The 56,713-nt window shown below is 65.4% G+C and carries 40 protein-coding genes, 2 tRNA genes and 1 pseudogene (1 of these 43 running past the window's edge); 27 read left to right on the top strand and 16 right to left on the bottom strand.

What is annotated here, in order from left to right:
* The 6 genes in view from BUA54_RS15375 to BUA54_RS15400 are tightly spaced (at most 27 nt apart) and all read left to right on the top strand, a layout consistent with a single transcriptional unit that may run on beyond the window.
* A protein-coding gene (locus BUA54_RS15375; RefSeq protein WP_072858148.1) for a rod shape-determining protein crosses the window boundary here: on the top strand, positions 1 to 726 show its 3' portion. It extends 312 nt beyond the left edge of the window; 726 of the gene's 1,038 nt are visible here — the last part of the coding sequence; its start codon lies beyond the left edge, outside the window; it ends in the stop codon at positions 724 to 726.
* 27 nt (positions 727 to 753) lie between these two features.
* Complete coding sequence (gene mreC, locus BUA54_RS15380; protein ID WP_072858149.1) at positions 754 to 1,668, top strand: rod shape-determining protein MreC; 915 nt, start codon at positions 754 to 756, stop codon at positions 1,666 to 1,668.
* Positions 1,661 to 2,200 carry a rod shape-determining protein MreD gene (locus tag BUA54_RS15385; protein ID WP_072858150.1) on the top strand — a complete coding sequence of 180 codons (540 nt, stop codon included), beginning with the start codon at positions 1,661 to 1,663 and terminating at the stop codon, positions 2,198 to 2,200. Before mreC ends, BUA54_RS15385 begins: the two co-directional genes overlap by 8 nt.
* Positions 2,197 to 4,137, top strand: a complete 1,941-nt coding sequence (mrdA, locus tag BUA54_RS15390) for a penicillin-binding protein 2 (RefSeq protein WP_072858151.1) — start codon at positions 2,197 to 2,199, stop codon at positions 4,135 to 4,137. The genes BUA54_RS15385 and mrdA overlap by 4 nt, the downstream gene beginning before the upstream one ends.
* A 1-nt stretch (position 4,138) precedes the next feature.
* The gene (gene rodA, locus BUA54_RS15395) at positions 4,139 to 5,278 is read left to right on the top strand and encodes a rod shape-determining protein RodA (protein WP_072858152.1); all 1,140 of its coding nucleotides are present in this window, start codon (positions 4,139 to 4,141) and stop codon (positions 5,276 to 5,278) included.
* A complete protein-coding gene (locus BUA54_RS15400) occupies positions 5,275 to 6,204 on the top strand; it encodes a 2-hydroxyacid dehydrogenase (RefSeq protein WP_072858153.1) in 930 nt (309 codons plus the stop codon). Before rodA ends, BUA54_RS15400 begins: the two co-directional genes overlap by 4 nt.
* Here BUA54_RS15400 and BUA54_RS15405 read toward each other — a convergent pair.
* Both BUA54_RS15405 and BUA54_RS15410 read right to left on the bottom strand, forming a co-directional pair.
* Complete coding sequence (locus BUA54_RS15405; RefSeq protein WP_072858154.1) at positions 6,201 to 6,992, bottom strand: SseB family protein; 792 nt, start codon at positions 6,990 to 6,992, stop codon at positions 6,201 to 6,203. The two genes, BUA54_RS15400 and BUA54_RS15405, sit on opposite strands and share 4 nt — an antisense overlap.
* Positions 6,989 to 7,570, bottom strand: coding sequence for a uracil-DNA glycosylase family protein (locus BUA54_RS15410; RefSeq protein WP_072858155.1), 582 nt, complete (start codon positions 7,568 to 7,570; stop codon positions 6,989 to 6,991). Before BUA54_RS15410 ends, BUA54_RS15405 begins: the two co-directional genes overlap by 4 nt.
* Positions 7,571 to 7,775: 205 nt before the next feature.
* Here BUA54_RS15410 and BUA54_RS15415 point away from each other — a divergent pair, with 205 nt between their 5' ends.
* The 4 genes from BUA54_RS15415 to BUA54_RS15430 all read left to right on the top strand — a co-directional run bounded on the left by BUA54_RS15415 (position 7,776) and on the right by BUA54_RS15430 (position 11,581).
* Entirely contained in the window at positions 7,776 to 8,435 is a 660-nt protein-coding gene (locus BUA54_RS15415; protein ID WP_072858156.1) for an ABC transporter ATP-binding protein, read from the top strand.
* The gene (locus tag BUA54_RS15420; protein ID WP_072858157.1) at positions 8,413 to 10,056 is read left to right on the top strand and encodes a KpsE/RkpR family capsule polysaccharide export protein; all 1,644 of its coding nucleotides are present in this window, start codon (positions 8,413 to 8,415) and stop codon (positions 10,054 to 10,056) included. Before BUA54_RS15415 ends, BUA54_RS15420 begins: the two co-directional genes overlap by 23 nt.
* 99 nt (positions 10,057 to 10,155) lie before the next feature.
* On the top strand, positions 10,156 to 11,442 hold the full coding sequence (locus BUA54_RS15425) for a mechanosensitive ion channel domain-containing protein (protein ID WP_072858158.1): 1,287 nt from the start codon (positions 10,156 to 10,158) through the stop codon (positions 11,440 to 11,442).
* A 64-nt stretch (positions 11,443 to 11,506) separates the two neighbouring features.
* Positions 11,507 to 11,581 (top strand) — tRNA-Gln (locus BUA54_RS15430).
* A 332-nt stretch (positions 11,582 to 11,913) separates the two neighbouring features.
* Here the strand turns inward: BUA54_RS15430 and BUA54_RS15435 are convergent.
* Entirely contained in the window at positions 11,914 to 12,327 is a 414-nt protein-coding gene (locus BUA54_RS15435; protein ID WP_084114447.1) for an ArsR/SmtB family transcription factor, read from the bottom strand.
* Between the two features lie 90 nt (positions 12,328 to 12,417).
* Between BUA54_RS15435 and BUA54_RS15440 the strand changes: the two genes are divergently transcribed.
* From BUA54_RS15440 to BUA54_RS15450, 3 genes are read left to right on the top strand one after another with little or no spacing between them, the layout of a single operon-like run.
* Complete coding sequence (locus BUA54_RS15440; protein WP_072858159.1) at positions 12,418 to 12,879, top strand: YeeE/YedE family protein; 462 nt, start codon at positions 12,418 to 12,420, stop codon at positions 12,877 to 12,879.
* A complete protein-coding gene (locus BUA54_RS15445) occupies positions 12,879 to 13,319 on the top strand; it encodes a DUF6691 family protein (protein ID WP_072858160.1) in 441 nt (146 codons plus the stop codon). The genes BUA54_RS15440 and BUA54_RS15445 overlap by 1 nt, the downstream gene beginning before the upstream one ends.
* Positions 13,316 to 14,233, top strand: coding sequence for an MBL fold metallo-hydrolase (locus BUA54_RS15450; protein WP_072858161.1), 918 nt, complete (start codon positions 13,316 to 13,318; stop codon positions 14,231 to 14,233). The genes BUA54_RS15445 and BUA54_RS15450 overlap by 4 nt, the downstream gene beginning before the upstream one ends.
* Positions 14,234 to 14,524: 291 nt before the next feature.
* Here BUA54_RS15450 and BUA54_RS15455 read toward each other — a convergent pair whose 3' ends face one another.
* Together BUA54_RS15455 and BUA54_RS15460 are read right to left on the bottom strand one after the other, a co-directional pair.
* A complete protein-coding gene (locus BUA54_RS15455) occupies positions 14,525 to 15,337 on the bottom strand; it encodes a COG4705 family protein (RefSeq protein WP_084114448.1) in 813 nt (270 codons plus the stop codon).
* A 45-nt stretch (positions 15,338 to 15,382) separates the two neighbouring features.
* A complete protein-coding gene (locus BUA54_RS15460; RefSeq protein ID WP_072858162.1) occupies positions 15,383 to 16,000 on the bottom strand; it encodes a hypothetical protein in 618 nt (205 codons plus the stop codon).
* A 283-nt stretch (positions 16,001 to 16,283) separates the two neighbouring features.
* Here BUA54_RS15460 and BUA54_RS15465 point away from each other — a divergent pair, with 283 nt between their 5' ends.
* From BUA54_RS15465 to BUA54_RS15475, 3 genes are all read left to right on the top strand, one after another.
* Positions 16,284 to 16,667 (top strand): PepSY domain-containing protein, encoded by a 384-nt coding sequence (locus BUA54_RS15465; RefSeq protein ID WP_072858163.1) that lies wholly within the window; start codon positions 16,284 to 16,286, stop codon positions 16,665 to 16,667.
* Between the two features lie 72 nt (positions 16,668 to 16,739).
* Complete coding sequence (locus BUA54_RS15470) at positions 16,740 to 17,414, top strand: winged helix-turn-helix domain-containing protein (protein ID WP_072858164.1); 675 nt, start codon at positions 16,740 to 16,742, stop codon at positions 17,412 to 17,414.
* Positions 17,411 to 18,817: a HAMP domain-containing sensor histidine kinase gene (locus BUA54_RS15475; RefSeq protein ID WP_072858165.1), complete on the top strand. Its 1,407-nt coding sequence runs from the start codon at positions 17,411 to 17,413 to the stop codon at positions 18,815 to 18,817. The genes BUA54_RS15470 and BUA54_RS15475 overlap by 4 nt, the downstream gene beginning before the upstream one ends.
* On the opposite strand, the gene BUA54_RS15480 is transcribed toward BUA54_RS15475, so the two are convergent.
* Positions 18,770 to 19,396: a cytochrome b/b6 domain-containing protein gene (locus BUA54_RS15480; protein WP_072858166.1), complete on the bottom strand. Its 627-nt coding sequence runs from the start codon at positions 19,394 to 19,396 to the stop codon at positions 18,770 to 18,772. The genes BUA54_RS15475 and BUA54_RS15480 overlap by 48 nt on opposite strands.
* Before the next feature lie 412 nt (positions 19,397 to 19,808).
* Here BUA54_RS15480 and BUA54_RS15485 point away from each other — a divergent pair, with 412 nt between their 5' ends.
* Complete coding sequence (locus BUA54_RS15485) at positions 19,809 to 20,486, top strand: response regulator transcription factor (RefSeq protein ID WP_072858167.1); 678 nt, start codon at positions 19,809 to 19,811, stop codon at positions 20,484 to 20,486.
* On the opposite strand, the gene BUA54_RS15490 is transcribed toward BUA54_RS15485, so the two are convergent.
* Positions 20,467 to 21,816 (bottom strand): ATP-binding protein, encoded by a 1,350-nt coding sequence (locus BUA54_RS15490; RefSeq protein ID WP_072858168.1) that lies wholly within the window; start codon positions 21,814 to 21,816, stop codon positions 20,467 to 20,469. The genes BUA54_RS15485 and BUA54_RS15490 overlap by 20 nt on opposite strands.
* Before the next feature lie 355 nt (positions 21,817 to 22,171).
* Between BUA54_RS15490 and BUA54_RS15495 the strand changes: the two genes are divergently transcribed.
* The 4 genes from BUA54_RS15495 (at position 22,172) to BUA54_RS15510 (ending at position 36,435) form a co-directional block, all read left to right on the top strand.
* Positions 22,172 to 30,673, top strand: a complete 8,502-nt coding sequence (locus tag BUA54_RS15495) for a peroxidase family protein (protein ID WP_072858169.1) — start codon at positions 22,172 to 22,174, stop codon at positions 30,671 to 30,673.
* Between the two features lie 73 nt (positions 30,674 to 30,746).
* The gene (locus tag BUA54_RS15500; protein ID WP_072858170.1) at positions 30,747 to 32,522 is read left to right on the top strand and encodes a type I secretion system permease/ATPase; all 1,776 of its coding nucleotides are present in this window, start codon (positions 30,747 to 30,749) and stop codon (positions 32,520 to 32,522) included.
* Complete coding sequence (locus tag BUA54_RS15505) at positions 32,519 to 35,089, top strand: calcium-binding protein (protein ID WP_072858171.1); 2,571 nt, start codon at positions 32,519 to 32,521, stop codon at positions 35,087 to 35,089. The genes BUA54_RS15500 and BUA54_RS15505 overlap by 4 nt, the downstream gene beginning before the upstream one ends.
* A gap of 20 nt (positions 35,090 to 35,109) precedes the next feature.
* Positions 35,110 to 36,435: an HlyD family type I secretion periplasmic adaptor subunit gene (locus BUA54_RS15510; protein WP_218588288.1), complete on the top strand. Its 1,326-nt coding sequence runs from the start codon at positions 35,110 to 35,112 to the stop codon at positions 36,433 to 36,435.
* Positions 36,436 to 36,623: 188 nt separating this feature from the next.
* Here BUA54_RS15510 and BUA54_RS15515 read toward each other — a convergent pair whose 3' ends face one another.
* The 6 genes from BUA54_RS15515 to BUA54_RS15545 form a co-directional block, all read right to left on the bottom strand.
* A complete protein-coding gene (locus tag BUA54_RS15515; protein WP_072858172.1) occupies positions 36,624 to 38,270 on the bottom strand; it encodes a mechanosensitive ion channel family protein in 1,647 nt (548 codons plus the stop codon).
* A 564-nt stretch (positions 38,271 to 38,834) separates the two neighbouring features.
* On the bottom strand, positions 38,835 to 39,407 hold the full coding sequence (locus BUA54_RS15525) for a hypothetical protein (protein WP_072858173.1): 573 nt from the start codon (positions 39,405 to 39,407) through the stop codon (positions 38,835 to 38,837).
* Between the two features lie 12 nt (positions 39,408 to 39,419).
* Positions 39,420 to 40,940, bottom strand: a complete 1,521-nt coding sequence (locus BUA54_RS15530) for a hypothetical protein (protein WP_072858174.1) — start codon at positions 40,938 to 40,940, stop codon at positions 39,420 to 39,422.
* Positions 40,937 to 43,006: a YncE family protein gene (locus tag BUA54_RS15535; RefSeq protein WP_072858175.1), complete on the bottom strand. Its 2,070-nt coding sequence runs from the start codon at positions 43,004 to 43,006 to the stop codon at positions 40,937 to 40,939. The genes BUA54_RS15530 and BUA54_RS15535 overlap by 4 nt, the downstream gene beginning before the upstream one ends.
* 6 nt (positions 43,007 to 43,012) lie before the next feature.
* Complete coding sequence (locus tag BUA54_RS15540; RefSeq protein WP_072858176.1) at positions 43,013 to 48,577, bottom strand: cupredoxin domain-containing protein; 5,565 nt, start codon at positions 48,575 to 48,577, stop codon at positions 43,013 to 43,015.
* Between the two features lie 877 nt (positions 48,578 to 49,454).
* Positions 49,455 to 49,766: an ETC complex I subunit gene (locus tag BUA54_RS15545; protein WP_072858177.1), complete on the bottom strand. Its 312-nt coding sequence runs from the start codon at positions 49,764 to 49,766 to the stop codon at positions 49,455 to 49,457.
* A gap of 113 nt (positions 49,767 to 49,879) precedes the next feature.
* Between BUA54_RS15545 and BUA54_RS15550 the strand changes: the two genes are divergently transcribed.
* Positions 49,880 to 50,386 carry a superoxide dismutase family protein gene (locus BUA54_RS15550; RefSeq protein WP_072858178.1) on the top strand — a complete coding sequence of 169 codons (507 nt, stop codon included), beginning with the start codon at positions 49,880 to 49,882 and terminating at the stop codon, positions 50,384 to 50,386.
* Between the two features lies 1 nt (position 50,387).
* Here BUA54_RS15550 and BUA54_RS15555 read toward each other — a convergent pair whose 3' ends face one another.
* Positions 50,388 to 51,626, bottom strand: coding sequence for an aminopeptidase (locus tag BUA54_RS15555; RefSeq protein WP_072858179.1), 1,239 nt, complete (start codon positions 51,624 to 51,626; stop codon positions 50,388 to 50,390).
* Between the two features lie 62 nt (positions 51,627 to 51,688).
* The gene (locus BUA54_RS15560; RefSeq protein WP_072858180.1) at positions 51,689 to 52,828 is read right to left on the bottom strand and encodes a WD40/YVTN/BNR-like repeat-containing protein; all 1,140 of its coding nucleotides are present in this window, start codon (positions 52,826 to 52,828) and stop codon (positions 51,689 to 51,691) included.
* A gap of 150 nt (positions 52,829 to 52,978) precedes the next feature.
* Here BUA54_RS15560 and uvrB point away from each other — a divergent pair, with 150 nt between their 5' ends.
* Both uvrB and BUA54_RS15570 read left to right on the top strand, forming a co-directional pair.
* Positions 52,979 to 55,189 carry an excinuclease ABC subunit UvrB gene (gene uvrB, locus BUA54_RS15565; protein WP_072858181.1) on the top strand — a complete coding sequence of 737 codons (2,211 nt, stop codon included), beginning with the start codon at positions 52,979 to 52,981 and terminating at the stop codon, positions 55,187 to 55,189.
* Between the two features lie 60 nt (positions 55,190 to 55,249).
* Entirely contained in the window at positions 55,250 to 55,660 is a 411-nt protein-coding gene (locus BUA54_RS15570) for a VOC family protein (protein WP_072858182.1), read from the top strand.
* 8 nt (positions 55,661 to 55,668) lie between these two features.
* Here BUA54_RS15570 and BUA54_RS15575 read toward each other — a convergent pair whose 3' ends face one another.
* Positions 55,669 to 55,959: a hypothetical protein gene (locus BUA54_RS15575; protein ID WP_072858183.1), complete on the bottom strand. Its 291-nt coding sequence runs from the start codon at positions 55,957 to 55,959 to the stop codon at positions 55,669 to 55,671.
* 132 nt (positions 55,960 to 56,091) lie between these two features.
* Here BUA54_RS15575 and BUA54_RS15580 point away from each other — a divergent pair.
* The 3 genes and pseudogenes from BUA54_RS15580 to BUA54_RS21385 form a co-directional block, all read left to right on the top strand.
* A tRNA-Ala gene (locus BUA54_RS15580) sits at positions 56,092 to 56,167 on the top strand.
* Between the two features lie 66 nt (positions 56,168 to 56,233).
* A pseudogene (locus BUA54_RS21885) lies at positions 56,234 to 56,386 on the top strand (DUF6538 domain-containing protein); the annotation flags it as partial.
* Between the two features lie 48 nt (positions 56,387 to 56,434).
* On the top strand, positions 56,435 to 56,713 hold a 279-nt coding region (locus BUA54_RS21385; RefSeq protein WP_218588289.1), incomplete at its 3' end, for a hypothetical protein.

Below are 56,713 nucleotides of genomic sequence, written 5' to 3' on the forward strand. Positions count from 1 at the left end.
AAGATCATCGTCTGCGTGCCGCACGGTGCCACCCCGGTTGAAAAGCGTGCAATCCGTCAGTCGGTCCTGTCCGCCGGCGCCCGTCGCGCGGGCCTGATCGCAGAACCCATCGCGGCGGCCATCGGGGCCGGCATGCCGATCACCGATCCGACTGGCAACATGGTCGTGGACATCGGCGGCGGCACGACTGAGGTCGCGGTGCTGTCCCTTGGCGACATCGTCTATGCCCGGTCCGTCCGGGTGGGCGGCGACCGCATGGACGAGGCGATCATCAACTACCTGCGCCGCCAGCATAACCTGCTGATCGGCGAATCCACCGCCGAGCGCATCAAGACCAGCATCGGCACCGCCCGCATGCCCGACGACGGGCGCGGCGCGTCCATGCACATCCGCGGCCGCGATCTGCTGAACGGCGTCCCGAAGGAAACCGAGATTTCGCAGGCTCAGGTGGCCGAAGCCCTCGCCGAACCGGTCCAGCAGATCTGCGAGGCGGTGATGACCGCGCTGGAGGCGACGCCGCCGGACCTTGCCGCCGATATCGTCGACCGCGGCGTCATGCTGACCGGTGGTGGCGCGCTGCTGGGGCAGCTCGATTTGGCGCTACGCGAACAGACGGGTCTTGCCATCTCCGTCGCGGACGAATCGCTGAACTGCGTGGCGCTTGGCACCGGCAAGGCGCTGGAATACGAAAAGCAGTTGCGGCACGTGATCGACTACGACAGCTGAGCTTTCTTCTGAAGGGGCACACCACCCTTGGCGCGCGACCGGAACACGCACGACGAATACATCGCCCCGATCCGGCGCCTGCTGGTCGGGGTTGCCGTTGTGCTGCTCTTCGGCATCTTCCTTGTCTGGCGCATCGACAGCCCGCGCGTCGAACGCTTTCGCGCCGCCGTGATCGATCGGGTGGTGCCGTCCTTCGACTGGGCGATGGCGCCGGTGACGGGCCTTGTGGAACTGGTCGGGGATTTCCGCAGCTACGCCGCCCTGAACGAACAGAACGGCAACCTGCGCCGCGAGTTGCAGCAGATGAAGGCGTGGAAGGAAGCCGCCCTGCAGCTGGAACAGGAAAACGCGCGCCTGCTGGAACTGAACAACGTCCGCCTCGATCCGCAACTGACCTTCGTCACCGGTGTCGTGATGACGGATTCGGGCTCTCCCTTCCGGCAGTCGGTGCTGCTGAACGTGGGCCGCCGCGACGGCATCGTGGACGGCTGGCCCGCAATGGACGGGCTGGGGCTGGTAGGCCGGATCAGCGGCGTGGGACGCGGCACCGCCCGTGTGATCCTGCTGACCGACACCTCCAGCCGGATCCCGGTAACGATCCAGCCCTCTGGGCAGAAGGCGATCCTTGCAGGCGACAACACCCTGAACCCGCCGATCGAGTTCCTCGAAAACCCCGACACGGTGCGCCCCGGCGACCGCGTCGTGTCCTCCGGCGACGGCGGCGTGTTCCCCGCCGACCTGCTGGTGGGTCAGGTGGCGCTAGGCAGCGACCGGCGACTACGGGTGCGTCTGGCGGCGGATTACGGTCGGCTTGAATTCCTGCGCATCCTGCGCGCGCATCCGCACGAGGACATCACCGACCCCGGCGGGCTGCTGACGCCCGAGGGCGGGCTGATCGGTCCGGTCCTGCCCCGCACCGCCGAGGCGGATCAGGATGGCTGAGAGTCCCGCCGCGACCCTGTGGACCGGGCGGGTGGTCTATCTGGCGCTGGCGACGATCGTGATCTTCATCCAACTGCTGCCGCTGGACACCGCGCCGCCGGGATTTGCCGGGCCGGACATCCTGCTGGCCCTGACCCTCGCCTGGGTCGCGCGACGACCGGCCTACGTCCCCGTCGGCGTGGTGGTCGTGGTCTTTCTGCTGACCGACCTGCTGTTCCAGCGCCCGCCGGGTCTGTGGGCCGCGCTGGTCGTGATGCTGGTCGAGGCGGTGCGATCACGCTCTCGTGGTCTGCGGAACGTGCCTTTGGCACTGGAATGGGGTACGGTCGCCGCGGGCATCGTCGCGATCACGCTGGCCAACCGGTTGATCCTGATCGTGGTGATGACGCCGCAGGCGCCGCTGACGCTGACCCTGATCCAGATGGTGATGACCATCGCGATCTATCCGGTGGTGGTGGGTATGGGGCACTTCTTCTTTGGTCTGACCCGGCCCGCGCCGGGTCAGGTGGACAGTCGGGGACACAGGCTATGAAGCGACCGGTCAGGGATCTGGAACAGTCGTCGCGCCGGATCGGGCGGCGGGCCCTGCTGCTGGGATCGGCGCAGCTGGGCGTCGCGGCGGCGCTGGGGCTGCGGATGCGGTCGATGCAGGTCGAACAGGCCGACCAGTTCCGCCTGCTGGCAGAGGAGAACCGGATCAACATCCGCCTGCTGCCGCCTGCCCGCGGCCTGATCTTCGACCGTAACGGCATCCCGCTGGCCGAGAACGAGCAGAACTACCGCGTCGTCATGGTGCGAGAGGATGCCGGCGACGTGGACGAGGTGCTGGCCCGTCTGCAGGATATCGTCGCGCTCGACCCCGCCAATATCGAACGCGCGCGCGAGGACATGCGCAAGCTGTCGTCCTTCGTTCCCGTCATCATCGCCGACCGCCTGCTGTGGGAGGACGTGGCCAAGATCAACATCAACGCCCCCGCCCTGCCCGGCGTCAGCGCAGAGGTCGGCCTGTCCCGCCGCTATCCCTATGGCGCCGACGTGGGGCACGTCGTGGGCTACGTCGGGCCGGTCAGCGACTACGACCTCAGCCGCATCGACGATCAGGACCCGCTGCTGCAGATCCCGAAATTCCAGATCGGCAAGACCGGGGTCGAGAACAAGCTGGAACACACCCTGCGCGGGTCCGCCGGCACCAAGCGGATCGAGGTCAACGCCCTCGGCCGCGTGATGCGCGAGCTGGACCGGCAGGAAGGCGTCGCCGGCAAGGACATCCAGTTGGGCCTGGACGAGCGGCTGCAATCCTATGCGCAGGCCCGCATGGACGGCGAAAGCAGCGGCGCCGTGGTCATCGACCTGCAGACGGGCGATCTGCGCGCCATCGCGTCCGCACCGTCGTTCGATCCGAATCTCTTCGTGCGCGGGATTTCGGTCAAGGACTGGACCGACCTGAACGAGAACAAGTACCGCCCGCTGGCCGCCAAGGCCGTGCAGGGCGCCTATCCGCCGGGGTCGACCTTCAAGATGGTGACGGGTCTGGCCGCCCTGAACGCGGGCGTCATCAGCCCAGAGGAGACCGTCTATTGCCGCGGCTATACCGTCGTGGCGGGCACCCGGTTCCACTGCTGGAAACGCGCGGGGCACGGCAACGTCAATTTCCACGACAGCCTGAAATATTCCTGCGATTGCTATTACTACGAGGTCGCCCAGCGCATCGGCATCGACAAGATGGCCGAAATGGCACGGACGCTTGGGATCGGGGTAAAGCACGACCTGCCGCTGTCCGCGATCTCGACCGGACTGGCGCCCGACAAGCAGTGGAAGTTAGAGGTGCGCGGCGAGGACTGGCGCATCGGCGACACGGTGAACGCCGCGATCGGACAGGGCTACGTCCTCGCATCGCCGCTGCAACTGGCGATCATGACGGCGCGGATTGCGACCGGCCGGGTGGTGACGCCGCGGCTGGTGAAATCCGTCGACGGCGTCGAGGAGCCCAGCGGCATCGGCGAACCGCTGGACATCAACGAGAATATGCTGCGCCGCTGCCGCGCGTCGATGAACGCTGTCATCAACGAAAAGCGCGGCACCGGCGCGCGGGCCAAGGTCATTACCGCCGGCTACGAGATGGCGGGCAAGACCGGCACCAGTCAGGTCCGCCGTATTACCGCAGAGGAACGCGCCCGCGGCGTCATCAGCAACGATGACCTGCCGTGGGAACGCCGGGACCACGCGCTCTTCGTCTGCTTCGCGCCGGTCGACAATCCGAAGTTCGCCGTGGCGGTCGTGGTGGAACACGGCGGCGGCGGGTCGACCGCCGCCTCGCCCATTGCGCGGGACATCATGCTGCAGGCGCTCTACGACGGCCCGCCGCCGCTGGACGCCTATCCTTCCGCCGACCGCGCGCGGATCGAGGAACAGCAGGCGCGGATCGCGCAGCGCATCACCCAGATCAAGCCCGCGCAGGACCGCGTGTGACATGAGCTATCTGGCGCATAACACCAAGTTCGTCCCCACCGGGTTTCGCAAGGTCCTTTACCTGAACTGGCCCGTCATCATCCTGCTGTCGGCGGTGGCCTGCGCGGGGTTCATCATGCTCTATTCCGTCGCCGGCGGCTCGCCCGACCCGTGGATGGAACCGCAGGTCAAGCGCTTCATCCTCGGGCTGGTCCTGATGATCGGGGTCGGCATGGTGCCGATCTGGTTCTGGCGCAATGTGGCAGGGGTGGCCTTTGGCGTATCGGTCATGCTGCTGGTCGCGGTAGAGCTGTTCGGCGCCATTGGCATGGGGGCGCAACGCTGGATCGACCTTGGCTTCATGCGGCTGCAACCGTCGGAGCTGACGAAGATCACCCTCGTGATGTTCCTCGCCGCCTATTACGACTGGCTGCCCACGAACAAGACATCGCATCCCCTGTGGGTCGCGCTGCCGGTCGTCTTCATCCTCGTGCCGACGGCACTGGTGCTGAAGCAGCCCGACCTTGGCACCGCGCTGCTGTTGCTGATGGGCGGTGGTGCGGTGATGTTCCTGGCAGGCGTCCATTGGGCCTATTTCGCGACGGTGATCGGCGCGGGTGTCGGCACGGTCTATGCGGTCTTCCTCAGCCGCGGCACGCCGTGGCAACTGCTGAAGGACTACCAGTTCCGGCGGATCGACACATTCCTCGATCCGGGCAATGATCCGCTGGGGGCAGGCTATCACATCACGCAGGCCAAGATCGCGCTGGGGTCAGGCGGCTGGACCGGGCGCGGCTTCATGCAGGGCACCCAAAGCCGCCTGAACTTCCTGCCGGAAAAGCACACCGACTTCATCTTCACCACGCTGGCAGAGGAGTTCGGCTTCGTCGGCGCCTTCTCCCTGCTGGTGCTCTACATCCTGATCATCGTGTTCTGCGTCGCCTCTGCGATGAACAACAAGGACCGGTTTTCGTCACTTCTGACCCTTGGAATCGCGATGACATTCTTTCTCTTCTTTTCCGTCAACATGGCGATGGTCATGGGGCTGGCCCCCGTCGTCGGCGTGCCGCTGCCTTTGGTCAGCTACGGCGGGTCCGCGATGCTGGTGCTGCTCGTGGCCTTCGGGCTGGTGCAATCCGCCCATGTGCACAAGCCGCGATGAAGATCCTGTTTTCCGCCAAGCCCGACGTCTGGGACGACTACGAGGCGCCGCTGCGCCGCGCGCTGGATGCCGCGGGGCTGCGTTACGACCTGTCGCGGGATCATGCGCCCGGGGACGTGGACTACATCGTCTTCGCCCCCAACGGTCCGGTGAAGGATTTCACGCCCTACGTGAACACCCGGCTGGTCATGGGCCTGTGGGCCGGGGTCGAGACGGTGGTCGGCAACGAGACCCTGACGCAGCCGCTGGCGCGGATGGTCGACGACGGGCTGACACGCGGGATGGTGGAATGGGTCGTGGGGCATGTGATGCGCCATCATCTGGGGCTCGATGCCCATATCCACGGACAGGACGGTGAGTGGCGCAACGATGTCTACCCCCCCTTGGCGCAGGATCGCCCGGTGACGGTTCTGGGGCTGGGTGAACTCGGGTCGGCCTGCGGTCAGGCGCTGGCGGGGCTGGGCTTTCCGGTGACCGGCTGGTCGCGCAGTCCCAAGCGGATCGACGGACTCACCTGCCTGTCAGGCGCGGACGGCCTGCGCGATGCCCTGACGGATGCGCAGATCGTCGTGCTGCTGCTGCCGCAGACACCGGCGACAGAGGATATCCTGAACGCCGACACGCTGGCGCTGCTGGCCCCGGGCGCGGTCATCGTGAACCCCGGCCGGGGCCCGCTGATCGACGACGACGCATTGCTGGCGGCCCTCGACAGCGGTGCTGTCGGCGCGGCGACGCTTGACGTCTTTCGCACCGAACCGCTGCCGCGGGATCATCCCTACTGGGCGCATCCCCGCGTCACGGTGACGCCGCACATCGCCTCGACCACCCGGCCGGAAACGGCGGCGCAGGTCATCGCCGCGAACATCGCGCGGGGCGAGCGGGGCGAGCCGTTCCTGCACCTCGTGGATCGCACGGCGGGCTACTAGCGCAGCTTCGGCGGGGCGTTGGGGTCCGACCCCGGCGCCATCGGCACGGCAGGCGTGGGCCGCGACAGTTCCGGCAGGTCGAAGCGCAGGCCCACGCGCGCCAGCCGCTGCGCCACGGCGTCGGTGCTGGCCACGAACATCACGTCCATCGTGCCCGCGTCGATGCCCGAAAAGGTCAGCGCCTCGCCCGCCGCATGGGCCAGCGCCGCATGGGCCGTGTCCGGCGCATCGACGAAGGCCAGCACATGGCCGCGGCCACCGTCCTCGTATTCCGCCGCCACCAGCAGCGCGTGATCGGCCAGCCCGGCAGCGCGGGTCAGCTTGCGGTCCAGCGCCTCCAGCACGCTCTCCGGCAGGCCGGTGGGGCGAGAGACGCCGGTCAGACGTGCCTCTGCCTGCTCGGGCGTGTGATCGAGGGTCGTGGCCAGCCAGTCCACGGCGTCCGCCGGGATCAGCATCTCGCTGGGGGCGACCTGCAGGTTCAGGGCAATGCCGATCCCCTGTCCCGCCATCATCTGCGCCAGCGCCCGGCCGGGCAGACCGGCATAGGGGGCGGCGCGTCCGACGAAGGCCGACAGACGTTCCTCTGCATCGAACACCAGCGCGTATTCTCCGCCATCCACCGTGAAGAGCGAGGGGCGCACGCTGTCCCCCTCCGGCTCGACGTCCAGCAGCACGAACAGGTCGCTGTCCGCCAAAGTCTCGTAGAAGCGCAGGCGCAGGTCGTCGGAGGTGTCCATCGCCGCATGGGCGCGGTCCAGATCGGTGGTCATCTCGGGCGTCGTCATGTCAGCACCTCCTGCACGCGGGCCCGCAGGACGGGCAGCACATCGGTTTCGAACCAAGGGTTGCGGTTCAGCCATCCGGTATTGCGCCACGACGGATGAGGCAAGCAGAACACGCGCGGTGCAAGGTCGCGCCAGGCCGCGACCCGTTCGGTCACGCCCATGCGGCCGCCCAGGTGCCACTGCTGCGCGTAGCCGCCGATCAGCAGGGTCAGCGGCACGTCGCCCAGACGGTCCATCACCGGCTGACGCCATGTCGCGGCACAGATGCGCGGCGGCGGCAAGTCGGACCCCGCCGCGTTGTAGCCCGGAAAGCAGAAGGCCATCGGCACGATGGCCACCCGGTCGCGGTCGTAGAACGCGGGTTTGTCGACGCCGAGCCAGTCCCGCAGGCGATCGCCGGACCGGTCCCAGAACGGCGTCTGCGCCGCATGAACCCGCGCGCCCGGCGCCTGGCTGGCGATCAGGATACGCGGCGGTCCGTCGAACCAGACCACCGGGCGCGGCGCGTGCCGCGTCGCGGTCGCCGCAAAGCGGTCCGCACAGATGCGGCAGGCGGCGATATCGTCCCTCAGACCCATGTGGCAGACCTAGTCCGAACGTCGCGCAATCAAGCGCGACGGCACCATCACGGCCCGGTGTAAGCTGCGGTATGACTGCAGTTCCGCCTGTCTTTGAACATAATTCTGCGGCATACCACCCGCGACAAGGGCCAGCGTGACGGGTGGTTTACCCATCATCGTCATCAAGACCCAGGCAAGATGAAGACCGATCGGGCGAACCGCGATGCTTGAATTCAATCAGGTCAGCAAGTCCTTCTGGACGGGCAAGACGCGCAAGGTGATCCTTGACCGCGTGTCCTTCCGCGTCGACCTCGGACGCTCGCTCGGCATCCTCGCCCCCAACGGCACCGGCAAGACGACCTTGATCAACATGATGGCCGGGCTCGAAAAGCCGGACGAGGGCACGATCACCCGCGGCTGCCGCATCTCCTTTCCGCTGGGCTTCATGGGCGGCGTCACCAACCGCCACACGGCGCGGGAAAACGTGCGCTACATCGCGCGGCTCTACAGCCTAGACCCCGACTACATCGAAGCATTCTGCCGCTGGCTTTGCGGCATCAAGGAATACTTCGACATGCCGGTCGGCACCTACAGTTCCGGCATGCGCTCGCGGCTGACCTTCTCGCTGATGCTGGCGCTCGACTTCGACATCTACCTGATCGACGAAGGCATGCCCGCGACGACCGACGCCGAATTCAACCGCAAGGCCGGAGAGATCCTGCGCGAACGGCTGGAAAAGACGACCGTGATCATCGTATCCCATCAAGCCAAGACGCTGGAACGCTTTGCCCGGTCCGCCGCCGTCCTGCGCCACGGCAAGCTACACATGTTCGACACTCTGGAAGAGGCCAAGCAGCTTTATGACTACGAAGCCGACCGCTAAGAAATTCCGCATCCGTCGGCCAGAGCCGCAGCCGGACCCGACCCCGATGGCGGAGGCCGCGCCAGTAGCCGCGCCCGAATCCACGACAGACACTGCCACGCAACTGCCGGCAATGCAGGGGCAGGCGACCGGCGGGACGGACATCGACGCGATCCGGCGCGAGGGGCTGACCGGGCGACAGTTGCGCATGGCCCGCCGCGTGGCGCAGAAGCACGGCATGGCGCCGACCTCCGATTTCGATGCCATCAGGCTCTTGCGCAAGGCGGGCATCGATCCCTTCCAGCGGTCCACCGTGCTGGAACTGGTCACGCCCGATGGCCGGACCGGTGGCGGCACCACCGCGCCGGGCGCGTCGCTGGGGGCGACCCCGGGCATGCCCGGCATGCCCGCCCCCCGCGTGCAGCTGCCGCAGACGGTGGCGGAACCCGGTCAGACCCTCCCCTCTACCGAATTCGCCAGCCCGGCCGACCGGCACCTGTCGGAAATCATGAAGATCCAGCGCGATCTGGGCCGCCGCCGCCGGCGGCGGACCGTGCTGATGATGGCGCGGCTGGCGATCTTCGTCCTGCTTCCGACCATCATGGTCGGTTACTATTTCTACAACGTCGCGACGCCGATGTATGCGACAAGCTCGGAATTCGTGATCCAGAAGGCCGAGGCGACGAGCGTCGCCGGCGGCCTCGGCGGCATGTTCCAGGGCACCTCGATGGCGACCCAGCAGGACAGCATCACGGTGCAGTCCTACCTCGCCTCGCGGGCCGCGATGCTGCGTCTGGATCAGGACCACGGTTTCAAGTCGGTGTTCAGCGACCCGACGATCGACCCGATCCAGCGCCTGCCCGAAGAGGCCAGCAACGAGGCCGCCTTCGCCGTCTATCAGGACCGGGTCAAGATCAGCTACGACCCGACCGAGGGCATCCTGAAGATGGATGTCATCGCCCCGACCCCCGCCGCCAGCCAGCAATTCTCCGAGGCGCTAATCGGCTACGCCGAAGAGCAGGTCGACCAGCTGACCCAGCGCCTGCGCGAAGACCAGATGTCGGGTGCCCGCGACAGCTACGAAGCCGCCGAGGCGAGCCGGGGCGAGGCCCTCGCCAGCTGGCTGCAGCTGCAGGAGGACGTGCAGCAGATCGATCCGGTGGGCGAAACCGCGGCCAAGACGCAGCAGATCTCCGCGCTCGAGACCGAACGCCAGCGCCTGACCCTGTCGCTGCAGGACCGGCTGAACGTGCGCCGCCCGAACGAGGCGCAGGTCAATGCCCTGCAGGCCCAGATCGACAACATCGAGAACCTGATCGCCGATCTGCGCGACAAGATGACGATCTCGACCGACACCGGCACGTCCCAGGCCGCGCGGAACACCGAACTGCGGCTGGCCGAGGAGAACTATACCTTCAAGACGATGCTGGCGCAGCAGGCCCTGACCCAGATGGAAACCGCCCGGATCGAGGCGAACCGTCAGGTCCGCTACCTGTCCATGGGCGTCGAGCCGGTCGCCCCGGACGAGGCGACCTACCCCAAGGCGTTCCAGAACACGCTCCTTGCGTTCCTGATCTTCGCGGGCATCTACCTGATGATCTCGATCACCGCCTCCGTGCTTCGGGAACAGGTCACCAACTGAAGGATCGCCACACCGGCCGGCGCCGCATGTCCCTGCAGCGCTGGCAGGCGGGCGTCCGCGCCCTACCTTTCGGCCCAATGCCCTGCCGATAGGTCTGCCATGCGCGTCATGTCCCTGATTGCCCTTCTCCTCTGTCTGGCGCAGGGCGCACGGGCGCAGGATCCCACCACCGCCATCGACACGACGGCCACCACGGCGCAGGACAGCGCGATCGCGGCGCGCCTGCGCGACATCCTTGGGGTGCTGGGCGGCTATGATGCCGTGACGGTCAAGGTGAACGAAGGTGTCGTGACCTTCGACGGCACCGTCACCGACCCCGCGGATGCCACGCGCCTCGACGACCTCGCGAACCGCGTGACCGGTGTCGTCGCCACGCGCAACAGCGTCGTGGAAACCGCGGATGTCGGCGCCCGACTCAACCCCGCCGTCGCCCGCTTTCAGGCCCGCGGCGCACAGATCCTCGCCTATCTGCCGCTTCTGGCCGTGGCGGCCGCGCTCTTTGCGCTCATCGTCTGGGTCGGCCTCTGGGTTGCGCGCCGGCCGCAGCCGTGGAACCGTCTGGCACCCAACCCCTTCATCGCGGAAATCTACCGGCAGATCCTGCGTCTGGCCTTCGTCGTGCTGGGTCTGGTGGTAGCGCTCGACATCCTGAACGCCACTGCCCTGCTCGGCACGATCCTCGGCGCCGCCGGTATCGTCGGGCTTGCCCTCGGTTTCGCCGTCAAGGACACGGTCGAGAACTTCATCGCCTCGATCATGCTGTCGATCCGGCAGCCCTTCCAGCCCAACGACATGGTCGAAATCAACGGCGATCAGGGCAAGGTCATCCGCCTGACCAGCCGGGCCACGATCCTTCTGTCCAACGACGGCAACCACATCCACATTCCCAACGCGACGGTCTTTTCCAACCGGCTGATCAACTACACCCGCAACGCGGAACGGCGCTTCATCTTTCCGATCGGCGTCACCCGCGACGCCGACCTCGACGCCGCGCGCCGTCTGGTCGAGACCACGGTCCAGTCCCTGCCCTTCGTGCTGGCGACCCCCGCCGCGCAGGCCTGGATCGACCGCCTCGACCCGGGTGGTGTCGTCATGCAGGCCACCGGCTGGATCGACCAGCGCACGACCTCTCCGGCCCTTGCGCAAAGCGAGGCGATCCGCCTTGTGAAGCGCGCGCTCGAGGGCGGTGGATTCGAGATTCCCGACAATATCCAGGGGGTCCGGATGGTCACCACCGCGTCTGACCCCGCCCCCTCCGCCCCCGAAAACGAACACCCCACGCCAGTCTCTGCAAGCCACGAGGAGGCGCTCGAATCGATGATCGAAAGCGAGCGCCGCAAGGACGGCATGGCCGATCTCCTGTCCGGCGGCGGTCTGTCGGAATAGCCGAAAAAAGCATCGCGGGGGGCTTGAAGGCCCCGATCCTTTGTCGTATCCACCGCCTCGCTGATGGGGTGTAGCCAAGCGGTAAGGCATCGGTTTTTGGTACCGTGTACCGTAGGTTCGAATCCTACCACCCCAGCCAGCGATCTCAGACACTTAGTCGATTGGGCCTCAGAAAATCCCTATAGCCCGAAATGCCCCAGTGGATTTTGGTCTGTAGGGCTGCAGCAACGACGCTCAGGCACCCCGGAACCACCCGTAGAAGCGCTCCTCCCACCGTAGCGGGAGGAAAGGGTGCCATTCTACTGAGCCGGATAGGCCCATGGCCACAGTCTAGAGCAATGTGAAGTCGATCCCGTTCGCTCTGAAATCCCGATTGTCGAGGATGAGCAAACTTCTCGCAACCAGCTATGTCCGTCGTGTTAACCGCTTTTATCATGTCAATATACCCGTCATGGACAAGCTGAAGAGCAGTCATTTCCTGCAGCACATGACCGGTGACATCTCCCTCTCGCAGTTCGAAGGCGTGACGACATTGACACGCCCAGCGCAAGGCGCCGCCTGACCCTGTCCGACATCTTTGCAGAACGCCTCGTAGAGTGCGGCCATCAGGATCTTCAGATCCGGATCGCCGATCCGGTAGTGGATCGTCTGGCTCTCCCTGCGGGTCTCGACCATGCCGGCGTCGCGCAGCTTGGCAAGATGTTGGCTCAAGGCGGATTGGCTCAGATCGACGGCCACCTGAAGCGCGCCGACCGACCTCTCGCCCTTTGCGAGTTCGCACAGGATCAGAAGCCGCTTTGCATTTGCAACCAGCGCCAGCCGGTCAGCCACGTAATCGGCCCGCTTTCGAAGGGCCGCAACGGAGACGTCGTCATCCAGCGTCATTATATTAGCCTTGACTGAATTAGCTACACATAATACATGAGCTATAAGCCTGCATGAATCAACCTCTCATCAGCCTATCGGAGAATCGTGATGGAAATGGAGCTGCGGACGGCTTTCACGCCATGGGCCTCGCTCTTCGGTGGCAGTCTGATCGGCTTGAGCGCCGTGATGGTCATGGGCCTGTTCGGACGGATAGCCGGGATTTCAGGCATCACGCAGGGGTTCCTCGGCACTGTCCTGCCGACTCCCGGTGCCCCGCGTGACAGGGATTGGCGTCTGGCCTTCCTGCTCGGGCTGCTGGCCGCACCCCTCGCGATCATGCTGGGCGGCGGAACGATCAGCCAGAGCGTGCCCGCGAACCTTCCCGGCATGGTGATCGCGGGCCTGCTCGTGGGCCTCGGCACGTCACTCGGGTCGGGCTGCACCTCCGGTCATGGCGTCTGTGGCCTCGCACGGCTGTCCCGCCGGTCCTTCGCCGCGGTCCTGACCTTCATGTCCGCCGGCTTCGTCACGGTCTTCGTCCTGCGTCACGTTCTGAGGGGTGCATGGTAATGCGCATCGCATTCGGTTTTCTCAGCGGCCTGGTCTTCGGCCTGGGTCTGGTCCTCTCCGGCATGTCCGACCCCGCGAAGGTCCTGAACTTCCTCGACCTCGCGGGCACATGGGACCCCAGCCTCGCCTTCGTCATGGGTGGCGCGACCCTGACCGCCTTCATCGGTTTCCGGCTCGTCTGGCGGCGGACGACACCGGCGTTCGACTGCACCTTCGACGTTCCTACGAATACCCGGATCGACCGGCCGCTGATCCTCGGCGCAGTGCTCTTCGGCACCGGCTGGGGGATCGGCGGCTTCTGCCCGGGGCCGGCGTGGACCGCCCTCCCTCTCCTCGCGCCCGGCACTCTGGCCTTCCTACCCGCGATGCTGATCGGCCTGTGGATCGGCAACCATGGCAAGCACCTCCAGATCTTCGCACCCAAGGGAGCAACGCAATGAGCACCTCCAAGCTGAAACAACGGGTCGTGCGCCATTCGCCCTCTCGTGGTGCGGGAAGCCCCGACGTCTGGGGCATCTACGAACCCGATACCGGTTCGATCCAGTATATCTGCGCCGATCCGTCCACGAAGAAGGCCGCATTGATCGACGTCGTGTGGAACTTCGAACCTAAGAACTACCGGTTCACGACCGAAAGCATGGATCAGGTGCTCGATATCGTGCGTGACAACGGACTGACCGTGGCATGGGTGCTCGACACCCACCCCCATGCGGACCACGTCATGGCCTCCGCCCATCTGAAGGACCGCACCGGGGCCCCCACGGCCATCGGTGACAGGATCCATGACATCGCCGCCATATGGGCAAACATCTACAATTTGCCCGACGCCTTCCACCCCGATCGCCACTTCGATCGCCTTCTGGCGGAAGGCGAGACATTCCGCATCGGGAACCTCGATGTCCGGGTGATGCTGTCGCCGGGTCACACGCTGGGGTCGATCACCTATGTTTGCGGCGATGCGGCCTTCACCCACGACACGCTGATGCAGCCCGACGTCGGCACGTCGCGCGCCGATTTTCCCGGCGGGGAATCCGCACAGCTTTGGGACTCGATCCAGGACATCCTCGCGCTGCCCGCCGACACCCGGCTTTTCGTGGGCCACGACTATGGGGCCGAGGGACGTGACGAACCGATGTGGGAGGCGACCGTGGCCGAGCACAAGGCCCGAAACCAGCATGTGAAGGATGGCACCGCCCGGGAAGACTGGATCAAGCGCCGCGACGCGCGGGACGCGACCTTGCCGCTGCCGGACCGCATCCTGGCCGCGCTTCAGATCAATCTGCGCGGAGGACGCCTGCCGCAGGTCGAAGACGATGGCCACGCCTACCTGAAACTTCCCGTCAACCGCTTCTGAAGACAAGACGCCGCGCCCCGCAACAGTTGCTGGCGGTCGCACCGTCACCGACCCGGCGCCTCAGTCGTATTATAAGGTTTGCCAGACCTTTCATTTCGAATGCGAAAATGTGGACTGAGCTTCCTCTGAAGATATCATTGGGACTGGATTGGAGTCTTCCTTGCCATCTGAAACGACCTCCGATGCGAGGACGCGGGTGACCTGCTATTATGCCTCTGACTCATTTCAGTGCCGGCAGGCACAGATGCATCGGTCGTCTGCCGGCGCGCGTGCCAATCCGTCGTCGGGCCATCACCCGATGTTCGTTTGCGCAATCGTGCGTCGCATCGCCGACATGTAGATCACAATCCCGATGATCGCCGCGAGGAAGATCGCGCTGGTCAAGATCGTACCGAGACCGAGGCCGCCGTAGTCCGCGGGTTGCGACAGCAGGTCTCCAAAGGATGCACCAAGGGGCCGGGTGAAGATGTAGGAGATCCAGAAGGCCCAGATGCCGTCGAGCCCCAGCGCGAAATAGCCCAGTGTGATCGAGGCGATGATCAGGCCGAAGAGGATGCCCGTGGCGAGGTAACCCAGACCGAAATGCTCGGCCACCAGATCGCCTGCCGCCGTGCCGAGAGCAAAGGTGAACAGGATCGCGAGCCAGTAGAACGCCTCGCGACGGGTCGTTTTGACCTCATGGATCGAGAGCGTCCTCTCCGAGGCATACCAGGCGACGAAGGTCAGACCCAGCAGGATCGTACAGAGCACAGTCGTCGTCACAAGTGAAACGCCTAAATTGTCCACCAGGTTGTCCGTCACCAGCGTGCCGACGATCGAAATCAGCACGACCGCCAGCCAGTAGGACCATGGCACGTAGCGCTTTTGCTGGAATTGCAGGACCAGGGCCACGACCAGCACCGCGGCCATCAGCAGCGACATCGCCGTAAGGCCGAGGCCGAGGTTCACGGCAAGGAAATCGGCGGCGGTCTCGCCCATGATCACTGCCATGAGCTTGATCAGCCAGAAGCTGATCGTCACCTCGGGGACGCGGTTCGGGGTGTCGTGGATCGGGACGTTGCCGAAGGTCGGGGACTGCGCAGGGTCGAGGGAAAGCGTTGTCATCGTCATCTCCTGTCGGTGAAATCAATGGGGCATCAGGGCGATGCCCTACGCGAAGAAGTCGTCGGCACGGGCATCGTCGTCGGCGTTGCACCGCTCGGTCCCCTTGGCCTGCAACGTGTCGATGGTTGCGCGGTCCGCGTCTGCGAGGGTGGCACCGGCCAAGGTCGTCCTGAACTGGTCCAGCATCACCTCGCACGGCAGGGGGCGGCCGTTCGCGTCGGTCGTGGCAATTCTAGATACGGATTGCACGACACCCCCGGCAGCGCCGGTGCCGGGGGGATCTGCGAGCGTGGTCGGAAGGCTGGCCAGAGTCGCATCGACCTGGGCCGGGTCCGGTGCCTTGGCCCGCAAGGCTGTCAACGCGTCGTCGATGGCACCGTCGACGTTGCCCCAGGCCGTCGGGTCATGGGGCCACAGGGTCGACTGCGCGTCGTTCCAGGCGGTTTCCAGATCGGTGCTGCGGGTCTGCGCTGCGTTCAGGTCGCCGGTCGCGGCGATGGTCTGGACGTCCGTCGTGATGGTCCGGAACGGGGTCATGTCGCCCAAAGTGGGGGCCGCAACGGTGGCGGTCGGGGCCGATGCGGGGTCCAGCGTCGCGTAGCCGACGGCGACGACGCCGACTGGGACGACGATCAGCACCGGTCCGAGCAGGAGGTTTTTCATCGTGATTGTCCTTGGTGCAGCGGCGGGGCCGCCGACAGGTGGTGAGAAAGAGTCTGCACGCGCAGCGGCGACGCTTTATCCACACCTCTGAACCCGGACCGCGTCGCCGCCGTGTCTGGATCAACGCAAATCCGCAATGATCTGCCGCGCGGCGGCGACGGCACCCGGGGCCGCAACCTTTCGGATTTGTAATCTGCCGGACAGGCCGCGTGCCGCTCGCCCGCCTTAGCTGCCTTGGACCGGTGCCCAAGGTGGTTGCCGGGTCTCAATGGATGGAAATGACATGACCTTGAAAGCACTTACCGCACTGGCCGCCGCAACACTCATCGTGGCGGGGGCCGGATCGGCCATTGCGGAACAGCACGCGACGGCGTCCGACGCGGCCGAGGCGCAGACTTTTCTGGCAGCCCCCGGCACCATCGCCGATGCCGTCGCCACCGCCGAGAAGGAAACCGGCGGCAAGACGATGAGCGCCGCCTTCGAGCCGGACGACACTACGCAGGCCGCCGCGTGGGAGGTCGAACTCGCGCTGCCGGACAACACCATCGAGACCGTCATGGTCGATCCCGCGACCGGCGCGGTCACCGCTAAGGCCGCCGAGGCCGAGGATCAGGACGGCCTGGCCGGCGACGATGGCGAGGAAGATGGTGAAGACGAAGGTAACTGACGCCTTCGCATCGTGATAGACACGACCGGCGGGGCCTTTCGGCCTGCCGGTCGCTTGCCTGTGAGGAGGCCCATGAAGATACTCGTGATCGAGGACGATACTGCCACCGGGGCCTATATCGCTGAAGGCCTGCGCGAGGAGGGGCACAGCGTCGACCTGATCGCCTCCGGCGCCGATGGCCTCGTGCAGGGGACGATCGGCACCTATGACGTCATGGTCGTGGACCGCATGCTGCCGGGCCTCGACGGCATGGCGGTGGTCAAGACCCTGCGCGCGACCGGCAATGCCACGCCGGTCCTGTTCCTGACCGCGATGGGCGGCGTCGACGACCGGATCGAGGGGCTGCACGCGGGGGCCGACGATTACCTCGTCAAGCCCTTCGTCTTCGGCGAGCTGTCGGCGCGCCTCGCGGCCATCGGGCGGCGGCCAAAGATCCAGGACGCACCCGTGACGCTAAGCGTTGCGGATCTGGAGATGAACCTGCTGACCCGCAAGGTCACGCGGGCCGGCCAGCCCATCGATCTGTTGCCGCGCGAGTTCGCGCTGCTGGAATGCCTGATGCGCCGCAAGGGCCGCGTGCAGACCCGCACCATGCTGATGGAGACGGTCTGGGATATTCACTACGATCCGCTGACCAATGTCGTCGACACCCACATCAGCCGCCTCCGGGCGAAGATCGACAAGCCCTTCGCGACCGAACTGATCGAGACCGTCCGCGGTGCCGGCTACCGGATCGCTGCGCCGTGACGCTGCCGGACCGGTTCGACAGGATCAGGTCGACGCCGCTGCGCCTGACCATAATCCTGACGCTGATCTTCGCGGTCGCAGCTTTGGGATGCTTCACGACGGCCTACGGCGTCGTGCGGGCGAACCTGAACGCCGCGATCCTGTCGGATCTGCGGCAGACCGTGGCGACCTTTCGGCAGGAAGGCGAGCCCGACGAGCTTCTCGAACGTCTCACCGAAGCCGTGCGCGTCACCGACCCCTCCTATCGCATACTTCATTACCTCCCCGACAGCGGGCCTGTGATCTCGAACGCTGGTGACATCGCGCCGATCAGCGGGACGGTGACGCTGGCGGGTGACAGCCTTGGACCGACGGATGGCGCGCTGGCCGAAAGCTACCTTGCACTCAGCGCCCGTGTCGGCGCGGGTCAGCTGATCGTCGGCCAGTCACGGCGTGCGATCATCGAGATGAGCGAGATCTTTGCCGCAGTCGTCCTGATGGGACTCTTGCCCGCGATGCTGATCGCAGGTCTGGCCGGGCTCTGGATCGCGCGGCGGGCACAGGATCGCATCGGAGCAATTCAGGACGCACTGGGTGCCATGACCGGCGGGGATTCCACGGCACGGGTGAGGGGTATCGCGGCGGGCAACGACGACCTGTCGGGGATCGGGCAGGCCGTCAACGCCATGGCCACGGCGCAGGAAGCGCTGATCGTGACCTTGCGGCAGGTCTCCACCGACATCGCGCACGATCTGAGAACGCCGATCCAGCGCGTCTCGGTCCTGCTGGACCGGATGGCGCGCGGCGCCGATCTGCCGCCGGCCCAAAAGACCCTTTTGCTGCAGGCGCAGGACGAGACCACCCGTATCGGGCGCACCTTTCAGGCGCTCCTGCAACTGGCGCAGGTCGAAGGCGGCGCCGCGCGCGACAGGCTGGTGCCTGTCGATCTGGTCGGCGTCGCCCGTGACGTGGTGGAGTTTCTGGACGTCGACGCCGAAACTCAGGGTCTCTCGCTGACTGCTGCCCTGCCTGCTTCGGCCACCGTAACCGGGGACCGGCAACTGTTGTCGCAGGTCATGGTCAACCTGATCCAGAACGCCATGCTGCACGGGGCGGAAGGTCAGACTGTTCATCTGGCAATTGCCACGTGCGGCCCGGTCGTCACCCTGACCGTGTCGGACCACGGCCCCGGCATCCCCGCAGACGAACGTGCCAAGGTGCTACGGCGCCTTTACCGGCTGGACCGCAGCCGGACGACGCCCGGCAACGGGCTTGGCCTCGCGATGGTCAAGGCGGTCTGCGACCTGCACCGCGCGCGGCTGACGCTGGAGGACAATGCGCCCGGCCTGAGCGTGCGCATCGCCTTTCCACCGGTGTCAGCGGACGTCGGGACGACGGCGCAGCGACCACATCTGGCGCAGTGACAGCGCGCCGCCGTAATGCGCGATCAGGGCCATCAGCGCGTGGCCGATCAGATAGGCCCAGACCAGGTTGGCCAGCGTCGTGTGAACGGTCATCGCCACCTTGACCAGACCGCCCGCATCGGGGTCGCCGGTATTGACGAGGAAATACAACGTCCCCGACGCCGCCATCGCCGTCACCAGCAGCAGGCCCAGCCCGTGGATCGCCGAGGCGAAGGGCGAGTGCGTGTCGTGCGCCGGCAGTCGCAGATGCGTTAGTTCCGACAGATGCGCCTTGAAATCCGCCCAGACCGCCGCAAGGCGCGCGCCGCTGAACCACGGGATCAACATGCCCGGCGGCGTGCCGCGTTGCCGGATCAAGCTCTGCACCCAGAACCCCAGAACCAGTGCGAAGGCCGCGAGTCCGACATAGGCATGCACGCCGAAGATGTTGTCGCCGCCGTCATCGGGATTCATGAACTGGCTGCTGGCCAGCTGCACGACGATGGCGGTGGCGAGGCCTGCGTGCAGCAGACGGGTCGCGAAGGCGTGGCGCGGCCCAACCGCCCCGGCGTGCCGCGAATGAAGAGCTGAGTCTGACATAATGAAACCTTGAGCAGCATGGATCCGACACCCTGCCCGATCCGATACCGTCCTTGAACAGGGTTACCGATGCCGAAATCTTTCGGGACGGTGTCAAAGCTGTAATGTCTTTATTGCCAGCAAAGCGGCTGCAGAAAACTGCGAAAGGTGCTCTTGCACGCCGCGCTGACAAAATGGACATGCAACGATGGCGGGTAACGCGCAGCATTCGGGGACATGCGCAGTGTCAGGGCTGCGCCGTGGACCCCACCTTATTCTAAAAGACAAGACGCCATGTGCTGTGGCCCCTCCTATAAGTTAAAATTGCGTTGACAAATTTTCGGGGAGTCGGCATAAAACCGCCTATTAAAGTAAAAATCAACCATTTTACCGCCAAGTTTTGAAACCTCCGATTATTGGAGCATTGCCACTCATGGCCGCGATAGGACACCGAACTACCGTCGGCATCGTCGATGACCATGCCCTGTTTCGCGAAGGTCTCGCGGCCGTGTTGGAACGGTCCATGCAGCATACCGTCGTATTCGAGGGCGAGACCGCCGACGATGCCGTCAATAACGTGATGACGCATTTGCCGGACCTGGTCCTTCTGGATCTTGGACTGCCGGGCAATACGATCGACGCGCTGCGCAAGATCAAGGAACGCGCGCCGGGGACATTCTGCGTCATCCTGACATCCTGCGACGATCCGCTGAAGGCGATGGCCGCTCTTTCGCTTGGGGCGGAAGGTTATATCCTGAAAGGGATAAAGGGTGCCGACCTCCTGCAAGCGCTGGACGGCATCCTGCAGCGCCGCACCTATGTCTCGCCGGAATTCGCGATGCGTCTTGTGACGGCCGCGAACGCCCAGTCGCGCAAGGCGAGCCAGACCAGCGACCTGTCCTATCGCGAGGAACAGGTGATCCGCGAGGTTCAGAATGGCCTGACCAACCGCGAAGTTGCGGCGCAGCTGAAATTGAGCGAACAGACCGTGAAGTTCTACATGTCGAGCGCAATGCAGAAGCTTGGCGTGAAGAACCGCGTCGGTGCCGTGCGGGAATACCAGCGGCGCATGTCACCGGGCGGCGACATGCCTACAGGACTGGCACACTGATCCGCACGCGGCAGCCGCCCTCGGGTGGGCTGTCGAAGTCGAGCCTGGCTCCGATCCGTCGTGCCTGATCCCGCATCCCGCTGATGCCGTGATGGTTGGCCTCTGCCATGGCGGCAAGCGTTTCGTCGGGCGGCAGGCCCGGTCCCCTGTCCACGATGTCGATCACCAGCCGGCCGTCTGACAGACCCGCAGTCACCGCCTGACCGTGACCACCGGCGTGGCGAAAACCGTTGTTCAACGCCTCTTCGACGATGCGCGCCACACCGCGCTGCGCCGGCAGGCGCAGCAGGTCGGTCAATTGCAGCCCTTCCGTCGCGACAACGGCACCGCTGCGCTGGGCGTAGGCCGTCACGACGTCGGACAGGGCGGCGGGTTGGCCGCGGCCAGAGGCCAGCAGGCGGTTGGAGATCTCGCGCAGCTCGATCTGGATGCGGTCTGTCGCCGCCTGCATCTCCTCAACGTCATCCGATCTGGCGCTACCGCGGCTGCCGACCCCGGCCAGATTGTCGAGCGCAAGGCTGAGGTATCCCAACATCTGTACCGGGCCGTCGTGCAGTTCCTGTCCGATGCGCCGGCTCACCTCCTTGTCCATCTCTTCCAGCTGGCCGCGCGCCGTGTCCAGCCCGGCCCGCAGGCGGGTGGTATCGGCCTGCAGGGCCTCGCGCTCTTGCTGAATTTGGGCAATCGCGGCCTTCTGGGTGTCGATGGTGCGGCTGCCCTGACGAAAGACCGAGAACAGACCCGCAAAGATCGCCAGACCGCACAAGGTCAGGACGAACCAGTCCACACGCAGCAGCCTGTAAAGTTCGCTGCGCATCCGGGTCGCGTCCTCGTAGAACTCGCCGACCGCAATGATGGACCCGTCGGCACGGCTGCGCAGCGGCACGTAGATCTCGAAGATCGGCCGCTCGAGTTCCCGCTCGAAGACGTTTTCCTCGTCCGAGAGGTTATCGAAATAGGCAGCCGTCTGACCCGCAAGGGCGAGGGTCAGGTCGTCGGTGCCGAAGTTCTGGCCCACCAGTTCTCCGTTCGTGGCGTGCACGATGGTGCCGGTCGTGTCCCAGATCTTGATCGACAGGACATGTCGCCGCAGCGTCGGGTTCGTCATGACCGTGTCGAGCGCCGCGCGGTCCGCCAACGACAGCGCACCCCCACCGGCCATGCTTTGCACGTTGGGTTCAAGGAAGGTGGTCATGTAAAAGGCGGTAGAGGCCTTGCTGTGATCGAGGAGGTAGGCGGAGACGCTCGTCGACACGAGTGATCCAAGGCCGATGATGATGATCGCGATCGAAAGAAGTGACGTCAAAAGAAACTTGAGTTTCAGCGACATACCGCACCTACACACCGGGTGCATCGACCTTAGAAGCATCGGCGATCAAGTCCATCACGATTGAATTAAAGGTTAAGACTTTTTTAAACTTTGGTTTCGCCTGCCGGGCCTACGAAAGACCGGTCGCGTCCTGTCGGACGGTTGAAATTTCACTGAACCAATTCGTCTGTTTTGAACCGACCGGTTCCGCAACTCTGGAGGCGCGGTTTTGTTCACGTCGAACTTGCGTCGCAGAAGTTAAGGACACCTTAACGCCTGCAGACACTGTGCCGATCGGGCAATCGCAGAGATTCATCCCGGCCTGCCGATCCCGGCAGCGACCGTTCACACACTGCTTTGCCTGGGGAGGCTTGCCATGACCGTCGAACTGAAACCCTTCGTGCTGAACATCGGGGACATCACGTTCCTGCTGGACCAGGTGAACCTGACCCCGTTGTTCGATTCGGACGGCAACCTGATCATGAACTGGGGTGGCGACACCGCGATCTACAGCACCTCGGCAGGGGCCGCTGGCGCGCCCGAAACGCTGCTGTTCGATCCGGCGGCCACACCGCTTGACCCCGCCGCGGCGATCGCGAAATTCGGCCACTCCTACTATTCCGTCGCCGATGCGGCTGGCGTGCGGGACGTGGCGGGCGTGGCCAACAACCTGCACGCCGGCAACGAATACTGGGGTGCGACGGACGTCCCGTTCCTGAACGTCGGCGCGGCGAGCGATCTGGGCTACGGCCACTACACCACCGGGCATTATCCCACCGCCCCCGACTACACGATCACCGGCAACGGCACCGCCGTCGTGATGGCGAACGTGACCGACTACACGCCGCGGATGATCACGCAGACGGTCATGACCGGCGGCGTCCGCCTGCTGCTGGACGCGCAGAACCACATCGTCCACTGGGACCCCACGGCCTATGCCACCGATGCGACCTATCGCGCGCTGCTGGACGACAACAGCATCGACGTGACCCGGCTGGTCGAGGGCACGGCCATCGTCAACACCCGCCCCGACGTGATCGGCACCTACGACGCGGGGCTTTACGCCTACGGCCTGCTGATGCGGGCGGCCGGCGTCACCATGGCGGGCGACGTGGGCCACCTCGACCCTGCCGGGCTGAACATCGCCCTGCCCTACCTGCAGGAGGCCGTCGATCAGTTGGCGCTGATCGAGGGGCACGGCATCGACGTCACGGGCCTGAACAACGGCGACACGCTGATCGACCTGAGCATGAACCCCTACGGCATCCTGGCCGAGATCGGCGTGCCGGACCGCCAGAACGCCTCGAACGGCGAATATTTCGCCGAAAGCCAGAACCCCGGCGTGGCGCCGACCAACGGGTTCTTCGCCGTCTTTGGCCAGTTCTTCGACCACGGCCTCGACTTCATCGGCAAGGGCAGCTCTGGCACCAAGATTACCATTCCGCTCGACCCCAGCGACCCACTCTACGGCGTCATCGGCCAGGACGGGCGGCCCACCACGTCGATCACCATCTCGCGCGCGAACGTCGACCACGTCGACGAGAACGGCGTGCCCCTCTACCAGAACCACACCTCGCCCTACATCGACCAAAGCCAGACCTACGGCAGCGTCGCGCAGATCACGCAGATCCTGCGCGAATGGGTCGAGAACCCGAACAACCCCGGCCACTACATCCCCGGCGCGCGGCTGCTGGACGGCGACAAGACGGTCGCCTGGGTCGACGGCTTCGGCAACGCGACGACATCGACCCTGCCGACCTTGACCGAACTGCGTGCGCATATCCTTGAAACCGGACGCGCCGACCTGACCTGGGCCGACGTGCTGGACCTGCGCCAGCGCGATGCGGACGGCCAGCTGGCCGACACGGATGCCGCGACGGCGGGCGTGCAGCCCGGCGGCAGTGGCCACGCCCTGCTGCTGGACATGAACCCGCGCGTCGACGGTGCGCACCTGATTGCAGCGCTGGGAGAGGTGCGCGCGGCGGAGGTCATCAATACACTGACCCAAGAGGCCGCGAGCCTCGGCATGTCCTTCGGCATGGATGCGGCCGGCATCATCTCGCTGACCGTACCCGCCGGCATGATGGGCTCGAACCCGGTGACATTGACCGGCCTTGCCGCCCTGGCGAACTGGATCAACTTCGCCTCTTTCGAGATCGGCGGTCAGCACGGGATGCCATTGTCCGCGGCAGGTGCGGCGGCGGTCGGCGAGGTCATGATGGCAGCCGTCGGCGACCACTACGTCGCCGGCGATGGCCGCGTGAACGAGAACGTGGCGCTGACCTCGATCCACCACATCTTCCACATGGAACACGACTACCAGACCCAGAACCTGGAGATCGCGCTGTTCCAGCAGGATGCGCTGAACGGGACGGCGGACGACCATTCGATCCTGAACGACTGGCAGGTCGGCGTGCAGACGACCGAGGCCGCGGGGACCGTATCCGCCGCCAGTGCCCTGATCGCGGCCGCCGACGATGGCGACGCCGCGACGCCCAACATCTGGGTCGCCACCGGCGGCATCCTCGCGCGGGATGCGGACAACAAATATTACGTCGTGGCAGATGGCACCACCACCGCCGACCTGCCCGCCGGCCACAGCATCGTGCTGGGCCGCGACAAGGCGGTGATCGACGCCACCGGCAGCTACACCGACGCCGCGGGGCATGTGTCCTGGGATCAGGAACGCCTGTTCCAGGGGGTCAAGCTGGTGGTCGAGATGGAGTACCAGCACACCGCCGTCGACCAGTATGCCCGTGCGGTGTCGCCCGACATCCCCGAATTCTCGGCCTATTCGACGGACATCGACGCGACGATCAACATGGCCTATTCGCAGGGCGCCTTCCGCTTCGGCCACTCGACCCTGCGCGAGACGATCGACACGCTGGACCCCAGCGGCGACATGACCGGTCGGATCATGAGCTATGCGCTGGAGAAGGCCTTCCTGAACCCCGCGCTCTACGAGCAGGTCGGCGCGGCGTCGCTGGTCATGGGCATGACGCGGCAGGTGATGAACGACATCGACGAATTCGTCACCCCCGCCCTGCAGCAGGGCCTGCTGGGCCTGCCGATGGACCTGGCCGCGATCAACATCGCCCGTGGCCGCGATGTCGGCCTGCCGACCTTGAACCAGACCCGCGAGCTGCTGAACCTGACGGTCTACACCAGCTGGAACGACTTCGGGCAGAACCTCTACCACGCGTCGTCTCTCGTGAACTTCATCGCGGCCTACAGCTTCGACGGCAATGTCGCGGCGGCGCAGGACGTGCTGGACCGGGCCGACGCCGGTGACGTGGCCGCGCTGAACTTCCTGAACGGCGGCGATCAGAGTTTTCAGGCGGTCGACATGTGGATCGGCGGTCTGGCCGAAGCGCATATCTCCGGCGGTCTGCTGGGCGAGACCTTCAACGTGGTCTTCGTCGACCAGATCCAGCGCCTGATGGACGGCGACCGGTTCTACTACCTCTATCGCCTCGCGGGTACGCAGTTCGGCGACGAGATCATCAACGAACAGTTCAAGGACATGGTGGAGCGCAACACCGGCACCACCCACCTGAACGGCAACATCTTCGGCTATTCCGACAGCTACTATGAACTGGGCGGCGACCAGATCGCGACCGAGCGGCTGTACGATGCCGACGGCGCGGGCGCCGTGGCCGATCCGCTTGTCTGGATGGCGGGCGGCGACCGCACGGTCGCGGTGAGCCTTGTAAACGCATCCTTCGAGGCGGACGTGCAGGCGCCTGGCGGCTACACCACCGAAAACGCGGCTCATCCGATCGCAGGCTGGACCCTGACCGGGGGCGGCGGCGTCTACTATCCCGGCGCCAACAATGATGCGGCGGGTCATGACGGCAACAACGTCGCCTACCTGCAGAACGGCGGGTCGGTGGCGCAGGATACCGGCGTCGTGGTGGCGGCCGGCACCAGCTACACGCTGAGTGTGAACGTCGGCGATCGCACCGACACCACCTTCGGCGGCGGCATCATGCGGCTGATCGCCACCAACGGCACCGACACCGTCGAACTGGCCAGCGTGGTCCTGACAGAGCCGGTGGACGGCGGCTGGGCGGTCACGTCGCTGTCGACCGGGCCGGTCGACGCGGCCTATGCCGGCTATACCCTGCGGATCGAGATCACCAACACCAGCCCCGGTGTCGGCTACAACCAGGTGCTGCTGGATCAGGTCAGCCTGACGGCGGATGTACCCGGCGGCGTCTTCGATCCGGCGGCGACCTATTACGACGCGCAGGGCGTGGCCTATACCGCGACCCGGCCGATCCCGGTGGATGCTAACGGTCTGGCGACCGTCAACCTGTATGGACCGAATGGCGACCATGCGAACACGCCGCTGGTAGCCGTCGGCGGACATTTCGATCCTGCCGTCACCTACTATGACGTGGCCGGCAACCCCCCCGACCAGCACAAGTACGGCGACATCATCGCCGCTTACAACGCCGCCCACCCCGGCGAATACATCGGCATCTATACCAATGGCGGCACCTCGATGGCCGGCAGCGGGGCCGTGGTCGTGATCAACGGCGTGTCCTACATCCTCGACCAGCGGCCGGACCTCGCGCCCGATGCGCTGAACACCGACGGCACGCCGACCTCGGGCGTCAACTCGAACGAGGTGCTGGCAGGCACCGACAGCGACGACCTGATCTACCTCGGCTACGGCGACGACACCGGCTATGCGGACGGCGGCGACGACATCGTCTATGGCGGTGGCGGCGGCGACCGCATCTACGGGGGCGAGGGTAACGATGTCCTCTACGGCGACGATGCGCCCGACGTTGTCGACGGCGGCGACGGCGACGACATCATCTACGGCGGCGACTCTGGTTCCTCGGTCGGCGGCTTCGACCAGCTGATCGGCGGTGCGGGCGACGACAAGATCTACGGCGGCGTCGGCATCGACAAGATCTACGGCAACGGCGGCGACGACGCGATCTATGGCGGCGCGGATACCGATCCCTTCATCTTCGGCGGCGACGGGTCCGACATCGTGGACGGCGGCGACGAGCAGGACAACATCTACGGCAACGCCGGCGACGACCTGCTGATCGGCGGCAACGACAAGGACATTCTGTTCGGCCAAGAAGGCGACGACATCCTGCGCCCCGGCATTCCGGCGGGGTCCGCCAACGCGGGCGGCGGCAACACCGGCAACGCGGTCTTCGGCCCGGACGAGGTGGTGGGCGGCTTTGCCAACACCAACGCGCCCGACCAGGGCTTCGACCTCATCGACCTGTCCGACAACGCCACCGCCTTCCAGCTGGAGGTGAACCTGAACGCCCAGAACAACCCCCTGATCCTGATCGACCAGAACCAGGTGCTGCCGACCATGATCGAGATGGACGGCGTCATCGGCACCCAGGCCGGCGACACCATCATGGGCGACGCCACGGACAACTGGCTGATCGGCGCCGGCGGCGGCGACGCCTTCGAGGCCGACATCGCCCCCCGCCTGAACGGGGCCCAAGACGCGGTCCTGGCCGACCGCGGCGGCAACGACGTCATCGTCGGTGGCGCGATCCGGCTGGATGCGCTGATCGGGAAATACGGGACGCTCGACGGCCTGGGCAACTTCGTCGCCGACGCCTACGAGACCGCCTATGGCCTCATCGGCGCCAACCACCGGGTCAGCGAAAGTGCCAGCCTGATCGGCGGCCTGCTGAACGGCACGGCGACGGCGGGCCTCTACGCCCTGCACTTCACCGAGATGCTGCGGTCGTTCCAGTTCAAGGACCTTGTCCTCGGCTCCGCCGAGAACGAGATCGGCGACATCGGCGACACCACGATGCTGGACACCTCTGACGACACGGTGCGGTTCACCGGCAACTTCGCGGACTACAGCGTGGTGGCCGTGGACATCGACGGCAACGCGGTCACGGATCTGGCGAACCACTACGACGCCGTGGTGGGCGTGCGGATCACCGACAACGGCACGCCCAATGCCGACCCGCTGCTGGCGCGGGCCGCGACCGACGGGACCGACCTCGTGGTCGGGGTCGAGACCTTCGTCTTCGCCGACGGCAGTCATACGCTGCGGGAGGTGATCGGCTCTCCGCCCGTGATCGAGGCGTTGAACTATGCCGGGGGGCCGTCCAGTCTGGCCGACAACTTCGACATCGCGAACAATGCCAACCTCACCGCCCGCAGCACGAACAGCACGGGCACCGATCCCTGGACCTCGGCCTGGACGGAAAGCGCCGATGGCACGAACAGCACCAATGACGGTCAGATCCGCATCGCCAACACGGCGAACAACGGTCCGACTGCCGGCGCACCGGCCAACAGTCTTGTCGTTGGCTACGGCGACGGTGCCACGATCAGCCGGACCGTCGATCTGTCGGGCATCGCGCCGGGCAGCACCGCCACGGTCAGCTTCGACTGGCAGGAGTATGGTCTGGCGACCAACGAAAACGTCGTCGTCCGCTTCACGGCGACCGGGCTGCCGGGCGATTTCGTGACGCTCGAGACGATCACCGGCGACGGCGGCGGGACAGGATTGTTCGGTGCGGATACCAACACCCGCAGCGGCAGCGCGACCTTCGCGCTGACGGGCGACTTCTCCTCCGGCACCAGCGTGATCCAGATCGATGCGTCCAATATCGCGAACACGCCTGACGCATTCGGCGGCTTCATCCGCAGGCCCGACTACGTCAGCATCGACAACCTGACGTTCGATTTCGTGAAGCCGATCACGGCGAAGGAACCCAGCCTGTCGCTGGCCTTCACGGAAGGCGACGGCGACCTGACGGTCGTACCCCATGCCCTGATCACGGACGCGGACGGCAGCACGCTCGTCTCGGCGAAGGTTGTGCTGACGAACGCGAAGGCCGGCGACGATCTGGTCGTGACGAACGGCACCAGCGGCAACGGCTTCTCGGTCGCCAAGACCGTGGGCACCGACGGGTCGATCACCGTCACGCTGACCAGCGCCACGCCGCAGTCCTTCGATGCCTTCGCGGCCCGTCTGGACAACATCCGGTTCCACAACGCATCCGATAACCCTGATGCCGCGCCGCGGATCATCCAGACGACAGTGAACGACGGCCGCTTCGACAGCGCCCCGGCGACCACGACCATCAGCGTGACGCCGGTGAACGACGCGCCCAACGCGGCGGCCGAGAACGTGGTGACGAACGTGGCATCGGGGACGCCCTACCTCGTCCCCGGCTGGGCGCTTGTGGCGAACGACGTCGATCCTGACGGTCCGAACCCGCTGACGGTCACGGGTGTCACAGAAAACCAGACGTCCTTCTCTGCCGCGCTGTCTGGCGGTGATGTGCAGGTCACCCAAAGCACGAACAATACGCGCACCTTCACCTACACCGTATCCGACGGCCTCCTGACGGACACGCAGGCGGTCAACGTCAACACGGTGACCAATACGACCATCCTCGGCGCCAATTCCAACACCCGCGACATCCTGATCGCCAATGACCTGGGCGCGACCCTCGACGGAGGCACCGGCAACGACATCATCCTGGGCGGTGCCGGCAACGACTCTGTCCTTTGGTATGCCAACCCGAACGGAGCAACCGACGGACAGGACTTCGTCGACGGCGGCGCGGGGACGGACACCTTCACGATCAACGGCAATGCCAGCGGCGAGCGGTTCCAGATCCTGACGACCGCGGCGGCCATCGGACTGGGCTACATGCCAACCCACGCCAGTACCGAGATCATGGTCATCCGCAACGAAACGGTGATTGCAGAGCTCGACAACATCGAGGAACTGGTCGTCAACACGGTGAACAATCCGGGGAACACGCCGCTGCCCGGCGGCACGACGACCTTTCCCGGCACCAATGGCGACACCATCACCGTGGCGGGCGATTTCGCGGCGGGCACCAGTCTCGCCTACAACACGATCCACATCAACGGGTCGGACGCCCATGACACCGTGGACATCAGCGGGCTGACATCGGCCCACCGGATCGTCTTCGACACGCAGGGCGGTGACGATACGGTGATGGGAGACGTGCGCCCGCAGGACCAGGTGATCCGGCCGCAGGATGCGACGCCGCCGGGGACGGAGCCGGGCGGGCCGCAGGACAACGGCCCTGCTCATGACAACGCCGCGCCGCAGGACATGGTGCTGACCGGCACCGACGGCGCAGAGACCTTGCAGACCGGCGGCGGCCGCGATGTCGTCTTCGGCGGTGATGGGGCCGACAACATCCTGACCGGCGCCGGGGCCGACATGATCTTCGGCGACGCTGGCAGCGACCGCATCTTCGGCGGTGACGGCGCGGATCATATCACCGGCAACACCGGCAACGATCTCGTCTTTGCCGGAGACGGAGACGATACGATCGTTGCCACGAAGGGCGACGGCGGCGACATCTATCATGGCGACGGCGGCAGCGACACGCTCGACATGGCTGCGATCGGTGTCGCGGTGACGGTGGATCTTGGAACCGACGGCAACGTCCGTGGCAGCGTCACAAGCGCATGGACCGGAAACGATCTGATCTACCACATCGAGAATGTCGTGACCGGGTCCGGCGACGACGTCATCACCGCAAGCTACGCGGTCAACGTGATCGACGGCGGCGCGGGGATGGACATCTTCCGCTTCACCAGTGCCGCCGCCGCCGACGGGGACACGCTGTCCAGCTTCCAGCCCGGCGACACCATCGATCTGTCGCATATCGACGCCATGGCGGGGACTGCCGGCGATCAGGACTTCACCATCACCAGCGGCGCGCTGACCGGTGCGGGGCAGCTTCTGATCACCGAAGAGGTGCGTGACGGCCAGACCTTCACACTCGTGCAGGGCAGCACCGACGATGATGCAGAGGCGGATTTCACCATTGCGATCCGCGGATCGCATCACCTGACCGCTGGCGACTTTAGCCTCTGATCCCGCAGACACCGGGCGGCCCCGCGTCGCCCGGTATTCCAAACGTCAGTCACATCACCCGGGGGACAACGTCATGCGCACAGGCGACACGAAAGACCACATCAAGATGAAACAGGTGCGGAAGATCACCGCCGGACTGAGGTCGGTGCTAATTTACATCTTCTGCCTGTCGGGACTCATCAATATCCTGGCCCTGACCGGGTCGATCTACATGCTGCAGATCTACGACCGGGCGCTCGGCAGCGGCAGCATCCCGACGCTGCTGACGCTGTCGGCGCTGGCCATCGGGCTCTACCTGTTCCAGGGTCTCTTCGACATCCTGCGCTCGCAACTTCTTGTGCGGATCGGGGCGCGGCTCGACCGGCAGATCGCCCCCCTCGCCCACCGCGTCGTCGTCGACATGCCACGCTTCGGCTACAGCACCGCAGAGGCGCTGGAGCGGGGCCGCGACGTGGACACGGTGCGCGCCTTTCTCGGCAGTCAGGGGCCGGTCGCGATCTTCGACATTCCGTGGATGCCGGTGTTTCTGGTCTTCGTCTACATGCTGCACCCGCTGCTGGGCGCGCTGACGCTGGGCGGCATGGTGGTGCTGACCCTGCTGACGGTGGCGGCAGAGCTGATGACACGCCGCCTGACCGGGGCCACGCAGGCTGCGGTGATCCAGCGGAACGCCATCGCGGATTCCAACGCCCGCAATGCCGACGTCATCAAGGCGATGGGCTTTGCCGGCCGCGCGGTCGAACGCTTCACCCTTGCCAACCGGGATCACCTCGACCTGCATACGCGGGCCAACGACATCTCCGGCACCTTCGGCGCCCTCTCGCGGGTGCTGCGGATGATCCTGCAATCGGCGCTGTTGGGCCTCGGGGCCTATCTGACGATCACCGGCGATCTGTCGGCGGGCGCGATCATCGCCTCCTCCGTCGCCTCGTCCCGCGCACTCGCACCCATCGACATGGCGATCGGCAACTGGAAACAGGTCGTCGGCGCCCGCGCCGCCTTTGCCCGGCTGAAGGAAACCGCAGTCGCGCTCGCCACGGCAACAGAGCCGCTGTCCCTGCCGGCACCCAAGGCGTCGCTGCGGCTGGACGGCGTCACGGTTGCGGCTCCGGGGTCGGGCCGCGTGCTGCTGGCAGACGTGACGATGGAGCTGGCGGCCGGTCAGGCGCTGGGGATCATCGGGCCGTCTGGCAGTGGCAAGACCACGCTGGTCAAGGCGATGACCGGAATCACGCCGGTCCTGCGCGGCGGGGTCCGTCTGGACGGCGCAGACCTGCCGCAATGGCCCGAGGCCGAACTGGGCCGCTACATCGGTTATCTGCCGCAGGACGTCAGCCTGATGGATGCCACCATCGCCGAGAACATCTCTCGGTTTGCCGCGCAGACGGACATGACGGCGATCGTCGCTGCCGCGCTGGCAGCGGGGGTGCACGAGATGATCGTGAAGATGCCCGACGGCTACCAGACGCGGCTCGGTGCCGGTGGTATCCTGCCGTCGGGTGGCCAGCGGCAGCGGATCGCCCTGGCGCGCGCGCTCTATGGCGACCCGTTCCTGGTCGTGCTGGACGAGCCGAATTCGAATCTCGACAACGAGGGCGAGGCCGCATTGAGCGAAGCGGTCGCGGGTGTGCGGGCACGGGGCGGCATCGCCGTCGTCATCGCGCACCGCCCCACGGCGCTGTCGGCGGTCAACATGATCGCCGTCGTGCAGGGCGGGCGCCTGACCGCCTTCGGCCCGAAAGAGGACATCATCGGACCCAAGCCCGTCCCGCAGCCCGCAGCGGACCGGCCAGCGGCCGACATGCCGAAGCCGATGGTTCTGCAGCCAGCTCAGCGGGTGCCGGCATGATCAAGGTCAAGAAAACACGCGCCGACGCTGGGCAGGATGACCCGACCCGGCCCTACCGGTTCGACGATGGCGCGCCGAAGGGCGGACTGCCACAGGCAATCGCCATGGCCATCCTCTCGGTCGCTTTCTACCTTCGCTCGATGGTCGCCGGACCGGCGGAGCCGGCCGGTCTTCATAGCGGTGCGACCCCGATCGAGCCGACCTCGGACGCGCCGCACGATCCGCAGGTCGGTGCCGGACCGGCAGCGGCAGCGCCCGATGCAACGCCTCCGCAGGCACCCTTTGCCGACCCGGACGCATCCGCCTTCGTCGCCGGACTGTCGATCAGCACCGGCCGCAATGTCGTATCGCTCTTATCCGGGTCGGGCGCTGGCGCGGGGCATGCACAGGACAAGCCCGCGCATCACCGGCTCTTCGTTCCGCAGGGGGGGTCGGAATTGCCGTCGTGGACCCTGCCCTTCGGACATGCCGCTCACGGGTCACATGGTCACGGCGGAGGTCCGGCGGGCGGGGCCGGTCATACGGGCCACGCCGCGCCGGCCGGTGGCTTCCCGTGGCTAAACGAGGCGGACGGTCCGGATGCGCCTGTCCCCGATACGTCAACGGGCACGACGGCCCCGGTGCAAGAGCAGCCTGCCCTGCCGGACACGCCGGCCGCAGCGCCCGGGCAGCCGGGCGTCCCACACGGACCGTCCGCACGCCCGAACCGCGCACCCGTCCGCCTGCGGTCGGTCACGCTCGACGATATTCTTGGCACCGGTGCGATCCTGATCGGCACGGCAAGCCTGGTGGAGCATGTCACCGATCCGGACGGCGATGCGCTGCGGGTCACGGATATCACCGTGTCCGCCGGCAACCTGACGCCGGTCGCGGGTGGCATCCTCTATACGCCCGATCCACATTACGCCGGTGTCGTGCAGTTTTCCTATCAGGTCACCGACGGCACCGCCGCGGTGGCGCAGATGGCGCACCTGATCGTTCATCCCGCAACGCAGGCGGGCACAAAGACCGCCGATCATCTGATCGGAACGGACGGGATCGATGTCATCTCCGGCGGCGATGGCGACGACGATATCGCGGCGCAGGACGGCGACGATGTCGTCCTTGGCGGTGCCGGCGAAGACATCATCCACGCCGGTGCGGGCGATGACCTGATCTACGGCGGCGCAGGCGACGACCTGCTGTTTGGCGAGGCCGGTCGTGACCGCATCGACGGCGGCGACGGTGACGACATGATCTATGGTGGGACCGGAGCTGACGTGTTGACCGGCGGCACCGGCGATGATGCCCTGTTCGGTGGCGACGGTGACGACGTCATGGACGGCGGCGCAGGCGACGATGTCCTGTCCGATGGGGTGGGCGCGGACATCGTCATCGGCGGTGCCGGTGACGATACCGTCCATGCCACGGCGGATGCTGCCGACGATATCTACATGGGCGACGCCCTTAATGCGGCACCCGAGGTTGGCGCGATGGATACGCTGGATTACGGCACAGTCACCGCCAGCCTGCACATCGATATGACCCTGGGGACCGCCGACAGCAGCGCGACAGGCCACGACAGCTTTACCGGATTCGAGATCCTGATCAGCGGCGCCGGTGACGACGTGATCATCGGCAGCGCCGCGGCCGATGTCCTGTTCGGCGGCGCCGGCCGTGACGACATCCATGGCGGTGCAGGCGACGATATCATGACAGACGGCGGCGGCGCGGACAGGGTCACCGGCGGGACCGGGTCGGACACCATCCGGGCCAGCGCCGACCGCGCCGACGATACATTCCAGGGCGACGCCCAAATGTCCGGCGCAGTTCCTGACGCCGGGGCGGTGGATACACTCGACTACAGCGCGATCAGCGTCGATCTGCATATCGACATCGCCGCAGGCCGCGCCGAAAGCGCCGAGAGCGGGTGCGACACCTTCGACGGCATCGAGGTCGTGATCTCCGGCGCTGGCGATGACGTCGTGATCGACGGGGCGGGCGGCGACACCGTGATCCTCGGCGATGGCGATGACACGATGATCGTCACCCAGGACATGTCCGCCGATACCTTCAAAGGCGGCGCGGGCAGCGACACGCTGGACCTTTCGCGGTCCGAAAGCGGTCTTCGCATCGACCTCGGCGATGGCCGCATCGACGGCGAGGGAGGCCCAACCGACCATTTCGTGGAGTTCGAGATCGTCATCGGAACCGCGAGCGACGACACCTTCGTCATCGGCAATGACACGGTGACCCTGACCGGTGGCGCCGGGGCTGACCGGTTTCGGTTCGGAAGCGTCGAGGACAGCGTGACATCTGCCGCGAAAATCACCGATTTCAGCGTCGGCGACACGATCGAGACCCGTCTCTACCACCTGTTCGAGGATGACGGAGGCTCCTCCGACAGCGGCCTTCGGCTCGACGGAGGTGATCTGCCGGACGCGCTCAAGCCCTTCAACGTCACGTTCAGCTACGAGACGGGCGTCGACGGCGACACCACCCACATCGACATCCACGAGGACGACATGTTCGACGCCTTCATCACGCTGTCGGGCCACCACGTCCTGATCCTGCACGACGCCCATTGACCCCATCGACGGAGATGAAAATGACCATGACCTATGCCGGTGCCGCCCCGATGACACGAGAGATCGACCCCCTCCGCCTCTGGCCGCGCATGCTGATCGGCGTGGTTCTGGCGACGGCGTTGATCGGCGGCCTCGGCGGCTGGATCGCGACGGCAAAGCTGGGCGGTGCCGTCATTTCTCAAGGTGTCGTGGTGGTAGAGGCGAACGTCCAGTCGATCCAGCACCGCGACGGGGGCATCGTTTCCGACATCGCGGTGCGCGAGGGCGACGTCGTGAACAAGGGGCAACTGCTGATCCGCCTCGACGATGCGCAGACGACCTCCGAACTGGCCATCGTCCAGGGCCAGGCAACAGAACTGGAGGTGCGTGCGGCGCGGCTGACGGCAGAGCGCGACGGGCTCGACCATCTGACGCTCGCCTCCGACTGGCTGGCGGCGCACCCCGAGGCTGCAGCCACGATCGCAGGCGAGACGAAGCTGTTCGACGGTCAACGCCAAACCCGAGAGAGCCAGCGCCGACAGCTGGAACTGGGCATTTCGCAGATCGCAGAGGAGATCGCAGGGATGCAGGGCCAGCGGGCTGCGAAGGCGGCGGATTCCGATCTGGTCGAGGCGGAATACCAGCGCACCCGCGACATGACGGAACGCAAGCTGATCGAGGTCTCGCGCCTTTACGGGGTGCAGCGCGAGAGGGTGCGTCTGGCCGGCGAGATGGGCGAGATCGACGCCTCCATCGCCCGCGCCGAGGCCCGCACCAGCGAGATCAATCTGCAGATCCTCGCCATCGACGAGACCGCCCGCACCGAGGCGCAGCGCGAACTGAGCACCGTCATGACCCGGCTGGCGGAACTGAAAGAGCGCGAATTCGCGATCCGGGACCGCTTGGCACGGACGGACATCCGCGCCCCGATCGACGGGGTGGTGAACGAGTTGAACATCCACACCCTCGGCGGCGTCGTCACCCCGGCCGAGGTGCTGGTGACGCTGGTGCCGCAGGACAGCCCGCTGCGGGTCGACATCAAGCTGCCCCCGACGTCGATCGAGCAGGTAAGCCTCGATCAGGTCGCACGCCTGCGCTTTCCCGCCTTCAACCAGCGCGTCACGCCGGAACTGCGGGGCCATATCATCCATATCTCGCCCGCAACGACGACGGATCGGGCGACGGGCCAGTCGTATTATCAGGCCACCGTCGACATCGCGCCCGCAGAGCTTGCGAAACTTCATGACAGCCACCTGATCCCCGGCATGCCGGTGGAGGTCTTCATCGCCACCGAAGACCGGACCGTCGCCTCCTACCTGATCAAGCCCATCATGGACCGCTTCGCCCACGCCTTCCGCGAACGGTAAAGGTTGGGGGGGGCGCCAGACCACCGAGACCGCTGAAGCCATGATCCGTCCTGACTGGTCCATGAACCTCGGTCGCGTCATTGTCCGTGCTCCGGTTGGGCCGGACTCTAATCGACGGTGGAGGAAAAATCCCGTGGCAGGTCACTACTGCAAACGGTATCCCGCGAGCTTTCAGCGTCAGGGTCATCTCACGCGGCTTCCGCCGGTTCAGCCTTGGGGAACACGTCGACACCCGTTCTTTCAAGCTCTTGCATGCGACGGATCAATCTTTCGCGGACATCGCAGGATACGACGAACGAGGTGTTGGGATCTGCACATGACAGGGCAAAGGTGACCTCTTGGCCGAAGACGTCATGGTCCGTCACCATGATCAAATGCTCATCATTATCACCGAGTTCGTCGGCATCCACGGACTCGATCACGTCAAAGAAGATCTGGCGGAGTTTTGCGACGTCGGCGTTATGCGCAACCTTCACTGCGATGAGGCGCTTCATGTTCGTCTCTTGAAGCGTCCAGTTCTCGAAGGTCTCGGCAACAAATTCGGTGACGGGAACCACAAGCCGAACGCCGGTCCAGACACGCAACTGGACGAAGGTGAAATTGATCCGTTCGACGTGACAGACATGGTCCTTGAAAAGCACCTTGTCGCCGATGCGCGCCGACTGGTTGAGGGCGATCTGCATCGAAGACATGATGTTCGAGAGAACCTCTCGCGCCGCGAAACCGAGGATCAGCGTCAGAGCGCCGGCCGAGGCCAGAAGGGAAAATCCGAAGGTCCGGAAGAGGTTGGCTTCCGTCATGACGATGCCGGCGCCGATGACGAAAATGACGACGATCAGGATACGCCGGGCCAGCGATATCTTGGTTGCCATGGAACGTCGACCATCCTGCTGGGCGCTTTTAAGGGACACGTCATCGAAATCGACCAGCCGGTCGATGATCCTGTCGATCACGTTGATGACCAGTATCAGGATGGACAGGACATACCCCAGCGCCAGAAACGGCGAGATGAACGTCGAGACCCCTCCAGAGAACACGAACATCGCGCTGATCGCCGCAATAATCGTCGTCGTGACAAAAATCATTGCAGGCATCCTGGTCGACTGAACGATTTCCGTCCTGAAATCATGACGTGCGTTGTCAGCCACGCGGGACAGCGCTTTGTAAGTCAATATGCCCGACAATGCTGCCAGCACGAGCATGAGAGGTATGCCGAGCACCTCCCACCACATGAGGCGCCAGAATGCGTTTTCACGTGCCCATCCCGGCAGCGCCTCCTCCAGCTTGGACGGACGGAACTCCGCGTGCAGCTTCTCGATATTGGCAACCGATCTTTCTGAGAAGACCCAGACAGGTTGGGTGTCACCGACCTGGATCCGGTCCAGACGGATGGGATATGGCCGGTCGTCGATGATCAGGACCCACAGGAGAATTGACCGTCTGGCCTGGCCGGCAACCGCGCCATCACTGGTGGCATTGGCATCCATACCGTCGGGGCGATCGATCAGATCGGGCCAGTCGATCACGACCTTTCTGGCGATGACTTCGTAAAGTTTCCGGGCAAGCTCCGGACCCTTCTCGGCTTGTTCGGGGGCCGGAACAGGGGCGAGGTTCAGGAGGTGGGCCGCGGTGCTGAAATCCTGCATGTCGGCAAGATCCAACAGCGCTTCCATCGTCGACTGCGGAGAACTGCGGTCCAGTGTGTCGGGCGCCGGGCCCAGCCCGGCATTCATCACGTCACTCTCGAACACGGCGTCCTGGGCGGCAGCAGTGCTGAAGAGCCCGGTCGATATCCAGAGACACGTGATGAGGATGTGTCGAGCGATGCGCCGCATTCAGCCTCCTGACGACCTGGTGGGTGACCTCATCCGTTAAGGTGTATGCGATCGAACGATCACGGAGTTGTTAGGTTCCCGGCAGTCAGGCAGCAGCGATCGCGCGGCTCTGCGTCGTCAGGTCCGCATGGGTCGGTGTGACTGCCCGAACGACCATCCGCCAGTAGAGAGGCGCGACAAGCAGATCGAGCGCGAGACATCAATATCGCAACAATAAGCACCGACATAGTGCCATAAGCTCAAGGCAAAGAGATGATCGGCTTTGTTGACGGCATGGATCCCGTTGCGAGAGGCATCCACGCCGTCAACGGAAATGCGCGCGTCAAATACCTGTCTTTCGCAACGAGCGGGACAACATTTGCCTTGCTGCCTATGAGTAGTCCTAAGACGACCCAATCTTTCAGTGGCATCCTTACTTATCTCAACAATCGTCATTCGGCGGTGTGGCAGCATCCCTAGTTATCATCCTGAAAGAAACTGAGGTGCTGCGACTTGTAAGACAAAGAACCGAAAGCCTTTGAAATAAACTACATCCGAGATGTCTCTGTCGGCGCGATGGAGATATCAGACGATATTGCCGATCGGAGTTAGCAGCTCCATTCGATTGACTGCGAACTCCACGGGACTTTCCTGCCCACCGGCGTCCATCAGTGATACCCGAACGACCATCCGGTCGATGCGGTCGGTATCGCAAGTGGCGCCTATAAAAACGCACCCGCCGATGTTACCCACCTTTTCCACGACCTCGGAGTCCATAGTCGTGGTGTCGGTAACCTCTAGCCTGACCTTGAAGGCTTGTCCGGGCACGACCGCTGCGGGGGCTGGTTCTACGTCAAGTCCGACACCACGCACCGGGTGGTCGAAGGTCAGCCCGAAGGCTTGGCTTGGGATCTGGTTGGTCGTGATCACGACCTCACCGGGCGTCGGGAAATGCCCGTTGAAGCTCAGGCCCTGCGTCAGCCGGCGCATCTGCCGGGCGTCGTCGATTGCGCACCATGAACGTCGCTGTGCCGATCGCATGCGCGTGAAGCGCAGCGTGTTTCCGTCGGAGGCAATGCCGGTCCAGGGCTGGAAATCCGCTTCTGCATCCGCAGAGAACGTAGCCCGGCCGGGGACGGCGATGATGTTCAATGCCATGTCCTTGTTCCTTCACAACAGCGGCTTGGGTCGCGGTCCGCAATTGACGACGGCGGGCAACGGCACGGTGTCAGGCCATGGATCAAGTGGCCCTACGACAGGTCCGGCGGGACCCGTCGTCGTCAACGGCCCCGAGCCTTTCAGCAGGAACGGCAGGCAGTCGAAATTATCGGGCAGGATCGGATCGCCGAAGACCTTGTTCTCGGCGAAGATGAATTCCCCGAATGGCGCCACATATTTGCCCGCCACAAGGCCATGGGCGGCGAGCGGAAGATCCGGCACTGGCTGGCCATCGAGGGCCGCACCACTTGCCACCCGCGCCATCAGTTCACGCGGCGCGCCGACAAGAGTGCCGCCGGCATCAAAGAGCGCGTTGGCGCGCGCCCCGAGGATCAGGCGATAGCGCCCCAGCGGCGCGGGCTGGACCGGAACCGTGTTGAACAGCCGCAGGGTCGTGTCGCCGGTCGTCGCGTCCACGTCGATCGCGTAAAGCTCGATCGCCCGGCTGGGGTCGGTCGTGACCCCCTCGATCTTCAGCCGGTCCTGGGTTTCCTGCGGCAGGGTGTTGCCGGGCACCGCCGGATCGCGCGGGATCAGCGGACCCTGCGTGCCGATCAGCGACCCTTCGATCAGCACATAGGCCGGATCGACGCCCGGTGCCGTGTAGATGCCGACATTGGCCTCGACCGTATGGGCAGAGACGTAGATCTCTGCCCCGTCCCGCGCCAGCGTGCCGGCATAGATGATGTAGTCGCCCGGCATCAGAGGTGCCTGACGCGTCTGGTCGCAGCCCGGGCAAGGCGGGATCGGCAATGCGCCGGCTGGCGATCCGGGCAGGCCCGCGGTGCCCATCACGAAGGTGCCAAGCGGCGCGCCGTCGGGACCCAAGGGGCGATTGGCGGCGGGGCATTCGCCCGGCGCGCCGGCGTGGGCGATGCACATCGGATAGCCGGTGCCGGCATGGATCGTCGGATTTGCCTCGTCGACCATGAAGCGCGCGTCGGCCAGCGGATCGGGGGGCGCAAAGACGCCGTTCGGATCGTTGATGCGGATCCGGGTGACCGGCTGCGCCGGGGCGGCCGGATCGGGGTCGGCAACCAGATGGATCTCTCCGTCAGGGCCGATGTCCTTGATGTAGCCCGCACCTTCGGCCAGCGAATGCTGCGAGATCCAGACCAGTCCGGCGATATAGCGCGCGCCGACGATGTTGCCTACCACCGTCGCCTCGAAACTGGCCAGCGGCGGCGGTGTGTCGGCGAGGGCGAGACCCGAGTTCACGCCGGGCGCCGCAGGGTTCAGATCGACGATATCCGTCGCCGTCAGATACCGCGCCGGCATCTGGATGATCAGGTTCTTCGGCAGCGTCACCTCGATCCCGTGCACCTTGATGACGGCGCCCGACAGGGGATCGGTCTGGTCATCGACGGTCAGGCTCTCAATCTGGCCGACCAGCAGGAACTGGTGCGCCATGTCCTGCGCCACGACCGCGCCCGGTAGAAAGAGTGCCAGAGCGGCGATGATGAACCGTATCATGGGGTGATCTCCTTCTGGCTGACTGCATCGACCGGTGCCGCGCCGACCCTGAGGTAGAGGGGCTCTCGATCCGCAAAACCCATACCCACCGACGCCACCTGAAGGCTGAGGCCGTAGCGGCCGGGTTTCGGGAATGTCCACGCCCCCGCATAGCGACCGTCGCCAAGATCCTTCGCCCATGCGCGCGCCTGCCATGTGCCGCCGGTCGAGAAGGCCAGAAGCCTCACGTCCTTCAGCCCGTCGCTCGGCGCGCCTGTGGTCTCGTCGACCAGCCGGATGACGACACGGCCGGCGTGGCGGGCGATGAGATCAGCGTCCTCGACAGGTTCAACGCGCAGCGCCACGCGATCGGCCTCTGCTTGGGTCGGGGCCGCCGCCCCGGCCGTGGCGCTGAAGCACGAGACATGGTCGTCGGCATCAACGGCGATCGGGATGTCGTAGGTTCCACCAAAGGGCAATCGCGCCGTGGTTTCGTAGAGGCCGGGAAGGATTTCGCGAAAGCCCCGGTCGACGGTCATCAGCCCCTGCACGGTCTTGCCGTAGGTCTTGACCGTCCCCATCGGGCTGTTCATGCCTTCCATGTAGTAATAGGCCACCGCTTCATCGGCGTTCCCGACAAGGGCGCCATGACCGTAAGGCGCCACCATCGTCGCCCGCGACAGCGCCTCGTGCGGGCGGACGGGGCCCGCGGCGGACTGGATGTCGACGGGCGCAATCCGGCCCTGAGATAGTTCCGCAAGGTCGACGACAGTGAAATGATCGCTCGCCAGACCACGGACATAGGCGTAATCGTGCGAGAATGTCACCTCGACCGGTTGCGCTGCCACGCGGCCCTGCGCCACCGCCGTCCCCGACCGGGTGTCGATCAACGTCATCATGTCCTCGTCACGGTTGAGCGCGATCAGATGCTGCTGCGCAGGTTCAAGGGCCAGGGCGAAGACTCCCGGCGCCGTCGCGATCTGCCCGCGCAGGCTCAGCTTTGCGGGCTCCAGCGCCGCGATATGGGTCGCGCCCCGGATCGCTGCGTAGAGCGTACGGTTGAGCGGCGACCAGGCAAGGGACGGCTCTCCCGCATCGATCGTGCCTTTGGCGATCCGCCTGCCGGTCGTGGTGTCGATGCGGACGATCTGCCCCTCCGACGATGCCACATAAAGACCGCCGATGCCGTCGCGGACCATCGCCACCGGGCCGGCGCCGACCGCGACGGGCGTGGTCTGGCCGGTGCCGTCCGGGCGGGCGATGGTGACGGTGCCGGGGGCCGAGAGGTAGACCGCGAGTTCCCCCCGCGGCAGGGGCAGAAGGCGCGTCGGCATGCTCCCTTTGGGTAGCTCGATCAGGCCGGTGATCTGGAACGCCCGCGCATCGATGACCGCCACCGCGCCGAAGACGGGAAGCGAGACGTAGACGGTCTGTCCGTCGTCCGACTTTGCCCAGTCGGCCGGCACGCCAGGCAGGGGGATCACGCCTTCCATCTGCGTAATGGTGAAATCGACCTGCGGATTGACGATCGCGATGGACCCGTCGCGGTTCAGCACCAGCATCCGCGAGGTATTCAGATCCACGTCGGGCCGCGCCGTCACACGCCCTTGGGTGAAGAGTTTCGCCTTGGCGCTGCAGGGCAGCTCTGCCGAGACCTGCGCGTTGCGCTGCAACATCATCCAGCCCGCGACGCTGCGCCCCGACACGGGCAGGCCGCTGGCGCTGTCGGTAATCTTCACCGTCGCGCGCACCTCCTCGCCCGCCACGATCCTGTCCCCCGTGACGGGGCTGAGCGTAAAGCTGACCTTTGCCGTGTCGGGATCGTAGGTCGTGGTCAAGGGGATCTGCCAGGCGGTGCCGAAGGACTGCGCCCCGCCGTGGTCATGATCGCCTTCGCCAAGGATCGCAGAACCGACAGCAGCACCTCCGACCGCGGGAAAACGATTGTCGTCGGCGCCGCAAAGTTCGCCGGTCAGGCTAATCGGACCGTTCGCAGCCGTCTCGCGATGCAACAGTTTGGGACCGAGCAGCACACCGGCACCTATCGCTGCGGCGAGGATCATGGCGGGGACATAGGGGATGGCCATCTTCGGTCACTCGCAGACTTGGGTCAGGCCGGTCCGGTCGTCGCGGATCACGCCGCCAGCGCAGGTGTCCGGATCGAAGACCCGCATGATGCCCCATTGCCCCCCGCCGAAGGCGAACCCCAGCGGCGTCCGGTAGAGGTAATCGCCCGCGATGCCCTCGACCCCGCCCGCACGCTCCAGAAGGACGTTCTCGTGCCGACCGGGCCCGATGGCGTTGACCACGCCGACGCGGTTCTGCGGCCCCGGATCGGCGACCTGCACCGTTGACGCCTCCGCCCACGGATAGTTGACCCAGTCATGACCCGACAGGGTGAAGGCCCCGTTGCGCGGATGGCCCGCAGGCTCGACGATTCGGAACCGCACCGGGGTGCCCGCGGCGACGGTGAACAGCGGCGTGGCGGGATCACCGAAACCGTCCTCCGGCTTCGACGACAGAAGGTTGCCGTAGTCGTAGTCCATCATGGTCTCGGGATCCGCTGCCGGGTTGGCGTCGAGCCGGGTCCAGAACGGCTCGAACCGGTAGTTGAACGCCTTCTGACCCGAGTCTTCCGCATCGTCGCCGTTGCGCAGGTTCGCAAGCGCTTCGCCGCGATAGCGCAGGCTCGCGTCGTTCTGGTAGATTACGACGAATTCGCGGAACGGCGCCTGTCCCGGCACCGTCACGGTGGCCGCCGCATTCAGGCACTGGCGCCGGTTTTCAGGGGTGACCCCATCCCGGCCCTGCAACACGTCGCAATCGGTCCGCCAGGTCGCATCAACCGGCTCGACCACCAGCGCGCCGATCAGGCCGTGCGATCCGCCCTTGATGACATCGGCGAAATTCTGCAGCCCCGCGGCGCCGAATTCGACCGGGGTGAAGGTCGGTTCTGCGTCCGCTGCCCCCTTCGTCCAATCGCCCGCATACCACCGATAGGTCGCACGGTTGTCCCAAAGGTATGTGTCATCCGGCAGACTGTCGGCGCTGCCGCAGAATTCCTGCGTGGCCCCGGCATCGCAGGGATAGGCAAGCGTCGTACTGTTCAGGCCGACAGCGGATCCGTCGTTCAGCACGGCGTTCCCCGCGACAAGCTGGGCATGCAGGCCCACCGCATCCGACATCCGCACCTGGTTAAAGTTCAGACCGTCCGCGATGGGCGGCATCATGTTCCAGGACCAGTTTGCCGGATCAGTGACATCTTCGGGCTGCAGGCCCAGCATGTTGGTCAGCTCGACCTCGATGCATTCCCCGGCCCGCGCCCGCAGGATCAGAGGTTCGGGGGCTTTGGCGCCGGACCGGATCTGCGAAAGGTCAGAGGCGTCGCGCGCAATCTCGGTCACCAGCGCGGGCGGGGTGCCGCCCTCGGGCGTCGGGCCCTGCGTCTCGACCCCCGCAAGGACGAAGATCCGCGCGTTACGGTCTGTAATGTCGCGGGCGCGGTGATAGGACAGCCCTGCACCTGCCAGTTCGTTCATGCGCCACGCCTCGACGTGGAAAATCCGGCGCGGCAGGTTCGGGGCGCAGTTGTCCTGGAACGCATTGATCAGCTGATCCGTGCCGTCGTTGGTCGGCAGCTTTGCCAGCGGGGCCGTCCCGCCGCCCGGGCGCGACAGCAACTGGTCCTGCGCCACGACGCGCATCAGGCCCCACTGCCCGTCCCAGAAGTTGTCGGTCGCCGTCGTGCCGTAAAGGTGGTCCTTGGTCAGATGCGGCGACGGGTCCTGGATGTTAATGTTGAACTCGAAATGTTCAGAAATGCCGATGTGCTGCGCGGCGCGGTAGCCGCTGTTCGCTGATCCGGGGACGGCCAGCCACTTCGCGCCGTTCATGAAGAAGATGTGGTTCTCCTCCTGCGCGCCCTGCACCAGCCGGATGTCAACGTCGTCGCCCTCGCGCGCCGCAAGGATCGGCGTGCCGGGATCGCCGTCACGGCGCAGCCCCGCCGGTTCGCTGCACAGGTGGTCATCGGTATCGACGCAGTCCCGCGTGAGGTAATTCTCCATGAAAATGCGGCGGGTGTCGTAGATCAGACCATCGGCGGCGATGGCATCGCGGATCTGCTGATCCTGGCCCGCGTGGGCCGGGCTGGAAAAGACGTTCGCAAGGTCGCTTTGATCGCAGAGCGCCGCGACCACGCGCGCCTCACAGGCGTCGGCCTCGGCCGGTCCCCAGGGGCCGTCCCGGCAATCGCTGATGCGCACGTCCGGCAGCGTGGTTCCGCCAACCTGGCGCGCGGTTTCCAGCGCCGCCTTGCAGGCGGAGACCTGCGTCGGATCGAAGGTCTTCAGCGACCACTTCCTATGCTCGTTCGCGTCGCCCACGCGCCCCGGCACCGGTTCGTTGCGATAGTTGATCACCTGTCCACCCGGGTCGCTGACCGAAATGCCTTCGGGTCGCGGCAGAGTGGAATCAAAGACCATCTCCGGCAGGTCATGGTCCAGCTGACCCGGCGGGCTGATCGGCTTGTTTTCCGGCGGCGCCGTGTAAAGCAGCGCGAAATCCGCGATCGCCATGTTGTATTCGCGGGTGCTGCTTGCCGGCTTGCCGTCATTTTCCGGCACGACGATGTTCGCGGCAAAAGACGTCGGGCCACCGTCGTCGCGCTTCACGACCTGCGCACCAGCCTCCTCGCCGCCAAAGGTCTTGCCGGCCAGTGATTGCCAGCTCGATCCATCCGGTTCGATGACCAGCGCGGCATAGAACCCGTGCTGCTGCGCCGAGCTCGGGCCGAAATGGTCGTGGGTGAACACCGTGCGGACCGAGCGGTCGACACCGTTCTGGTTCAGCAGCGGATCGGCCCACCAGCGCTGGATCGTGGATTGCGCCCCGCACCAAGGGTGCGCCGCAAGTGCCAGTTCGGCCGCATGCGGGTCGGCCGGCAAGCTCGCCGGACACTGGCCGCGCGGATCGCCCGCAAGTGGACCGCCCGGCTGGAACAGGCGGTGCGTCAGGGGCCGCAACTCTGCCGCCCCGCGGAATGCATTGCTGGCGATGATCCGCTCGCGGATCTCGTCGGGCGAGAACGTGCCGTCCTCGTAGTTCCAGCCGTTGCCCGACCCGTCAGACGCGGTCACGTCGAACTTCACCAAGTGAATGTGCTGTCCCACCGTGTCGGTCGGCGTGAACACTTGGAAATCGTCGAGGTTCAGGTTCGACGGCATCAGGTTCGTCGCCTCGAAGACCACGCATTCGCCGGAATTCGCGCGAAAGAAGAACGGCTCCGGCGCGCGGCTGTGATCGAGGATCGCCCCGGCATCCTCCTCCAGCGCGATGATGCGGGCCTGCGGATCGTGCCAGCCGTGCTTGTTTACCGGCATGTCGAACTGCAGGTAGGCGGCGCGGTACCTGCGTTCGGCCGCCAGCTCTCGCCACAGGGCGGGGTCATCCGGATCGTCCCCCGCCTTGCCCAGATAGAAGCGTTTCGCGCAGGGGTCAGCGAAGGGCGCGCCGGGCTTGGGCGCAGAACCGTTGACGCGGAACAGCACGCTGGCCTCTGCCGAATTGCAGGTGCCATCCGACAGGCAGGTCGGATAGGCCCGTTCCGGCACACCGTACTTGGATCGTTCCACGGTCACGGAGTCCGGGCCAAGGCCCGCGTGAAACTCCATCGCGGTCTGCTCCTCTGGCGTCCCGTCCAGCGGCAGTTTGCGGATCCAGGCCTTGGTCAGCTTCGCGGCCAAACCGAAAAGCGCGGGGTTGGCGTTCTGGTCGCGGACACGGGCGGCGATGCGGTTCGCCTGACCCATCGGGTCGTCCTCTGGAATCGTCGTGTCGAAATACTTCGCCTCCAGGTCCGTCGGATTGCCGCTGGTGTCGGTGCCGAAAGGTGCGGTCCCGGTCTCGCGCTCGCCCGCGAGGACGACGTGGCGCATCAGCGTGTCCGCACTGTCTTCCGCATAGGCATCGGGGTCGATGTCGAGCGGCGCCTGCGGCGGACGGTGGCCGGGGATGCCGGCGACATAGAAGGGATAGCCGCGAAAGCCGGCGCTCGGCATCGGAGGCAGCGGCGTCTCGGGCATCGGAACGACGGCGGGGTTGGGCGTGCCGCCCGCGATCTCTCCGTCCGGCAACATCCGGTCGGCAGTGCCTGCCTCGAACACGTCGTGGGTGCGCCACAGCTCCCACATGCCCTGCGCGAAATGAGGGTAAAGGTGGCAGTGGAAGATCGAATCGCCCGGCGTCAGGTTGCGATTGCCCGAGCCACCATAATGAACCTCGTAGGTGAACGACGCACCGGGAGAGATCGTCTGGCTGTCGAGGTAGACCGAATCCGGATCATGCCAGTCCTGGGTCCACTGGTGTGCGTGCAGATGAAAGACATGGGTTTCCTTCGGCCCGGCATGCAGGTTGCGGAACCGCACCGGATCGCCGAGATAGGAGTGGTGCACGTTCGACGGATCGTCGGGATAGAGCGCGCGCAGCGCCGTGCCGTCTTCGTCGCGGTCGATGACCAGCGCAGGATCGCCCATCGCCCAGGACGTCAGGAAGAACTCCTCGAGCTTGCACTCCACGCAATCCTTCGCCGGCCCGATACCGGCGCGGTTGGCCAGCACCATCGCGCCCAGTCCGGCGGCGCCGTAGTTGATGCCCATCCCGTCGCGCAGCGCATGGATCGGGTTTTCCTCGTCCTCAAGCTCGCGGAACGCCTGAACGGCGGTAATCTCGTCATGGAAGATCACGGTGAATTCGCGAAAGGGTTCGCCACAGGCATTGCCGGGCCCGAGGATCAGGTCGCAATGCTCTCCGTTCGCTCGCACGTCGATGATCGCGTTGATGTCGCTATGGACCAGCTCGCGCGCCGCATGATGGTCCCCGGCAAGCGGCATGGTCATGGCGAGGATCGGAACGCCGTCCTCATCCGCGACGTCGTAATTGCCTATGACCGGCGTGCCGAGTTCGGAGGTTCCGGTCGTGGCGGCATTCAACTGCGGCCCGGTCACCTGTGATCGATACCAGTGCGATCCGGCCGGTTCGACATTAACCGACCCGAAGAGCCCCAGCCCGAGTTGCCCGCCGTCGCCTTCGCCTCCCGCGGCGGCGGCCATCGAATAAAGAAGGTAGCCGCCCTCCTTCCTGGCAATCCATGTATAAGTCTTCGTCTCGCCGGGTGCTGCCAGCGCAGAGGGGTTGAACCCCACGTTCGTCCCGTCGGACGCGATCGATCCCGACAGTTCGAGCCCGTTGACGTGGATCGACGCCGACCGTGTCGCTGGCTCGTCTGAATCGATGGAGATGTCTTCGAAAGTCTGCGGATCGACCACATGCTCCTCGCCGTCGCGGTCGGGCGACAGCAGGTTGGTGAACTCCACGCGCAGGCAGTCGCCCTCGTTCACCCTCAGAACGATGGGGCGGGGGCGCTTGTCTTCGCGCAGGCGCACGTTGCCTGCGAGGTCAACGTCGGTGGCGGCATCGGGTAGCATGGGGATTGCAGCGCCGTCGATAAGACCGTTCTCGGCTGCACCCTCACCATCGCTGACCACCACGTCGCGGCGCAGCGCATAAAGCATTCCGCCAGGGTTGAACGCGCCGAACCGATTGTAGACATACATCTGCTCAAGCGCGACGACGCGGGCGAGCACGGTATTTTGCGCCATGCAGACGGAGGATTCCGCCGCTGGGGATATGGAAGACTCCGGTTGTTCATCGGAACCATCTATGGCTGCCTCCGCGTGCTGCGCCGGCACCCCTGTCATTGTCAATGTGAGCAAAAATGCAAAAACAAACCGGAACGCTACAGCATCGGACATGGAAGAACTCCACCAGCTGGCATAAATTTTCAGGTCTGGAAGTGGCCCCGGCAAATTCTGGGCGTAAAAACGGAAACGTCTAAACTCTAATTGAGTCGTTTCAGAAGTTTACCTAGAGTAAGCTTTAGAAAATTTCCCGTCAAGGTAGCACGGTGTCTATCAGAACAACGAAGGCTTGGATCCGATCGGTGTCGTCGACCCTGTTTGAATTATTTCAACATCAGTAAAGCCATACGAAGTCATGCCTCGGCGCCGGCGACAATGAACGGCCCGCAGCAGGCCATTCAATTTTCACGGCGGAAGTCCGGTTCAAGCCAACCTCCATAAAAGTCGCGACGCATTCGCAAGACAGCAAGGCCGCGAAAAACAATAGATAATTCCATTAACTTGTCTACTACCCGGTTAATATCGGGCGAAGCGATTTAATTTCCGTCAGGATCAAATCGAAGAACGCCGCGACACCTGCCGCATTGCGGTTGTCGGGATGCGCGAGGATGCGCTAGGCGCGGGTCAGCTTGGGCACCGGTCCAAGCACCGAGATCAGGTCCGCCTTGGCATCCCCCAGTGCCATCGGCAGAGGTGCCACGCCAACGGCATCTGGAAAACTCCCATAAGCGACATGTAGATAATTCGCTCGCAGGCTGCCCTACATGTCGTTTCGCGTTTTACTTCGCGGAAGCTCTGTCCCGATTCCGAGACAACTTTGCCCCCGATTGACCGGGCGTCAGTGCGTCCAGACACCACGCCGGTTCGTGGCGAAGTTCTCGCCATAGCCGCCGGGACGCACGTTGGCGCGGCGGGTCTGGGGCTCTGTCACGATGGCGTCGATGCCGTGGTCCTTGGCATAGTCCAGCGCCTCCTCCTTCGTCGCGAAGGTCAGGCGCACCTGGCTTTGCGTGTCGTTGGAACTGGTCCAGCCCATCAGCGGATCGATCTCGCGGGCGCTCTCGTTCTCGAAATCCAGAATCCAGACCTGGGTCTTGGCCGTGCCCGACGACATGGCGGTCTTGGCGGGGCGATAGATGCGGGCCTGCATGGGACGACTCCTGTTGAACCGCGCACGTTATCGGCAAATCGCCGCAAAAGGGCAAGAGGAACCCTGCCCGAACGCCCAGCGTTGAAACCCTGAACCCAACGACAGGACCGATAATGAAGATGTTTCCCCTGATGGCCGCCCTGGCCGTGACGCCCGTCGCAGCATTTGCCGCGGCACATGCCGAGATGACGCCGATGACCGCCACCCTGAACGGCACCGACGGATCCGGCAGGGGCACCGTGACCGTGACCCCGACGGAATCGGGCGAGATGCTGGTGCAGATCGACCTGTCCGGCCTGCCCGCCGGCGACCATGCGATTCACGTCCACGAAACCGGCGACTGCGCCGCCGCCGACTTCAAGAGCGCCGGCGGTCATCTGGCCGAAGGGCACGACCACGGCGTGATGGCGGCGAACGGCCCGCATCCGGGCGATATCCCGAACATCACCGTGGCCGAGGATGGCACCGCGAAGATGGAATTCTTCAATGCCATGCTTACGCCCCAGATGATGGGCGACGATGACGGCTCTGCCTTCATCGTCCACGCCGGCACCGACGACTACGCCAGCCAGCCGGCCGGCGACGCGGGTGACCGCATCGCCTGTGGCGTCTTCGAATAGATCAGAACGCCCACTCGCCCTTGCGCATCACCGGGACCGTTTCACCGGTCCGGGTGATGCCATCGATATCGACGGCATCCGAACCCATCATCCAGTCGACGTGGATCAGGGACTGATTGCCGCCCTTCTGCTTCAGTTCGTCCTCTGCCAACTCCGACCCGCCCTGGATCGTGTCGGCGTAGCATTGGCCCAGCGCGATGTGGCAGGACGCGTTTTCGTCGAACAGCGTGTTGTAGAACAACGTGCCTGACTGCGAGATCGGCGAGGAGTGGGGCACCAGCGCCACCTCTCCGATCCGGCTCGACCCGTCGTCGACGGCCAGCAGGTCGCGGAACACGGCCTCACCGGTCGAGGCCGTCGCCTCCACGATCTTGCCCGCCTCGAAGCGGACCGCGATGTCGCGGATGACGGTGCCTTGGTAAGCGAGGGGTTTTGTCGCCGCGACCGTGCCGTCCACCTTGTAGGCGTGCGGGCAGGTAAAGACCTCCTCCGTCGGGATGTTGGGCTGGCAGGTCACACCGTTCAGTGCGGGCGAGGCGCCGCCCTTCCAGATGTGCCCCTCTGCCAGCCCCAGCCGCAGGTCGGTGCCGGGCCCGGTATACTGCAGCGCCTCGAAGTTCTGGTCGTTCAGCCATTTGACACGCGTCTTCAGCTCTGCCGTGTGGTCGGCCCAGTTCTGCACCGGGTCGTCGCCGCCCAGTCGCGAGGCGTCGTAGATCGCGTCCAGCAACCGCGACTGCGCCTGCTCCACCGGCAGGTCGGGAAAGACGCGCGCGGCCCAGGCGGCGCCCGGAAAGGCGACGATGTTCCAGTTCACCTCGAACCCCACGATCGGATTCATCGCGGGCTTGGCCGCGATGGACACGGCCTTGGACGCGCGGGCGACGCGCGCCGGGTCCTGTTCGGCCAGCAGCATCGGATCGTCGCCGGTGATCGCCATGCGCGCGGCCCCGCCCTTGTAGGCGCGGCCCAGCCCTTCGTAGAACCAGTCCGGGGCGCGGTCGAAACTGTGATCGCCGGCGTTTTCATACCGCGCCAGCGTGATCGCATCGTCGGTAAAGAACGGCAGCACCAGCCCCGCACCCGCCCTGTAGGCATGGACCGCGATGCGCTGCACCAGCGGCAGGGCGGACAGGTTCGCCATGATGATCAGGTCCTGCCCCTGCTGCAGGTTCACGCCAGTGCGCACGGCGACCTCGGCCAGACGGTCGAGTTTGTCGATATCCAGATGATTGGACATGGAAGAAGCTCCTTGGAATTTGCCGCGACCCTACGCCTCTGCCCTCCGGCGTCAACCGCGCCTCAGGGCCGGTCCAGCACCTCCACCGACAGGATCGTGGGCAGGTGGCGCGTCACTTCAGTCCACGTGTCGCCTTCGTCCCGGCTGGCAAAGACGGAACCGGAGTTCGTGCCGAAGTAGACCCCCGCCGGATCGCGGGCGTCGCCCGCCATGGCCTGCCGCAGCACGGTGAAGTAGCAGCCCTCCTGCGGCAGCCCGCTCCGCAGCCCTTCCCACGAGGCACCGCCGTCGCGTGACCGCCAGACGGCGCAGGCGGCATCGGGTGGAAAGCGGCCCGCCATGTCGCCGTTCAGCGGAAGCGTCCAGATCGTGTCGGGGTCGCGCGGATGCACCCGGATCGGAAAGCCGAAGGTCGACGGCAGCCCGGCCGTCACGTCGTCCCATGACCGCCCGCCGTCGCCTGACCGCCAGACCCCGTGGTGGTTCTGCTGATACAGCACGTCGCCGTCCCCCGGCGCGCGCATCATGTTGTGGACGCAATGACCGACCTCTCCACCCTCCGGCCCCGCCGGGTGGTGGTGGTCGGCACAGGCGCCGACGTTCGACAGCCGGTTGCGCCGGTCCCATGTCGCGCCGCCGTCCTCGGTGGCAAAGACGCCTTCGGCGCTGATCCCGACCCACATCCGGTCCCGGTCCACGGGATGACTGACGAGGCTGTGCAGCGTCAGGCCTGCACCGCCCGCCTGCCAGTCCTCGACCCCCTGATCGTCGGTCAGCCCGCCGACCTTTTCCCACGTCTCGCCCATGTCACGACTTCGCAGCAACCGCGCGGGCTTGGTCCCGGCGTAAAGGATGCCGTGAGCGAAATGCAGCGACCAGACCTGCGCGAATTCCTTCCCGAAAGGCGCGGGCTCGTCGGTCCAGCCGATCATCGCCGCGAACCCCGGGTCGTTGGCCGCCCAGTCATCCATCTGGCCCGTCGTCAGCTTGGCCAGCGTCCACGTCGCGCCGCCGTCGCGCGACCGCCAGATCCCGGCACCATTCCAGTCCCCGCCGCCGCCGGCCCAAAGCATCCCGCTTTCCGGATCGCCGATCAAGTGGTTGATCGGCCAGCCATCGCAGAAGGGGCCGACAGCGACCGTGGCCCCCTCCTCCACCAGAAACGCACCCTTCGACGTGCCAAGCAGGATCGACAGACCCATTGCATCCTCCCCACAGCCTCCGCGCCGCGAATTTACCACATCGCCAAAGCCGCGTCGCTAGAATCGTGATGCTGACGGCAACTGTCAGCAGCCCCCCTTGAACCGCCCCGCTTCGGGATCAAATATGTCACGACCCCCAAAGGAATCCCCATGGCCTACGCGCAGACCGACAGAAGAGAGCTCGCCGATGCCGCCTATCTGTCAAACCCCGCGCCCAACGTGCGCGAGCGGGAAAAGATGGAAGGCGGCCGCAAGTTCATCCTCCGGACAGAGTTCGACCCCGCCGGCGACCAGCCGACCGCGATCGTGGAACTGGCAGAGGGTGTCCGGAACGGCGAGCGCGATCAGGTGCTGCTGGGCGCCACGGGTACCGGCAAGACCTTCACCATGGCCAAGATCATCGAGGAGACGCAGCGCCCCGCCATCATCCTCGCCCCGAACAAGACGCTGGCGGCGCAGCTGTACGGCGAATTCAAGGGCTTCTTCCCCGACAATGCGGTGGAATACTTCGTCAGCTACTACGACTACTACCAGCCGGAGGCCTACGTCGCCCGGTCGGACACCTACATCGAGAAGGAATCGCAGATCAACGAGCAGATCGACCGGATGCGCCACTCGGCCACCCGCGCGCTGCTGGAACGCGACGACGTGATCATCGTCGCCTCGGTGTCCTGCATCTATGGCATCGGCTCGGTCGAGACCTACGGCGCCATGACCCAGGACATCCACGTCGGCAAGTCCTACGACCAGCGCAAGATCATGGCCGACCTGATCGCCCAGCAATACCGCCGCAACGACGCCGCCTTCCAGCGTGGCAGCTTCCGCGTGCGCGGCGACAGCCTTGAAATCTTCCCCGCCCACCTCGACGACCGGGCATGGCGCCTGTCCTTCTTCGGCGAGGAACTGGAATCGATCACCGAATTCGACCCGTTGACCGGCGAGAAGACCGACACCTTCCAGAAGATCCGCGTCTACGCCAACAGCCACTACGTGACGCCGAAGCCCACGATGCAGCAGGCCATCATCGGCATCAAGAAAGAGCTGCGGATGCGGCTCGACCAGCTGGTCGCGGACGGCAAGCTGCTGGAGGCGCAGCGGCTGGAACAGCGCACCAACTTCGACCTCGAGATGCTGGAGGCGACCGGCGTCTGCAACGGGATCGAGAACTATTCCCGCTACCTGACGGGCCGCGCCCCCGGCGAGCCGCCACCCACCCTCTTCGAGTTCATCCCAGACAACGCCATCGTCTTCGCCGACGAAAGCCACGTCTCGGTCCCCCAGATCGGCGGCATGTACAAGGGCGACTATCGGCGCAAGTTCACGCTGGCCGAACACGGCTTCCGCCTGCCGTCCTGCATGGACAACCGCCCGCTGAAGTTCGAGGAATGGGACGCCATGCGGCCCCAGTCCGTCTTCGTCAGCGCCACGCCTGCGGCGTGGGAGCTGGAACAAACGGGCGGCGTCTTCACCGAACAGATCATCCGCCCCACCGGCCTGATCGACCCCCAGATCGAGATCCGCCCCGTCGAGATGCAGGTCGACGACCTGCTCGACGAGGTGCGGAAAGTGAGCGCGGCAGGCTACCGCACGCTCTGCACCACGCTGACGAAGCGGATGGCCGAGGATCTGACTGAATATATGCACGAACAGGGCATCCGCGTGCGCTACATGCACTCGGACATCGACACGATCGAGCGGATCGAGATCCTGCGCGACCTGCGGCTCGGTGCCTTCGACGTGCTGATCGGCATCAACCTGCTGCGCGAGGGGCTCGACATTCCCGAATGTGGGCTGGTGGCGATCCTCGACGCCGACAAGGAAGGCTTCCTGCGGTCAGAGACCTCTCTGGTCCAGACCATCGGCCGCGCCGCCCGCAACGCCGAAGGTCGCGTCATCATGTATGCCGACCGGATCACCGGGTCGATGGACCGCGCGATGAAGGAAACCGAACGCCGCCGCGCCAAGCAGATGGCCTACAACGTCGAACACGGGATCACCCCCACGACGGTCAAGAAGAACGTCGAGGACATTCTCGCCGGCCTCTACAAGGGCGACGTGGACATGAACCGCGTCACGGCCAAGGTCGAGCGGCAGGGGTCGAACATGAAGGCCGTGCTGGACGGGCTGCGCACCGACATGCGCAAGGCCGCCGAGAACCTCGAGTTCGAGGAGGCCGCCCGCCTGCGCGACGAGCTCAAGCGGCTGGAAGCCGTCGAACTCGCCATCGCCGACGACCCACTGGCGCGGCAACAGGCCGTGGACAAGGCGGTCGAGGATTCCGCCAAGGCATCCGGCCGGTCCACCGGCGGCCGCGGCGGGATGCGCGGCGGCAAGTCGCGGTACGGCGGGAAGAAGCACTAAGCGCCATCCGCAACGCGGCGTCACCGGCACGGATCATCGACCATTCAAGGACACAGGCGCATGGCGCATAAGCTCGGACGACTGATCGATCATCTTCATCTGCGTGTCGCGGATCTGGACAAGAGCAGGGCGTTTTACAGGGCCGTGCTGACCAGCCTCGATCTCGCCGACGCGTTCCACGATGGCGATCACTACTTCGCCGCCGATGAACTCTACGTCGACGCGGCGGACGGTTCCGTCTCGCGGGTGCATCTGGCGTTTCAGGCCCGGACACGCGCACAGGTCGATGCGTTCCACACCGCCGCGCTAAGGGCGGGCGGCGTGGACAACGGCAGACCCGGCCTGCGCGACTACCACGAGCAGTATTACGCGGCCTTCGTCTTCGACCCCGACGGAAACAACATCGAGGCCGTCTGCGATGCACCGACCCAAAGGTCGGCTGCGGTCATAGAGGTCGAGCGGACGGGTTGACCGCCCGTTCAGCGCGTTGGCCTGTCACTGCGCCCCGTCAGCGCCTTGAACAGCATGACCAGCAGCACCGCGCCGATCACCCCGATCACCAGCACCGCCAGCAGGCCCGCACCGATCGCGGCCGTCACCCCCAGCAGGGCCAGCACGAAGGGCAGCGCCACGGCGCCGATGATCCCGGCCACGATATAGGCCAGCTTGTTGCCGCCCGTGATCACGGCGGCGATCAGCCCCGCGACCAGTCCGATCACGGCAAGGATCGTCACCGCGCCCCAGCCGACCACCTGCAGAAACGTGTCCATCGCGAATTCCCTTCGTTGCATTCACCACACAACCTGCCCCGCCCGCCCCGGTTCCGCAATCGTCCTGTTTTGCCGGCAGACGCGCCGCCAATCTTGACACGGGCACCGCCGCGGGCCATATCGGGCGCGGATGGGGACGTAGCTCAGTTGGGAGAGCGCGTCGTTCGCAATGACGAGGTCGTCGGTTCGATCCCGATCGTCTCCACCAGTACTAACGATTACAATGCCTTGAGAGACTGTGAAGCACGGTGCGCCGCACTAGGGTCACACAGTTATGCGCAATCCCACGTATCTCGTTCGCTCTCGGCACGGGGTTTTTTACTTCCGCTGGCCCCTCCCCGCCTCTCGACATCCCGACAAGCGACGGTCAGAGGTCAGGCTCTCTCTCCGTACCCGGCAACCTTCTATTGCGCTGATGCTGGCGAGGGAGATGGCCGTAGGCGGGTTGCGGCTGAATACAGGGAGGCCACAGGGCATGCGTTACGATGAGATGCGCCGACACGTCCTTGAGCACTTCCAGACCCGCCTTGATAACCTTCGAGAACAGATCGCGGCGCACGGCCCACCTGATGATCGCACACAAGCTGTAATGAGAGCGACACTGGGCATTGCTCAGGAGGCACCGGGGGATTTTCAGGGGTCAGCTGCCCCAGCCGAACTGAACCGCGCCGGGTTTGCCAGAGACTTGAAACCTGAGAAGGATGAGAGTCATGGAAAAGAGCAAGATGGCCAACCGCTATTCACCGGAGGTTCG

It is taken from the genome of Loktanella atrilutea (assembly GCF_900128995.1).
GTDB classification, from domain to species: domain Bacteria; phylum Pseudomonadota; class Alphaproteobacteria; order Rhodobacterales; family Rhodobacteraceae; genus Loktanella; species Loktanella atrilutea.

Bases quoted from the DNA above. Each gene is read 5' to 3' on its own strand.
- BUA54_RS15385 (WP_072858150.1), top strand. From the start codon at position 1,661: ATGGCTGAGAGTCCCGCCGCGACCCTGTGGACCGGGCGGGTGGTCTAT.
- mrdA (WP_072858151.1), top strand. From the start codon at position 2,197: ATGAAGCGACCGGTCAGGGATCTGGAACAGTCGTCGCGCCGGATCGGG.
- rodA (WP_072858152.1), top strand. From the start codon at position 4,139: ATGAGCTATCTGGCGCATAACACCAAGTTCGTCCCCACCGGGTTTCGC.
- BUA54_RS15400 (WP_072858153.1), top strand. From the start codon at position 5,275: ATGAAGATCCTGTTTTCCGCCAAGCCCGACGTCTGGGACGACTACGAG.
- BUA54_RS15405 (WP_072858154.1), bottom strand. From the start codon at position 6,992: ATGACGACGCCCGAGATGACCACCGATCTGGACCGCGCCCATGCGGCG.
- BUA54_RS15410 (WP_072858155.1), bottom strand. From the start codon at position 7,570: ATGGGTCTGAGGGACGATATCGCCGCCTGCCGCATCTGTGCGGACCGC.
- BUA54_RS15415 (WP_072858156.1), top strand. From the start codon at position 7,776: ATGCTTGAATTCAATCAGGTCAGCAAGTCCTTCTGGACGGGCAAGACG.
- BUA54_RS15420 (WP_072858157.1), top strand. From the start codon at position 8,413: ATGACTACGAAGCCGACCGCTAAGAAATTCCGCATCCGTCGGCCAGAG.
- BUA54_RS15425 (WP_072858158.1), top strand. From the start codon at position 10,156: ATGCGCGTCATGTCCCTGATTGCCCTTCTCCTCTGTCTGGCGCAGGGC.
- BUA54_RS15435 (WP_084114447.1), bottom strand. From the start codon at position 12,327: ATGACGCTGGATGACGACGTCTCCGTTGCGGCCCTTCGAAAGCGGGCC.
- BUA54_RS15440 (WP_072858159.1), top strand. From the start codon at position 12,418: ATGGAAATGGAGCTGCGGACGGCTTTCACGCCATGGGCCTCGCTCTTC.
- BUA54_RS15445 (WP_072858160.1), top strand. From the start codon at position 12,879: ATGCGCATCGCATTCGGTTTTCTCAGCGGCCTGGTCTTCGGCCTGGGT.
- BUA54_RS15450 (WP_072858161.1), top strand. From the start codon at position 13,316: ATGAGCACCTCCAAGCTGAAACAACGGGTCGTGCGCCATTCGCCCTCT.
- BUA54_RS15455 (WP_084114448.1), bottom strand. From the start codon at position 15,337: ATGACAACGCTTTCCCTCGACCCTGCGCAGTCCCCGACCTTCGGCAAC.
- BUA54_RS15460 (WP_072858162.1), bottom strand. From the start codon at position 16,000: ATGAAAAACCTCCTGCTCGGACCGGTGCTGATCGTCGTCCCAGTCGGC.
- BUA54_RS15465 (WP_072858163.1), top strand. From the start codon at position 16,284: ATGACCTTGAAAGCACTTACCGCACTGGCCGCCGCAACACTCATCGTG.
- BUA54_RS15470 (WP_072858164.1), top strand. From the start codon at position 16,740: ATGAAGATACTCGTGATCGAGGACGATACTGCCACCGGGGCCTATATC.
- BUA54_RS15480 (WP_072858166.1), bottom strand. From the start codon at position 19,396: ATGTCAGACTCAGCTCTTCATTCGCGGCACGCCGGGGCGGTTGGGCCG.
- BUA54_RS15485 (WP_072858167.1), top strand. From the start codon at position 19,809: ATGGCCGCGATAGGACACCGAACTACCGTCGGCATCGTCGATGACCAT.
- BUA54_RS15490 (WP_072858168.1), bottom strand. From the start codon at position 21,816: ATGTCGCTGAAACTCAAGTTTCTTTTGACGTCACTTCTTTCGATCGCG.
- BUA54_RS15495 (WP_072858169.1), top strand. From the start codon at position 22,172: ATGACCGTCGAACTGAAACCCTTCGTGCTGAACATCGGGGACATCACG.
- BUA54_RS15500 (WP_072858170.1), top strand. From the start codon at position 30,747: ATGCGCACAGGCGACACGAAAGACCACATCAAGATGAAACAGGTGCGG.
- BUA54_RS15505 (WP_072858171.1), top strand. From the start codon at position 32,519: ATGATCAAGGTCAAGAAAACACGCGCCGACGCTGGGCAGGATGACCCG.
- BUA54_RS15510 (WP_218588288.1), top strand. From the start codon at position 35,110: ATGACCATGACCTATGCCGGTGCCGCCCCGATGACACGAGAGATCGAC.
- BUA54_RS15515 (WP_072858172.1), bottom strand. From the start codon at position 38,270: ATGCGGCGCATCGCTCGACACATCCTCATCACGTGTCTCTGGATATCG.
- BUA54_RS15525 (WP_072858173.1), bottom strand. From the start codon at position 39,407: ATGGCATTGAACATCATCGCCGTCCCCGGCCGGGCTACGTTCTCTGCG.
- BUA54_RS15530 (WP_072858174.1), bottom strand. From the start codon at position 40,940: ATGATACGGTTCATCATCGCCGCTCTGGCACTCTTTCTACCGGGCGCG.
- BUA54_RS15535 (WP_072858175.1), bottom strand. From the start codon at position 43,006: ATGGCCATCCCCTATGTCCCCGCCATGATCCTCGCCGCAGCGATAGGT.
- BUA54_RS15540 (WP_072858176.1), bottom strand. From the start codon at position 48,577: ATGGCGCAAAATACCGTGCTCGCCCGCGTCGTCGCGCTTGAGCAGATG.
- BUA54_RS15545 (WP_072858177.1), bottom strand. From the start codon at position 49,766: ATGCAGGCCCGCATCTATCGCCCCGCCAAGACCGCCATGTCGTCGGGC.
- BUA54_RS15550 (WP_072858178.1), top strand. From the start codon at position 49,880: ATGAAGATGTTTCCCCTGATGGCCGCCCTGGCCGTGACGCCCGTCGCA.
- BUA54_RS15555 (WP_072858179.1), bottom strand. From the start codon at position 51,626: ATGTCCAATCATCTGGATATCGACAAACTCGACCGTCTGGCCGAGGTC.
- BUA54_RS15560 (WP_072858180.1), bottom strand. From the start codon at position 52,828: ATGGGTCTGTCGATCCTGCTTGGCACGTCGAAGGGTGCGTTTCTGGTG.
- uvrB (WP_072858181.1), top strand. From the start codon at position 52,979: ATGGCCTACGCGCAGACCGACAGAAGAGAGCTCGCCGATGCCGCCTAT.
- BUA54_RS15570 (WP_072858182.1), top strand. From the start codon at position 55,250: ATGGCGCATAAGCTCGGACGACTGATCGATCATCTTCATCTGCGTGTC.
- BUA54_RS15575 (WP_072858183.1), bottom strand. From the start codon at position 55,959: ATGGACACGTTTCTGCAGGTGGTCGGCTGGGGCGCGGTGACGATCCTT.